Below are 55,725 nucleotides of genomic sequence, written 5' to 3' on the forward strand. Positions count from 1 at the left end.
GGCTACGCCCTACGCCGACATCCCCCAGAACGACGGCACGTGAGTGGTCTCCTTTTACATGCCGATCCCGGTCCCCGTTGCCGCGCCGATTGACAGTCTGACGCATCTGGTCCCCGTGCTTGAGCCAGTTTGGCAGCTTGTCGGCAGGCATCAATAGGAACTCCTTGCATAGCTCCAACACCTTCTGCTCACGCCCGCCGTCGCTGCCCTCGCCCACCTCACCCTGGCGGAGACGCTTGTCGAACGCGGCGATCCCGTGGCGCATCAGCGTGACCGCCCACGCCGCCTGTTCGTCGGTGACGATGGGGTTGAGGTACTGGTCGCCCACCGCCAGCAGCGCGGCCACTCGCAGCGCCTTGAGATGGGCGCGGTTCCATAGCTGGCGCACGTTCTCGTCGTCGCCCGCCGCATGGATCGCGGCATCGCATTCGTCCTCGAAGCGGTCGAGGAGTGCCTTCGCTCCGTCGCCGAACGCCACCGCCTGAAAGACGTTCGTCGCTGCCGCCAGACCCGCATGGCGCACGATCAGCACCATGTGATCAACAAGGGGCTGCGGCGGGCGCTGCAACGGAGCAGGATTCTTGGCGGGGCGGTCGCCTGCATATTCGATGACGCAGAACCGCGACATGAACCCGTCGCGCATCATGGCGTCGGTGATCGACTCGTAAAAGGTGCTGGGCGTCGTTTCGCCAATCAGGCTGAACGCTACCCCTTGCGCGGATGCGACATTGTTCTCTTGGCTGCTGTACGAGATACCACCCGCGATGCCTCCGGGGCCGGACTTGGAATATAGCGTGGTCAAAATCTTCCGGAGCGACCGCGCATTTGGATCATTGGTCGTCGCCATCTGCACGAACTTGTGTCCGATCTCGCCCGCGACGTTCACGAAGCACGGGTTCTGCTCGCACGCCTTATGCAGGGCTGGCCCCGACACGAAGTCGTTGAAATCCACATGCAGCCCTGCCTCGGCATACCGCTCGCTCGCGGCACGGATGAGGTTGGCGATGCCGCTGTGCATGGCCTCTTTCCCAATGGCGGAACGGGCGACCAGCACGACATAGAGGTTCAACCCCGAACCGGGGATATGCCACGTGCGCCCTGCGATGCCCGCCATGAGGCCCAGCGCCCCAACGATGGCGACTTCCGCTACCGGGCGGGGCGCCTGCTGATAGATGAACTGCGCCAGCGCACCGACGAAACCGGGTGGCATGGGCAGCGCACCTTGCACGGGGAGCGCGGCACCATCACCGGCATACGCACCACCACCACCCGCCTCTGCCTGCGCCTTCGCAGCATCAAACTCGCGCTGGTATTCCGCCTGCTTCTCTCCCTGTGCCTTTTGCTGGACCTGCGTTGCCAGCGCCACCAGACCAGACGCATCAAAGGTCTGCTCAATCATGACGAGCATCCCCGCCGGTCGGGCTACCCATCAATTTTGCGCCAATGCCGGTCGCATCCGGCTTTTTTGCACGCGGCGCTGAATTTTGCGGAAATACTTTCGGGCATTGCGGACCTTCGCTGGCCCGTCGCACACTGCGCATGTTGCTGGTCCTTGGACGAGGATGAGGGACTTTCGGATGGGGCGGTCGGGTGCTGGTGTGCATCCGGCCGCTTTTCGCGACGGAATCGCTCATGTCGCCGTATTGGCCACGGTGTAGGCGCTGGTGCTGGCGAAGGTGCGCGCCTGGAGCCATGCCATCACGCGGGAACGCTGATAGCGGATGGGCGACGAGGGGTGCGCGCCCAGCTTTATGAACGCGGGGCCTTTGCCCTTGCAGCGCCAGATTTCGAGGGTGTTCGGTGCCAGTCCGAGAATGGCGGCAGTCTGCTCGTTGCTGAGCAGGTCGTCTAAATCAACCGTGGTGGTCATAGCATTCACTCCGAAGAGAGATGCCGTCGTTTGTTCAGAATGGTCACTCGGCCTGACGTGCGTTGGGCCTGTGTCCGGGGGACTAAGCGGGTATCTCAACCCGCCCGCATGTCCGGCTGCGTTTACTGGCTTCTTCCTCGCGGGCGCGCCCCATGTGGCACGGCCCCCGCATGGCGGGGACAAGGGGTGTTTTACGTAACTCGCTGGTAGTTCCGCAAGCGACATTTACGGGCCGCTTGTCCCGAATCGGTTCGGGACCGTCGGCGACCCCCGTTTCAATCCGTAAACCGATCAGGGGGCGAAGCTGGTATCGCCGACCTCGGGGCGATTTAGGTCGAAATGTGCATCTTGATGCGGCTGGCACCGGCTCTCGCTGTAAGCCGGCTACAGCACCGATCGCTACCCCGCCGCCCCTAACCCGGCAGCGACCCCGGCCTCACCGCTCTAGCGGCGACTGCGCGGCCCGCCGCGTGCGTCATGCTCGCAACGGCAGCGCCACCACGTTGCCCCCGGTAGCCTTCGCCCGCGCTATCAATCCTTCGCGCTCGATATGGTCGCTGATGCGCTGCGTCTCGGGATACAGGTATTGGAGGCGAGATGTTTGAAGATAGTGCCGTTCCGTAATTCCCTCAGGAACATGGTTGGTCAGCAGCGCCATCTTGAACAGCTCGACGTTGCACGTGGAGAATCCCACCGTCACATGCGTGCGGCGCAGGTCGTGGCTGGATAAACCATCCATACCGATAGTCTCGCGCAGCTTCTCGAACGGCGCGCGTGCATCGGTGACGTGACCGCACTTCGCACGCGAAGGGAACACGAATGGGGTGGCGGGCTTCCCCAGCTTAACCGCTTCGTCCGCCAGCTTGCGGCGCTCATTGAGCAGCGCGACCGCTTGCGTGGACAGCGGAAGCCAAATCGGATTGCCGGTCTTGTTGTCCTGCTCGCGCAGATGCCACCAGCACTTCGACGCATCCTCATCGAAGTGAACCCGGTCCCATGTCAGTGCAGCGGCTTCGCTGCGCCGGGCACCTGTCAGCAGGAGGAAGCGCACCACATCGATCGCGGCGAGAGCATCGGTATTCTTCGGCGCAAGGCGCATCTCATCCAACGCATACCAAGCCTGCCCAATATGGTGCAATTCAATGTGGCGGGTGCGAGGCTCAAAGGTTTTCCAGTCATCCTTCGACATCGCCTTGACCGGGTTCACCTTGATGAGAGGCGAACCGTCTGCGCGCGGAAAGCGGCGGTTGGCGAAGTTGATGAGGGTGCGCAGGGTAACGAGCGAGATTTGCGCCTGACCGGGGGCAGAGCGACCGTCCATGCCGGTCTCGCACATTTCCCTGTGGCGTTGGCGGCAGGCTTCAACCGTAATGGACGCGATGGGCTTATCCACCCACTTGGCGAACACCCGGTCGATATGGCGGTTCATTTCAGCCTTGGTGCTTTCGCGAAGCGGCTGACCGGGGCGGTCGAAGTAGGCATCTGCGACTTGGCGCAGCGTCACATTCATAGCCTCGTCTTGCTTCTTGATGGCGCGCGGATCGCCGCCCATGCGCATGGTGCGCAGGTGCTCGCGCGCAACGTCGCGCGCCTGATCGACAGTGAAGACCCCATACGCGCCAATGGTGATGCGGGCTTCCTTGCCGCTTCCCTCCACCCGGCCTTGGGTCACAAAGGTGATCTTCCCGGTGGGCGTGATGCGCAGCCCGAACCCCTTCACGTCGGTGTCCCAGTGAAAGTCGTCCTTCGCCACAGGACGGACCTTATCGACGTAGCCCTTCGTGAACTTAGCGCGCTTCGGTGCAGTGGTCATTTTGAGCCTCGTAAGCCAGTCATAAGCAACTACCGTAAAGTTACGGCAATCCCCGGCAAGCCCGCAAGGACATTCAACGTGTTGTTTTAGAACGCTTTTACAGCGGTGCAAAGCGGCGACAAGCCACGTAAAGCACGGCTCCTGAACACTGGGGGTGTGGGGGTCGCAGGTTCGAATCCTGTCGCCCCGACCAATTTACCACACCATTTCAATGAGTTAGCGTGGGTCTGCGGGCAGCGTCAGCAGGACCCTGTTTTGCTGTGTAACACATGTCTAACACCGACGCTGAGCTGCCGGTGAATCGCCACCGGCACAGCTAACGCCAATCAGCTTACGCATCGGTCAATGCGCATCGACCCAGCCGTCAAAATAGTCTGTTTCTGTGAGAAAGTCCGGTCGCTCCTCGACCGTCACTAACCCTACGTCGAGCGATATGGGCGGCTCGTCTTCGTGCCTCAAGCAAAGAAACGCTTGCCCATCATAGCCAAACGTAACTGCGCGGCAGGTAGCAATGGAGCGGATGACGGCTGCGCTTCCCCCTGAAAACGGATCGACAGACAGCCGTACCAATTGCTCTAGCGTGTCTTCTTCGGTCAGCGGAACGATATGCGGCTTAGCCAGACCTTCCGTCCAGCCTTGCCACGGCGACGATCCGGGGTCTCGCCAATCAACGACGTAGTGGAAGTCATCGCCATCGGCTCGCAGCCGATCCAGAACGATATTTGAGACCAGCGATATGCACGTCTTCACTCGGTCGTCGTTCGGATCACTAAGATCAAATGTGGGAAAGATGCCGTAAGCTTTCATCGACGCAGCATCGTTCAAAGATAGATTGTGCGCAACAGCAAGAATTCCGGGGACACAATACTAAACTCTCGCTTTCGGCCCGCGTTTCTTCGGGCTCAATACCCGGCCAGCCGCCGCCTCTTGCCGCTCGACCCAATCCTGTGCGCCAAGCAGGCGGCCGGTGCGCAGTCTGGCTTCGATCGCGGCGGCTTCTTCGGGACTTGCATCCGCAGCCTCCAGCCCGTGCAACAACATCGCGCGCCAGTTGCGTACATGCGTGCCAAGCGCCGCCACATCGGTCAGCCCGTCACCGGCGACACGCCGCCCGGCTTCATGCGACCGCGCGCTGGACCAACGCCAGTCCGACGCGCGCGTCGCCAGTCCAGCCGCAACGGGGTTATTCTCCACATAGCGCACCGCCGCCATCAGATGCGCATCGTCCATCGGATAGCTGGCGAAACGACCCTGGAAGAGATAGCCGCGCCACCCCTCACGAAAATTGATCCGCCGGGTGTAGCGCCGGTGCGCCTCGCCCAGCGTGGCGCGCAGCCCATCCGGTGTGGTCGGGATCAGGATCAGATGGATGTGATTGTCCATCAAGCACCAGGCGAGGCAACGCGTGCCGCTTACCGCACAGGCCGAGACGATCAGGTCGAGATAGGCCTGGCGATCCTCATCGGAGAAGAAGATCGGCATCCGCCGATTGCCCCGCTGAGAATTCCGGGGACACAATACTAAACTCTCGCTTTCGGCCCGCGTTTCTTCGGGCTCAATACCCGGCCAGCCGCCGCCTCTTGCCGCTCGACCCAATCCTGTGCGCCAAGCAGGCGGCCGGTGCGCAGTCTGGCTTCGATCGCGGCGGCTTCTTCGGGACTTGCATCCGCAGCCTCCAGCCCGTGCAACAACATCGCGCGCCAGTTGCGTACATGCGTGCCAAGCGCCGCCACATCGGTCAGCCCGTCACCGGCGACACGCCGCCCGGCTTCATGCGACCGCGCGCTGGACCAACGCCAGTCCGACGCGCGCGTCGCCAGTCCAGCCGCAACGGGGTTATTCTCCACATAGCGCACCGCCGCCATCAGATGCGCATCGTCCATCGGATAGCTGGCGAAACGACCCTGGAAGAGATAGCCGCGCCACCCCTCACGAAAATTGATCCGCCGGGTGTAGCGCCGGTGCGCCTCGCCCAGCGTGGCGCGCAGCCCATCCGGTGTGGTCGGGATCAGGATCAGATGGATGTGATTGTCCATCAAGCACCAGGCGAGGCAACGCGTGCCGCTTACCGCACAGGCCGAGACGATCAGGTCGAGATAGGCCTGGCGATCCTCATCGGAGAAGAAGATCGGCATCCGCCGATTGCCCCGCTGCGTGATGTGATGCGCAACATCGGGGATCACGATACGAGCAAATCGAGCCATATCGTTCTTTATCACCGTTTGACGTCCAGGTCTAATTAGTATTGTGTCCCTGAAATTCCCAGGTCTAATTAGTATGGTGTCCCTGAAATTCCTGAAATTCTGCTTTTCACCGAAATGTCATAGATTTTCAGCGAACTGGAAACGGCTTGGCAAGAAGCCGGTGGTATTGCCAACGGATGAATGCGCTCACCTCCATCGTCGTCGCGAAAGATCTTCGATGGGAAGAGGCAATCGCGTCGGTAAATACATGGCGCGGAACCATGATCCATTATTTTACCGAAGCGGAAACGGACGTCAGTGAAGCGCTGCTTTCGCTGGCGGCGGTTCGGGGCCGAGGCCAGAAGGTCAAGCTGCGCCAATTGATCGGTCAGCGATATGAGGATCTTCGCAGCGCTCTTGGACCAGAAGGCCCTTTTGCCGTTGAGGGCGAATGGACGCTTACGGCGCTTGATCACCTTCGCGAACATGACGCATTACGCAATATCCTGTGTCACGGCGCGACTAAGATTGCGCTCAGGCGGTCAGGCGATTGGATTATTGTCATCAAGCTTCTGACGTTCCGCAAAGGCGCTGATGAACGAACCAGAATCACGTTCGAGCAAGCCGACGCCGACGCTCTGTTGGCCGATCTGAAGAATCGCATTAATCGACTTCGCAAGGAGCTCAAGGCGCTGCGCGAAGCGATCATGGCATCCGCGTGACCTGGATATGCACCGCACGCCACTCGCCGTTGACGCGGTGGAATGTGTCGGAATAGCGAAACCGGCTGGCGAAGCTCTTGCCGCCCGAACTGCCCTTCAGCAATGTTTCCGCGCCGACGACCCCGGCGTCCGGGCCGAGTTCGGTCACGGTGCGATCGACCAGCACGATCGGCTCGAAGCGGTCGCCGGGTGCTGTCCACCCTTCGATGAAGTCACGCTTGCCGAGCCGCTTGCCCGATCCGTCGATAAACACCAGATCGTCGGACACCATCCGCTCGAGCGCGGCGCCGTCCTTGGTCAGCTGCGCCTGGTCGAACGCATCCGCAAAAGCGACAAGCGTGTCGGTACTGTGACCTGCCGGCGCGGAGAGCGCGGGTGACGCGACCGCCAGCGCGAGCATCGAAATCAAAAGCTTCATCGTCGTTTCCCCGGTTCGGTCGGCTTATCGTGCCGGCGTCGGCAGAGCATTCAGGACGCCAGCTTGAAGTCGGCGATCCAGTTCACTTCCCAGGTCTTGCCCGCATCGCCGGAAAAGGATTGTTCGATCCGGAACGCCTTGTCGACCACTGGAGAGAAAATGAAGCGCACGAAGATCTGGCGGTCGCCGAGCGTATCTTCATTGTAGAATTCACCGCGCCCGCCGGCATCGAAACCGCCGATCATCGCAGGTGTGATCCCACCATCCCGGCTGCTCGCCCAGCTGACCTTCCATTGATGCGATGCCGGATCGTAGAGCCTGAGGCTCAGGCCCTGGATCTGCCCGCCCGGGCCAGCGACGTCGAGCTCGCCGAGATTGGCCTTGCCGTCCCACACTTTGCGCACGACCGATGTGCCATCATACTCGACCCATTCGGTCGATCCGGTGAGCGGCTTGGTGCGGCGAGAGATGTGCGCGGTCCATGATCCGAACTCGAAATCGAAATCGCGGCTCCCATCGCGCAACGCCGGCATGAGCCGGCCATCGGGGAGCGCCGGCATGAGCCGGCCATCGGGCCGCGCCGCCGGTGCGGGAGATTGAGCGGTCGCCGGAGACGGGTGAAACGCAGCGATCACACCAGCGATCAGCGTCACCATCAAATATCGGGCGATTCTGCCCATGTGGTTTTCCTAACGATGTTGGGAGTGAGAAAAGCGCTCAGTCATCAACGCGGCTGAACACGCCGCCGCGTTTCGCTTTGGTGTGGCATCCTGCGCAGCGCTTGACGCCCTGTTCCCCGTTGATCGCGGCGTCGACGCGATTGTCGCCGAGGAATTCGATGAAGCGCCAGCCGCCCTGCCTTTTCTCCATCACATCGATCAGCGCGCGCGCGCCCGACTGCACGCTGCCCGGCGAGGCTTTCGGCGCGCGCAGGTCGAACGCGATGACCGAACCGATCGGGTATTCACCGCTGCGATAGCCGATCATCGCCGGTTTGTTGGCGTAGATATGGTGGATGCCGGAATATTTCGGGAAGGAGGGATGGCCTTCACTGACATAACTGCTGGTAACGTGCGTCCAGCCGCGAAAACCGTCCGGATACGCGACCTCGCTATCTTCGGTTGCGCCGATCGTCAGCGCCGCGACGCAGCCGAGCAGGATGATCTTGAGAGCGGTCATGGCCCTGGATGCGGTGCCGCCCGGTGAGCGACAACGACCACTTCGGTGAATTTCGATGCGACCACTTAGCCAAGCCAGCCGCGTGCCTTCGCTTCGACATACGGCTTTGAACGCAGGAAACGGGTTTGGACGTACCGCGCGGCACCATAGTTCCGGCCCGCCAGGTCACCAGAACGGGATTTCACATGATTGAAGCGACCGGGATATCCGCGCGCCATCCATCGATATGCGCCGCTCGGATGGCTGCCACTGACAGAGGGTGGCCGGTAAAGTGGACCGCAGAAAACACTCGGTAGTGGACATTGCCGGGGACGGTTTGCCGATCCACTTCTCGCGCCACTACGGGCCATCGATCGGCCCGGCCCGCATCGCTGCACCGTTAGTCCCATCCAGGCGACTTGCCGCCCAGCCGGAACAGGAAGACCAATAATGCGCTATCTCCTCCTTCTCTGCACGGCGTGCTCGCTCGCTCTCGCTGCCTTGCCGGCACAGGCGCAGAAGTCGTTCGTCATTCCATCGGCGGTCGCGACGGCAGTCGCCGATAGCAGCCGGCCCGCCACCGACACCGCGCGTGATGTCAACCGCAAGCCGATCGAAACCCTCGCCTTTATCGGCATCAAATCGGGAGACAGAATCGCGGATTACGCGTCGGGCGCCGGCTATTTCACGCGGCTATTCGCATCTGTGGTTGGCCCGAACGGCCATGTCTACGCAGCCGTCCCGGGTGAGCTGTTCACCTTCCCCAATATCGTCAAGGGTATCGCGGAGACGCAGCTCTGGGCCGCTGGTCGCGCCAACGTAACGGTAACCCTGGCCGCGGCGCTGCCCGCGGCGAAATATCCCGAGCCGCTCGACATTTTCTGGATCGCGCAAAACTATCACGACCTGCACGACAGCTTTATGGGGCCGGTCGATATTGTGGCGTTCAACAAGACGGTGTTCGACGCGCTCAAGCCCGGTGGCGTCTATGTCGTGCTCGACCATGTCGCGGCCAGGGGATCGCCTGCCGATGTGACGGACACGCTGCACCGCATCGAACCGTCGGTCGTGCGTCGCGAGGTCGAGGCGGCGGGGTTCGTGTTCGAGGCGCAGAGCGATATTCTGACCAACCCGCAGGATCCGCATACCGCCGGGGTGTTCGACAAGTCGATCCAGGGCCGCACCGACCAGTTTCTCTATAAGTTCCGGAAGCCCGGGGCGTGATCGGACGACCTCTTTTGCGGTTGTGCCGCGCTGCCTTGTTGCCCGGCGCCGCGGCGCTGTGCCCGACACCGGGTCTGGCGCAGGAACTGGCGGCGATTCCGGCAACGGTCGAACGCCAGAAGCTGGACGATGCGTGGTGGACCGGCCCGATGCTGGCCAATTCGGCGGCGGCTCTGCCGCGCGGCCATGCGCTGATCGAGACGTATGTCTATGACCGGATCAACGCGACATCGCACGGGTTCGGCTCGCTGACCTATTTGCTCTACGGCGCCACCGACGATCTGACGCTGGGCGTGAAGCCGTCATTCGGTTTCAACGCGGTGAAGAACGGCCGCGATGGTTCGGGGGTAGGTTTTGGCGACCTGACCCTGTCGGCGCAGGTTCGGCTGACCTCGTTCGACGCCGCGAAATCGATCCCCGCGATTGCGCTGTCGGTGCAGCACAGCTTGCCGACCGGCAAGCATGACCGGCTCGGCGACCGGCCGGGTGATGGGCTGGGCAGCGGTGCCCACACCACCACGCTATCGGTCTATGCGCAGCATTATTTCTGGCTGCCCAACGGACGCATCTTCCGCACCCGCCTGAACGTCTCGACCGCCTTTTCCGGCCAGGCGACGCTGAACGATGTCAGCGTGTACAGCACTGGCGATGGTTTTCGCGGTCGCGCCCGGCCGGGCCGGTCCTTCGCCATCGGCCTGTCCGGCGAATATAGCCTGACGCGAAGCTGGGTGCTGGCGCTCGATCTGATCCGTCATCATGAAGGTGCGACGCGCGTCGCCGGTTTCGATATCCGCGATGTGGCCAATGCCCCCGATCCGGTACCGATACGCTATCGCTCCAACGCAAGCACGACCTTCGCGATCGCACCGGGGCTCGAATATAGCTGGAAAGCCAATCTCGGCGTCCTGCTCGCGGCGCGTTTCATTCCGAAGGGGCGTTACAATGCCGCCTCGATCACGCCGGCGGTGGCGATCAATTACGTCTATTGAGCCGGCGGGGCTTCCCGCATGACTTCATGGACCAGCGCCATGGCGCGGCGCATCGTCGGCAAATCCATCGATCCCAGGCCGAACACCAGCCCGGCCTTGCTCGCCGCACCCAGATAATATCGACGCAAGCTGCGGACCTCGACGTTGCGCCGCGCCAGGGTCGCGATCACCGCGTCCACATCGATCGCGCCGTTCGACAGGGCGGTCACGTGCATGCCGTAAGCGGACTCGATCGGATCGAGCCAATCGGCGAAGTCGTCGCGCAACAGGTCGAGCAGCAGCTGCCGTCGCTCGCCATAGATGCGCCGCATCCGGCCGATGTGACGCGTCAGATGCCCCCCGGCAATGAAGCCGGTCATCGCGGCCTGGGCCGGTAGCGAGCAGGGCCCGTCGATGCAGATCTTCGCGGTGACCAGCGCCCGCGTCGCCCAGGGCGGGGGCAGGACGAAACCGAGCCGGATATTGGGCAAGGTCGATTTGGAGAATGTGCCGACGTAAAACACGACGTCGCTGTCGTCGGCGCTCTTCAGCGCCTTGATCGGCCCGCCCTTGGTGCGGAACTCCCCATCATAATCATCCTCGATGATGATCGCGCCATGCGCGCGCGCGAACTGGATCAGCGCCGCGCGGCGCTTCTTGGACAGGGTCGATCCAAGCGGGAACTGATGTGACGGGCTGACGCAGATGATGTCGATATCGGCAGGCAATTGCTCGATGATCATGCCCTCGGCATCGACCTCTACCGGATACAGCGCCGCGCCGGCCGCTGCGAAGGGAATGCGCGTCGGCCCATAACCCGGCTCCTCGACCGCGACCCTGGTGTGGCCCGGATCGACCAGGATCCGCGCGAGCAGGTCGAACGCCTGTTGTGCCCCGCTGGTGATGACCAGATCGTCGGTTTGGCACGCGACCCCGCGCATCACCGACAAATGCATCGATACCGCCGACCGCAGATCCTTGTCGCCCTGCGGATGCCCATAATTGAATGGCGCGCGCTCGAATGCGCGCTCCTTCTGCGCGGAAACGCGGCGCCAGATGTCGAACGGGAAATTCTTGAGATCGACCAGGCCCGGCCGGAAATCGAACCGTTCGCTCTCCGGCGCCCGAACGATCGCGCTCCGGTCGTCGAAGAAACCAAAGGCCGATGTCACGTCGTGCCGGAACCAGAACGGGTTCAACCGGTGTTCCGGCGTTGGCGTATCCGGCGCACGCGCCGCGGGCGGCGATGGCGGGCTGTCCGCGACATAGGTGCCCGACCCATGCCGGGCGGTCAGATATCCTTCGCCGAGCAACTGGTCATACACGCCAACGATGGTGGTCCGCGCCATGCCGAACAATGTCGCCGACTGGCGGCTCGACGGCAGCCGCGTGCCCGGCTTCAACTGGCCGCCCAGAATCGCGGCTTTCAATTGCTCATTCAGGCGACGCGCCCGATGCGGGGTTTCCGCCGACCCGATATCCAGCTCGATCTCGAAAATTGCCACGCATTGGTCCCGATAGAGTCACGCCGAGCGCCGGGAGTGAACGATGATCCGGGAGTGAACGATAATGTGGCTGCGATTTCAATGCCGTTGCCGGCGAACGTCGCGCTGGGTCGGCTATAACGAGCTGGCAGCTATACGCCCAACAGCGGACCTCCGAGCCGCTGATGAACCAATGTCAGCTTTCGGCGGCTGCTTCCCGGAAATAGTCCGCCGGCAATCGGCCACATTAAACCGTTCGGCACCGACGCAGCGCTTGTATGCATTGCAGTCAATGAATGCATTGTATGCAATGCATGCGTCGCACGGATTTTCGGGAAGTGGCTCGGTATATTATATATAAACTATTGATATTGCACTATATATTGCGCATTACGCAGCGCTCGCGGATCGAAGATGCCACCAAACGCCGCCCGTCTGAGAATATGGCACAAACCGGTGTAACATATCTCCGTCGCGATCCACGGTTGCTGCTTGTCGATGATTCAACCGCCGACAATCCCCCGCTATCCGGCAAGTGTGGAAACGCGACCCTCACGCTCCAAGTCGACTAATGCCCGCCAGGCGCAAAAGCTGCTGCGGTGGACCTGCCCAGACAATCGATTGCATGGGTCCGGCCACTCTGCGATTGCGCGCGCCGGGTCGCCGCGCCTCTTGCGATACCGCGTCGAGACGGTCAGACTTGGGTGCTTCGACTTTAACGAGGTGCCGATGTCCGAAAATCCGACCGTGAATTCTCGCCCCACGGTCGCGGGCAAGCGCTACGTCACCTTGCCCGCGCGGCCCGAGCCATTGCGCGTCGCGGTCGATGAAACCGCCATAGTCGTGATCGACATGCAGAACGCCTATGCTTCGCCCGGCGGTTACGTCGATCTTGCCGGGTTCGACATTTCCGGCGCGGCGGGCGCGATCGATCGGGTCGCCGCGGTGCTCGACACCGCGCGCAATGCCGGGGTGCAGATCGTCTATCTGCAGAATGGCTGGGATGCCGATTATCAGGAGGCGGGCGGGCCTGGGTCGCCCAATTGGCACAAATCCAATGCGCTGAAGACGATGCGCGCGCGCCCGGAACTGCACGGGCAATTGCTCGCGCGCGGCGGCTGGGATTATGAGATCGTCGATGCGCTGACGCCGCAGGCCGGTGATCTGCGCGTGCACAAGACGCGTTATTCGGCCTTCTTCAATTCGCAACTCGACAGCACGCTGCGCGCACGCGGCATCCGCAACATCGTGTTCGTCGGCATCGCCACCAATGTCTGTGTCGAAAGCACGCTGCGCGACGGCTTCCACCTCGAATATTTCGGTGTGATGCTGGAGGATGCGACGCATCACCTCGGCCCGGATTATCTGCAGGCCGCGACCGTCTATAATGTGGAGAAATTCTTCGGCTGGGTGTCGACCGTGCCCGATTTCTGCGGGACCTTCGGACAGATCGCCGATGAAGCCCCCACCAACCAAAGCTAGACGCAATTCAGGAAGCCCACGCCATGCCCTTCACGCCGATCAATCCAGCGCAATTCCCCACGCCGATCGCGCCCTATTCGGCCGGCGCGAAGGCCGGGAACACCGTCTATGTCTCGGGCGTGCTCGCGCTCGGCGAGGGCGGTGCGGTGCTGCATGTCGGCGATGCCGCCGCGCAGACGCGCCACATCCTCGATGTCATCAGGATCACGCTCGAGGCGGGCGGTGCGACGCTGGAGGATGTGGCGATGAACCATATCTTCCTCAAGGACTTGGCCGATTACGCCGCGTTCAACGCCGTCTATGCCGAGTATTTCCCCGGCGCGAAGCCGGCGCGTTATTGCATCAAGGCCGAGCTGGTGAAGCCCGATTGCCTGGTCGAAATCGCCAGCGTGGCGCACGTTTCGTGACGCTGCCCGCAAGGGAGGCCTGATGCCCGAGGCGGCGGGTCTTTATTACGAAATCCATGGCTCACCGGGCGCGCCGTCGCTTATCCTGTCGTCGGGCATGGGCGGATCGGCGAATTACTGGCGCCCGAACATCGCCGCGCTGGCCGAACATTTCCGCGTCATCGCCTATGATCATCGCGGCACTGGCCGTTCGGACCGCATTGTCACACCGCGCATCGACAGCATCGGCGACGATATGCTGGCGTTGATGGATGCGCTGCATATGCCGAGCGCATCGATCGTGGGGCATGCCATTGGCGGCATGGGCGGCCTCACGCTCGCGCTGAATGCAGCGGCGCGGGTCGATCGGCTGGTGGTGGTCAATGGCTGGGGCCGGCCAGACCCTTATATTGCACGCTGTTTCGACACGCGGCTGAGCCTGTTGCGCCATGGCGGTGTGCGCGATTACGTCCACGCGCAGCCGATCTTCCTCTTTCCGCCGCAATGGATATCCGACCACCACCGCGAACTGGAGGAAGAGGAGGGCGCACACATTGCGAGCTTTCCCGCCGACATGGTCGAGCAGCGCGTCCTCGAAGCGCTACGCTTCGATGTGATGGACCGCCTGGCCGGACTGGCCGTGCCGACGCTTTTGCTCGCGAGCGACGATGACGGGCTGGTGCCGCCAGGCTGCTCAAGACTTCTTGCCGAGGCCATTCCCAGCGCCCGGCTCGAAACCATGAAATGGGGCGGCCATGCCTGCAATGTCACCGATCCCGACACTTTCAACGCACTCGTTCTCGATTTTCTGAGGAGCTAAGCCCATGCAAGTCGGCGTCTTTGTCCCCATCAACAATAATGGCTGGCTGATTTCGGAGAACGCGCCGCAATACATGCCGAGCTTCGATCTCAACAAGCGGATCGCACAGAGCGCCGAGAAGCACGGGCTCGATTTCCTGCTTTCGATGATCAAGCTGCGCGGATTCGGTGGCAAGACCGAATTCTGGGAATATGGCCTGGAAAGCTTCACGCTGATGGCCGGCCTCGCCGCAGTCACGAGCAAGATCAAGATCTACGCGACCTGCCCGACTCTGGTGATCCCGCCGGCCTTTGCCGCGCGCATGTGCAACACGATCGATTCGATCAGCCATGGGCGCTTCGGGCTTAACCTGATCACCGGGTGGCAGCGGCCCGAATATAGCCAAATGGGTTTGTGGCCCGGCGACGAGCATTTCCGCAACCGCTATCAGATGCTCGACGAATATGCCCAGATTCTCCGTGAGTTATGGGAAACCGGACGGAGTGACCTGAAGGGCCAATATTACCAGATGGACGATTGCCTCGTCCGCCCGAAGCCCGAAGGCGATATGAAGATCATTTGCGCCGGCAGCTCGGACGAGGGGCTCGCCTTTTCGGCCAAATGGGCGGATTATGCCTTCTGCCTCGGCAAGGGCGTCAACACGCCGGCCGCCTTTGCTTCCAACAATGAACGCCTCGCTGCGGCGACCGCCAAGACCGGGCGCGATGTGTCCATCTTCGTGCTGATCATGATCATCGCCGATGAAACCGACGAAGCGGCGATGGCCAAATGGAAAAGCTATAATGACGGCGTCGATATCGACGCGATCTCCTGGCTCGCGGAACAAGGGGCGGCGGACAAGCATAATGCCTCGACCAATGTCCGTCAGCTGGCCGCGCCGGAAGGGGCGGTGAACATCAATATGGGCACGCTGGTCGGCTCCTATGAAAGTGTCGCGCGAATGCTCGACGAGATGGCGGAGGTGCCCAATACCGGCGGCGTGCTGCTGACCTTCGACGATTTCGTCGAAGGGGTGGAGGCGTTCGGCACGCGCATCCAGCCGCTGATGAAGAGCCGTAACGTGATGGTGTAGATGCCTCCCCCGCTCGTAAATTCGCGTAAAGGACCAACGATGTCGATCTGGATCAAACTTATCATCGGCATCGCCGTGATCGCGGCGGCGGTCGGGCTGGTCGCCGTTTTCGCCTCGCCGCCGGGCGTGCTCAACTTCATCAATTCGCACACCCCCGGCGACAGCAACGCCGAACAGGTCGCGGATAGCGTCGCTTATGGCGCCGACCCCGCGCAGAGGCTCAATGTCTGGGCACCAAAGACCCGTGCCCATGCCGCACCGCTGCCCGTCGTGATCTTCTATTATGGCGGCGGCTGGGTGAAGGGCTCACGCGGCGAATATGGCTTCGCCGGACGCGCCTTTGCCGCGCAGGGCTTCGTCGCGGTGATCCCCGATTACCGGCTGGTGCCGGACGTCCATTTCCCGGTGTTCGTCCAGGACAGCGCGCTAGCGGTCAAATGGGTACGCGACAATATCGCGCGCTATGGTGGCGACCCGAAGCGCATCACCTTGTCGGGCCATTCGGCGGGGGCGTACAATGCCGCGATGCTCGCGCTCGACCGGCACTGGCTGGCCGATATCGGTGTCGATCCCGGCATCGTCCGCGCCGCCGCGCTGCTTGCCGGGCCGTATGATTTCTACCCGTTCGAGAAGAAGCGCAGCATCGACGCGATGAGCAACTGGCCGCGCCCGCTCGAGACGCAGCCGATCCGGTTCGCGCGCAAGGATGCGCCGCCGTTATGGCTGGCGGCGGGCACCGCCGATGACGTCGTACGGCCCTATAATGCCGAACATCTCGCGAAACGGCTGAAAGAACTGGGCGCGCCCGTCACGCTGCGGCTCTATCCCGGACAGAGCCATAATGATCTGGTCATGGGCTTGTCGAAACCTTTCCGCGGCCGCTCACCCACGCTTCAGGAAAGCAGCGATTTCCTGAAGGCGAATTCGCGCTGACGATGGAGCGATCAGGGGACCAAGGCTGCGAGCTTGCCCGCATCGACCGCCGCGACCGCCTGTTTCAGTGTGGCGATATCGGCGACGCTGCCCTCGGCGGAGATGAGGAAGCGGCTGGCGGCCATCGTTTCATATTTGCCGCGCTTCTCGCTGCTGTTCCATTCCTCGGTGACCATCGCGCCGCCGACCATCTCGGTCTTTTCATAACCGGTCGAGGTCTGCTTGTTCGACTGGACGTTGAGCGCACCGCCAAGCGTGGCGAGCGCTCCCAGCGCCGACATGTCGGCCACCGACAGGGTGAAATGCTGGTCGCCCGCGCTATACTTGCCCTGCGCGGTACTGGCGCCGATGCCGCCGGCGCCACCGCTGGTCGATTCGGTATCGCCGCGCGCAAAGCCCGCGATCGACGTAGGCAGCATTGCCTGCAGCGCCGCCGCCGGCACCGCGTCGGTCTTGCCGCTCGCCGCATTGGCCTGCATTCGTGCGGTCGCCGCCTCCATCTTCTTGCCCGCTTCCTCGATTTTGCCGAGATCGACCTTGCCCATGCCGGGCACATCGACCGTGCCGCCGGCCGTCCCGGCGCTTGCGCTGAACATCGGACGGGCAAACTGCGCGGTGACCGCGCCGGCAACCGCGCCGATCACGATGAACACGATCGCCGCGACGACGATCGTGACGATCGTGTAACCGACCGCCTTGTCGGCCGGCGCCTTCATCAGCATCGGCAGGCCAAGCCACAACAGATACAGGCTGTACAGGCCCAGAATGCCAAGGAAGGAAATCGCCGGCAGGATCTGGAATATCCCGGCGAGCCAGCCCGCCGTCGCCCCGAACGCGGCGACCTTCATCGCCGAGACCGGGTTCTTGGTCGCGCCGAAGCTCGGCGCCAGCGCATTGATGATCAGCGACAGGACATAGGTGCCGATCAGCGTCATCACATAACTGAACACCGCCATGCTCAGCGAGAAGGTGATCGGCGGCCGGTAGCCGAAAAACCCAAACACCTGCTGCCCGATCAGGCCGGCGACCGGCCCGATCGCCGCGAGCGGCACGACCCAGCTCATGAAAATGCCCTTGACCGTCATCGGGTCGCTGTCGATCCGCGTCCATTCCGCGGCGGGTGTCAGCAACAGCCGCTTGACGCGCTCCACCATTCCCGCCGTTCCGTTTTCTGGAATCTGTGTCGCCATGGTCTTTCCCCTGTTGCTTGCCCGAGTTTTTTCCCGGCGCGGATGCTACTGCCATTTCGCACGAATGATAGGATCAAGACGACATACGCCGATCGCGCGGTGGTTTGAAACATGACGGCGATTGCGCGACGGCGGCCCGCATCCCATATCCGCCGCCATGAGCAATGACATGACGTGGCACGGCACGACCATCCTTTCCGTGCGCCGTAACGGCAAAGTCGTCGTCGCGGGCGATGGCCAGGTCTCAATGGGCCAGACCGTGATGAAACCCAATGCGAAGAAAGTCCGCCGCCTCGGCGCAACTGATTCTGGGGGAGGATCGGTGATCGGCGGTTTCGCGGGTGCGACCGCCGATGCGTTCACCCTGTTCGAACGCCTCGAACGCAAACTGGAACAGCATCACGGCCAGCTGCTGCGCGCCGCGGTCGAGCTGGCCAAGGACTGGCGCACCGACAAATATCTCCGCAACCTGGAGGCGATGATGATCGTCGCCGACAAGGAAATCACGCTGATCCTGACCGGCAATGGCGATGTGCTCGAACCCGAAGCCGGGATCGCCGCGATCGGATCGGGCGGCAATTACGCGCTCGCCGCGGCGCGTGCCCTGGTCGATTACGAACAGGATGCCGAGACGATCTGCCGCAAGGCGATGGCGATCGCAGGCGAGCTGTGCGTCTATACCAACGACCGGTTGACCTTGGAAACATTGGAAACGGCGAGCTGAACAAATTCGTCACCCCAGCGCAGGCTGGGTCTCCCCGTAATGAAGCGTGCCCGTGCGGCACGAGATCCCCGCCTTCGCTGGGATGACGATTGAGAGAAAAATGAACGACGCACTGACACCCAAAGCCATTGTCGCAGCACTCGACGAACACATTATCGGCCAGCGCGACGCCAAGCGCGCGGTCGCGGTGGCGCTGCGCAACCGCTGGCGCCGTCAGCGGCTCGGCGCCGATCTGCGCGATGAGGTCAGCCCGAAGAACATCCTGATGATCGGCCCGACCGGCTGCGGAAAGACCGAGATCAGCCGGCGTCTGGCCAAGCTCGCCGATGCGCCGTTCATCAAGGTCGAGGCGACCAAGTTCACCGAGGTCGGTTATGTCGGCCGCGACGTCGAACAGATCGCGCGCGATCTGGTCGAGGAAGCGGTGCGGCTCGAAAAGGAACGCCGCCGCATCGCGGTCAAGGACAAGGCGGAGGAAGCGGCGATGATCCGCTTGCTCGACGCGCTGACCGGCAAGGGTGCGAGCGAAGCGACGCGTGAGGCGTTCCGCCAGCGCATGGCCGACGGGCATCTCGACAATACCGAGATCGAGATCGAACTGGAGGCGCAGGCGCAGATGCCGTTCGAAGTGCCCGGCCAGATGGGCATGATCAATCTCAGCGAGATGATGGGCAAGGCACTGGGCGGCAATCAGCTCAAGCGTCGCAAGCTCACTGTGCCTGCCGCCTGGGAAAAGCTGGTCGAGGAGGAAGCCGACAAGCGCCTCGACCAGGAGGAAGTCAGCCGCACCGCGCTGGCCGATGCCGAGGCTAATGGCATCGTCTTCCTCGATGAGATCGACAAGATCGCGGTCAGCGAACAACGCGGCGGCGCCAGCGTCAGCCGTGAAGGCGTTCAGCGCGACCTGTTGCCGTTGATCGAGGGCACGACCGTCGCGACCAAATATGGGCCGATGAAGACCGACCATATCCTGTTCATAGCCAGCGGTGCGTTCCACGTCGCCAAGCCGAGCGACCTGCTGCCCGAACTGCAGGGCCGCCTGCCGATCCGCGTTGAATTGAAGGCGCTGACCGAGGCGGATTTCGTCGCGATCCTCAGCGACACCAAGGCGTCGCTGCCGCAGCAATACAAGGCACTGATCGCGACCGAGGGCGTGACCGTCAACTTCACCGAGGACGGCATAGCCGCCGTCGCGAAGATCGCGGCGGACGTAAATGGTGAGATCGAGAATATCGGAGCGCGCCGCCTGCAGACGGTGATGGAGAAATTGCTCGAGGAAGTGAGCTTCACCGCCGAGGATCGCGGCGGCGAAACCGTCACGGTCGATGCGGCTTATGTCGAAAGCCAGTTGGCGAGCATCGCGCGCAATACTGATCTGTCGCGCTTCGTGCTGTAACCTCCCACCCCGTTCGCTCAGGGCGGACGGGGCGGGCCTTTTCGGCAATATCGAGGCCGCCCTTCCGCTTTCCCGATCCCCGCGCTAGCTTCCTGTCAAATCCTCATCGGGGAGTCGTTCGTGAAACATCCTTTCGTCGCGCTAAGCCTGGCCGCCGCCATCACGTCTCCCGCCATCGCGCAGGATGCTCCAAAGCCCCCGATCGCCGCGAAGAAGCCGCATGAGATCAAGGCGCCGTTCGGCGCGACCCGCCAGGATGAGTATTACTGGCTGCGCGACGACACGCGCAAGAACCCCGATATGCTCGCCTATCTCGCGGCCGAGAATAGCTATGCCGACACAGTCCTCGCCCCCACCAAGGCGCTGCAGGACACGCTCTACAAAGAGGTGGTCGGTCGCATCAAACAGGATGACAGTTCGGTCCCCTATCTGAAGAATGGCTATTATTATTACACGCGCTTCGACACCGGCGCCGATTATGCGGTCGCCGCGCGCCGCAAGGGGTCGATGCAGGCGCCGGAGGAGGTGCTGCTCGATCAGCCCAAACTCGCTGCCGGCAAGGGGTTTTTCCAGGCGGCGTCGCAGACCGTCAGCCCCGACACCAAATTGCTCGCCTGGGCCGAGGACATTGTCGGCCGGCGTCAATATGTGCTCAAGGTTAAGGATATCGCGACCGGCGTAATGCACGACGATCTCGTGCCCAATGTCGAACCCAATCTGGTCTGGGGAGACGACAACAAGACGATCTATTATGTGGAAAAGGATCCGGTCACCCTGCTCAGCAAGCGGGTCAAGGCGCATGTCCTGGGCACGCCGGCATCGGCCGACACCTTGGTCTATGAGGAGAAGGACGACAGCTTCTATATGGGGCTCGGCCGTACCACCGACGACAAATATATCTGCATCCAGTTGCAGAGTACGGTCAGCAACGAACAACGCTGCACTTCAGCCAAAACGCCCGGTGAATTCGCCATTATTGCGCCGCGCGAGCGGGAGTTCCGCTACGATGCCGACCATATCGGCACGCGCTGGATCATCAAGACCAACTGGAATGCGCCCAATTACAAGCTGATGGCTGCGAATGATTCGAAAGCGAAGCTGGGTCGTGCCGGCTGGACCGATCTGGTGCCGGTGGATGCCAATGTCTTCATCGAGAATTTCAAGCCGTTCGACGGCTTCATCGCGATCGAGGAGCGCTCGGGTGGCAACAAGCGGCTGCGCATGCTTCCGGGCCCTTTCTCGGGTGGGGGCAAGAGCAGTTTCGTCCAGTCCGATGAACCGGCCTATGTCATGTCGATCGACGTCAATGAGGAGCCGGGATCCCCCTGGCTGCGCTATAGCTATGGCTCGCTGACCACGCCGGGCACGACCTACGAGGTCAACGCCACAACCGGCGAGCGCCGCGTGCTCAAGGTCCAGCCGGTGCCCGGTTACGACGCCAGCCAATATGTCACCGAACGCGTCTGGGTGCCGGCGCGCGACGGCACGAAGGTCCCGGTTTCGCTGGTCTATAAAAAGGGCTTCAAGAAGGACGGCAAGGGCGCGTTGCTGCAATATGCCTATGGTAGCTACGGCGCATCGTCCGATCCCTATTTCTCGGCATCATGGCCGAGCCTGCTCGATCGCGGCATGGTCTATGCCATCGCGCATATCCGCGGCGGTCAGGAAATGGGCCGCAAATGGTATGACGACGGCCATTTGATGAACAAGAAGAACAGCTTCACCGACTTTGTCGACGTGACGCGCTATCTCGTCGCCAATGGTTATGCGGCGAAGGATCGGGTCGCGGCACTCGGCGGCAGCGCTGGCGGGCTGTTGATGGGCGGGATCGCCAATATCGCACCACAGGATTACCGCGTGATCATCGCGCAAGTGCCGTTCGTGGATGTCGTGACGACGATGCTCGACGCCAGCATCCCGCTGACCACCAACGAATATGACGAATGGGGCAACCCGGCGGGCAAGGCGGCCTATGATTATATGCTGAGCTATTCGCCCTATGACCAGGTCAGTGCCCAGGCCTATCCCGCATTGTTCGTCAGCACCGGCCTGTGGGATTCGCAGGTGCAATATTACGAACCGGCGAAATGGGTCGCCAAGCTGCGCGCGACCTCGACCAGCAAATTGCCATTGGTATTCCGCATCAATATGGAAGCCGGCCATGGCGGCAAATCGGGTCGCTTCCAGCGTATTCATCAGTCGGCGGAATATAGCGCGTTCATGCTCACCGAATTGGGCGTGGCGCCCTAGCTCGGGTCATAGCGATGGGACCGCCAACCTAGCCTTTGGGCTTGTCGTAAGGCACGAAATCTCCCAGCCGACACGATCCGCCGCGAAAGCCGGCGTTGCGGTCGATCGTCTCGAAATTATCGCCTTTGCAAACCTGGCCGCCATAGATTTTGAACACCGGAATGCGATCCGAGCTCAGCCCGGGACAGGCATCGGGTAAAGTGTTGACCCAGACCCGCCGCCCGGATTCGCGATAGAGCAAGGTCCGGTCGCCGATGATCTGTGGGTTGGTCCGCCGGAAATCGTCGAGGCATTTTTGCGGCGGCCCGGCGACGCGACCCTCGAGCGCGCGCGCCAGTTCGGCATCGCTCGCGGCGGTACTGTCGGCGGTGGTGGCGCAGGCGACCAGCGCCAGCGGGGCAAGCAACATGATACGCACTGGCGTTCTCCGTGATCGACGTCCCCAGGCAAGCCTTATAACAGGATCAACCGCGAAACGCATCCTTCGCCGCGCGGCGTTCGGCCAATTCCCCCACCGATGATGCGCGCAGGAACGGGTTGGTCGCCAGTTCCAAAGCGATCGTCGTCGGCACGGTCGGTTCGCCCGCGCCGCGCGCCGCATCGACCGCCACCATGCGCTCGACGATCGCCGCATTGTCGGGCTCGGCGACCCGCGCATAGCGGCCGTTCGCCTGGGTATATTCGTGCGCACAATAGACGATCGTCTCCGGCGGCAGCTTGCCGAGCCGCTGCATATTGGCGAACATCTGCCCCGCATCGCCCTCGAACAACCGGCCGCAGCCCATCGCGAACAAGGTGTCGCCGGTAAACACCAGATCGTCCTCGGGCAGATGGAAGCTGATATGGCCCGCAGTATGCCCGGGCGTCTCCATCACCGTCGCGATATGCGCGCCGAGCGCGACCGTATCGCCTTCGCCAACCGTGATATCCAGCGTCGGGATCCGTGTCGCCTCGGCCGCCGGGCCGGTCACCACCGCGCCATGCGCTTCCTTGATCGCGGCATTGCCGCCGGTGTGGTCGGGGTGCCAGTGCGTATTCCAGATCTGCCCGATCCGCCACCCGCGCCTGTCCGCCTCGGCGAGCACTGGCGCGGCGTCGGCCGGATCGACCACCATCGTCTCGCCCGATGCCTGATCGTGGACCAGCCAGATATAATTGTCGCTCAGCGCCGGGATGCGTACGATTTCCAGGTCGGTCATGATTTACTCCGAAAGTTAAGCGCAGCGCTGCCGAGGCGTGTTGTCACGTCAGCAGCGGATTCGGGGCGCGCAAGCGCCACGCCGCCGCCTGCCCAAAGGGGTGAGAAGTCACCGCGCCCCTCGCGCTCCGCCTTGGCCCGGAGCGGCGCGAGTGCGGCGCTGGCATAGGGAAATGGCGGCGCGGCTTGGTTGATTGCGCCAAGCGCGTCGATCAGCCGATTGCGCAAGCCCCGCGCGACGCCGCCGGTGAACAAATTGGTCGCGACCAGATCGTCCGCGCTGGCCGTCTCGATCCGCTGCCGATGCACAGCACTGGTCCAGGTCTCGGGCGTCAGCAGATAGGCGGTGCCGGCCTGCACCGCCGCGGCGCCATGCGCCATCGCCGCCGAAACGCCTGCCGCGTCGGCAATCCCGCCCGCGGCGATTACCGGCAGATCGATCGCCGCGACGACCTGCGGCAGAAACTCGTCAAGCGGCGAGGAGCGATAACCATCGAGAAAATGACCGGCATGGCCGCCGGCCTCGCTGCCTTGAACGATCACCGCATCGCATCCGCGTTCGGCCAGATTGCGGGCCTCGGCCACGGTCGTCGCATTGCCGAAGATCAGCGCGCCCGTCGCCCGAACGCGGGCGAGCAGATCCGCGTCGGGCAGCCCGAAATGGAAACTGACAATCTCCGGTCGCGCCCAGTCCAGTCCCTCAGCCATGGCCAGGTCGAACGGTCGGCGCAGCGGCGGCGAGCCGGTTGGCGGATCGACGCCCTCATCGGCGTAAAAGGGTGCGAGCGTGTCGCGCCAGACTGTTTCGTCCGGCTGGGGACCGAGCGTGTGGCAAAAGAAATTGAGGTTGAGCGGGCCGGCCGCCGCCGCGCGGATCGCCGTCACCTCGGCGACCATCGCCGTGGCATCGAGCACCGCACAGGCCAGCGACCCGACACCACCCGCGCCGATCGTCGCGATCGCCAGTTCGCGCCCCGCGAAATTCGCCATCGGCGCCTGGACGAAGGGCAGCCGCGCGCCGGTCAAGGTCAGGAAACCGGCGGCGGTGATCGTCATCCTACCATTCGCCGCTATTGGGCATCGATGCCCAGGGTTCGGCCGGCGGCAACGCGCCGTCCTGCAGCAGCTCGACCGATATATTGTCGGGGCTGCGCACGAACGCCATGTGCCCGTCGCGCGGCGGACGGTTGATCGTCACCCCGGCGTCCTGCAGCCGCTGGCACGTCTCGTAGATATTGTCGACGCGGTAGGCGAGGTGCCCGAAATTGCGCCCGCCGGAATATTCCTGCGGATCCCAATTATGCGTCAGCTCGACCTGCGCATCCTCGTCGCCGGGCGCGGCGAGGAAGATCAGCGTGAAGCGCCCCTTCTCGCTATCCATCCGCCGGACTTCCTTCAGCCCGATCAGCTCGAAGAATCTTATCGTCGCGTCGGGATCGGTCACGCGGATCATCGTATGGAGATATTTCATTACTGCCCTCTTGCTGGCGTCGCGTCCCAGATAGGGGCTCGCGCGATATCCTGCCAGCGATGCCGCCAGGAAGAATCGTCGTCAGCCAAACAAACCGTTCAGCCTCGGGCTGGATCCATGGCCTTCGAAGCCCGCTCATCGCGGGCGTTGACCCAGTGAGACAAGCCCTTCGACAAGCTCAGGGCGAACAATGGTGTGGTCGTCCGGGCGAAATCAGGGTTTGGCCGGTGTTGTGAACTGAGCCAGCGCGGCCTTGGCGGCGATTCCGGACTCGCTCTCGGGCGCGATCTTGCTCGCTTGCGCCCATGCTGTCTTCGCACCCGCCTCATCGCCGCCAAGCGCGGCGATATTGCCGGCTTCGAGCTGCACCGACGCATCGTCGCCCGACCGCTTCAGGGCCTCGGCGATATCCTTTCGGGCGCGCGGCAAATCGTCCATCCGGCGTGCCAGCGTAGCCGACAACAGCCAGGCGAGCGGATCGGCGGCGGCATCGACCACCGCCAGGTCGAGATCCTCGCGCGCGCCGGCCAGATCGTTGCCCGCGACTTGCGCCCGCGCGCGATCGAGCAAAGCCTCGCCGCGCTGCAACCCGGTCAGCGACCCTGCCGCCAGCGCCGCGTCGAGCGCCGCGCGCGCCTTGCCCGGCTCTTTCGCGGCGAGCCAGGCATTGCCGCTCTGCGCCCAGAACAAGGCGGCACGCTTGTCCTTCGCCAGTTCCGCCGCACGCGCCGCACCGTCGAATTCGGCCGCCGCGGCGTTCCAATTCCCGCTATTGGTGTAAGCGACACCAAGGCATTGCCGCGCCAGGAAACCGCCGCCCGACAATTGCCAGCGTCCCGCCTCGTCCGCGCCGGTCGCCGGATCGTTGGTCGCGAGGTCCAGGCAGTGGGTATAGCGATCCTGCGCGGGGGCGGGTGGCCCTGCCTGAACGGGCGCAGCGGCGGCGAGCAACAACAGGGGCAGGATCATAGGCGCGATATCACATCCTCGACCGCTTTGATCAGCAGCGCGATATCGGCATCGCGCGACAGGCGGTGATCGCCATCCTTGACCAGCACCGTCTGCACATCGGCTGAACGGATCATCTCGGCGAGCCGGGCGGTGCGCGTCCATGGCACATCGCGATCGAGCTGCCCCTGGATCAGCCGCACCGGGCAATCGACCGCGATCGTGCCGAACATCAACCGGCTCGCCTCGCCCGAATTCCAGAACGCGGCGGTGGTGATCGTCGGCTGATCCGAATAGGGCGAGGCGCGCGATACCTGGCCACCGGACAGGATCGCCAGCTTCTCGTCGGTGGTGAAGCCCCAGTCGGTGAAATCGGGCGCGGGCGCGACACCGACCAGCCCGGCGACCAGTTCCGGCCGGTCGCGCGCGATCAGCAGCATGATCCACCCGCCCATCGACGATCCGACCAGCACCGCCGGGCCGTTCGCCAATTGCTCGATCATCGACAGCGCATCGTCGCGCCAGCCGGTCAGCGTCTGATCCTCGAACGCGCCCTCGCTCTGTCCGCACCCGCCATAATCGAAACGCAGGAACGCGCGGCCCTTCGCCTTGGCCCATGCCTCCAGCGCGAGCGCCTTGGCCCCGGTCATGTCGGAGGCATAGCCGGGCAGGAACACGATGGTCGGACCCGCGCCTTCGGTCAGGTAATAAGCGAGCGCGGGGCGGGGTGGGACGGGGTCGGTCATGTGGCGGGCCTTAAGGGATATGACAGCGGAATTGTATCCCTGTCGAAGCGGGGCGTCACGCGGGGGCGAGGCTGCTTCTTATCGTTCGTCATGTGAAAGAGCGGCACGGCGGCGTGAGGTGCCGTTGAAGGTGGCCCTGACGGTAGGACGGGCGGGGGTTGAATCGATGGCCGTCCGAAGGCGTGCCCAGGCCTTACGTCGCTGCCAATTTTCCCGCAGCTATGGGAGTTTTTCGGGGAAATGCTTTTTTGAGCGTTCTGCGGGAAACTGCGGGAAAAACTGCGGGAAAATCGACGCATCTCAACGGGAATTTTGCGACCGCTTTACGGGAATATCGGGAATGGGCTGGGGTGGAAGTCATCGGTCTGCTCGGCTCCATATCTGCCTGATTCAACTGGCCGGTCGGGCAAGTGCGCGTGATGCCGTGCCGGAGAGCGAGCATGACACCGCGGCAAAGCGACCTGAATCGAGCGGCCGAAAAAATCATGTCGGCAGAAGGACGAGTCCCTCTGCCGACAATGCCGCAACCTTATTTTCGACAGGGTCGAGAAATCACTTTCCCGCAAATGCCTTTAGCGCGGTCATGAACGCCTCGGGCTGATCGAGCATTACGAAGTGGGCGGCGTCGCCGACCGGAACGTAATCGACATGCGGCGCGGCCTTGAAGTTACCCTGGAACATCGCATCGGCGCGATCCTTGGGCAGACCCGCTTCCGACCAGGCATAGACGATCGTCAGCGGCGTGGTGATCGATGCAAGATCGGGCCGCACATCGGTGACCAGATCCTCATACAGCGCCTCGCCACTGACCCGGGGATCGGCCGCCATCATCCATGCCTTCACCTTGGCGCGCGATTCCGGTTTCAACGCCAGGCCGTTGGCGGTCTGTTCGGCATAGGCGGCGTTGGCCGGCTTGCCATATCCCGCCGCCATCTGGTCGCGGATCATCTTCGCTTGCGGTTCCATTATCGCGACGGTCGCGCCGGGATTGAAGATCAGCCCGACATAAGGTAGCGAATCGACGATCATCGCGCGCGGCACATGGTCGGGATGCGCCTTGGCCATCATCAGCGCGACCAGCCCGCCCATCGAATGGCCGACCACCGCCGCAGGCCCGATCTTATGTTTGACGATATAGCCGTTGAGCTCGGCGACCATGCCTTCAAGCAGGCCGGGTTTGAGGTTGCCGCGCGGGTCGTCGCCGGCAAAGCCGTTGACCTGGACCAGATAGACGCGGTGCGTCTTCGCCAGTTCGGGCACCACGCCGTCCCACACCGCACGCGGCGACGACAGGCCGGGAATCAGGAAGATCGCCGGCCCCTTGGTACCGACGGCCTGGATCGAGATGTGATCGAGCTGCGTGGTCGCCGCATCGGCCTTGACGGTGGTTGCCGGGACTGCGGCGGTCTGGGCATGGCTGGGGTTGCTGTTGAGGATGACCAGCATGGTGACGGCGCTGGCGAGGATGCGGGCTTTGAAATGGGTGATCATGTCAGGATTCCTTGGTTGGGCTGGTGAAAATGTCTTCGATGGTCAGGTCGAACAGTTCGGCGATCTTGAAGGCGAGCGGCAGCGAGGGATCGTAACGGCCGGTCTCGATCGCGTTGACGCTCTGGCGGGAGACTTCGAGCCGGTCGGCGAGATCGCCCTGGCTCCAGTCGCGTTCGGCGCGAAGCACCTTGAGGCGGTTTTTCATGCCTCACCCCCCGCGTCGTCGCGCAGCGTCAGCTTGTTCATGCAGGCGCCGAGGCCAAGGCCGCCGAACCACAGCACCGCGACATAATAGGCGTCGATATGGCCGACGAGATCGAAGCTTTCGAGGAAACCCCAGATCGTCGCGAGGCTGAGCGCGAAACCGCTCGCCCATAATGTCTGCCGCACCATCAGCATGCGGACATATTCGTCGGTTTCTTCAACCAGGTAGCGGCCGATCGCGACGAAGATGCCGATGATCGGCAGCGCGGGCAGGATCGCGGCGACATAAGCGGCCGGACCGGCGAGCAGCTTGTGGTTGAAGCCATAGACCGCGCCACACAGGAACAGGGCGTAGAACAGGCTGAGGAGGAGGACGGTGCGATTGTAGCGGCGAAGCGCCGTCGACTTGGACATGTAAAAGCTCCTTTCGAATCAGTAAATGAAGCTTTACAGTAAAGGGAACTTGTCTGTCAACTGTCTTTTCCATATTGAACGGGAATCTTGTCAGGCTTGGCGATAGCCAGGCCATCGCCTCCGAGCTGTGATCGGGGCCATGACACAAATGACTTATGGCAGGCTGAAATCTCGCCGACCAACCGCATCTTGCGGTGTGAACGAAAACCAGTGCGCAGAGATTGCCCCTGCGGGGCATCTGAGAACCGTCTCGTTATCGGCGAGAGCTAGCTTCGCAGCCTAAGCGTCAATTCGCTCAATAAAAGGCACGGGTTTAAGGGAATGGGTCTCTTTTAGCTGAAGTGCATTGGATGTGCGACCCGATATAAGGAATACCTTATGTCCGTCTGCGAAGCATGCGACATATGCAGAACTCATGGACGTTAGCCCAATTTTCCGGCGTAAAAGCCCGTGAGCATGCATCTAACAAAACCCTAACAAACACACACTCTCATTATTTCGGCGCTCCACGGGGCGCTGTGGCGATTCAGGGTTGGATTTGAACTCGCTTTGCCGTACACAACAAAGCGAGCCGGAAAGAGCTACCACTCCATCCGGCTCGCAATGTTGTTGTCTTAAGAACCTCCAGCTCGGACCAGCTGTCGGCGGTGTGATCACCGGAATGTAGTACGCTTTCCGGCGTGCATCGTCAACACTGGTCGGGGCTTTTTTAGAAAGCCTAGTACCATGAAACGCACTCGTTCTCCTTCAATTACGCCTGAAATGGCGGCGCATATCCGCTTCCTGATCGTTGAGCGTAAACTCTTTCAGCATCAGGCTGCGGCCCTGTGTGGCGTCAACCAAGGCCGCATTTCGGAAGTTATGCGGGGGGTTCGCCATCCCGGCGTCGCTCCCGCCCAAGGCTCACTCCCTTTCTGAGTTCGGCTACCTGCCGCAGAAAGGGGGTGATATCCTATGGTAACGCACGAGCGCGGGCGTGATGCTGGCTCCGGCCAGTTCATTCCCGTCAAAGAAGCCGAAAACCGTCCTCGCACGACGGTGGTTGAAACCTACAAGACTAATAAAAACGGCCCGAAAAACTAAGGATGGCCTCCTGAAAACTGCCGCCGAACTCGCGAGGTTCGGTGGCTTTTTCGTTGGCTATCTATCGCGAGTATTTTTGGCGGTTTTATGGCTTAGCGGCTTCGGATTGAATCAACGCGCTTGACTCCTGTACGCTGGCCTCGCCGATGCGCGCCTTGATAGTGCTCCGTCTCGCCCGCCATTAGTCATCCCCGCCGCCGTGGCTTTCGGGATCGATCGGCTTCTCGTGCGGGTTAGGCGGGTGCGGACATCCTGAGGAATACGTCATCTTTGCGCAGTTTTTCACCTCTAGCGCTCAGTGCACCGTTCCCAATGTCGAGCCGAGCGCCTCGCGCTCGATGCGATTGATCGATGTGGTTTCGTCGCCACGATAAATGGGCAGCGCAGCGAGGCGATTGGCAGCGCGCCTTCGCAAGTCCTGATTGATGATGTTTTCGCGCTCCAGCAGCGCGATGACCTGCACTGGCTCCTTGACTTCGTACAGTGACTGCATCTGGAGAAAAATCGCGTCGTTCACGCGTTGCGCGGATGATCCAAAGAACAGCGCAACTGGCGTGCGGCCCGGTCCACGGATGACCATGTCAGGCACCGTGTCCGACAAGGCAGCGCTTACCGGCTTGTCCTGCTCAACAATGGCTTTTCCGTCCATACGCTCCAGAACGCGAGCAGCCGCGTCTTCTTTGAACGTGCTGGCAACCTTGTCCTTAGTGAGCAACAGGAAATCATTGATGCGCAGCATGAACGACAGGAAGCGCATGGCGGCGCGGGGCAAATCCTGCTCGTGCACCGATTCAGTGTGCAAAAGCATCTCATCCTCGTCGAACTCGACCTGATGCGCGGTCAGAAGCGCCTCGAATGCTTCCGCGCGCGTATCAGTTGAAAAATCCACACCAGCACCCTCGAGATAGGCGATAGTGGCGCCATCGTCTTCAATGCGAAATATATCGGGAAGGGTTTTGTCGCGAACGATATAGAACGCGACCGCATCACCATCGTCGCGACGGAACGTAGTCGTGACGGCAAAACCGGCCGGAACATCGGTCAGCTTCAGATCACCGCAGAAGGCCTGGCAAAGAGCCTCTTTCACACGAGCGCGCCTTTTTCCTCAATATGGAAGAATCGCATGGTTCGATTCCAAAGCCAAGCGTCCTGCGTTCCTGCCATCACATTCGTAAACTCGGTCTTTCTATGGCGAACCCGGGCATGAGGGAGGCGTTTGACCCACGGCCCATGTACGAGAGTTCCGGCCGGCGCTGAATCGACGTCGTTCCGCTCACCACACAGAGTGTGAATGTGCCAGCCTGTAAAGTGATCAACATGATATTCGTAACAGCAGAGGACGATCAGATCGCGACCACTCCACATTGCGAGATGTGCACTGGCCTTTGCCTTATCAAGGTTCAGCATTAACCGAACGACGAAACGGCGTCCCTCGCACGAAAACTCAACAAATCGCCATTGCCACGATGGGCCGAACGACCACGCCCTTTTGCCGGCTTTCGACAAGGGAAATCTCGCCTTCGGAATCTTGCCGGAACCCCAGTCAAAGACTGTGATTTCAGACTTTTTCCCCCTGATCACGTCCTGCACGCGCATGAACGATGAGTGTGCGAGTTCGTTATCCGCGTCAATCCTGCTTTGACCCGGCCCATCGAATGGGCTCCGCCGGGGAACTCGCACAGGCGGATTTTACGCTTACCCAATGCGACCGCCGTCCAGTCGATCGACAATCATTGCGTTGTCATTAGAATGTAGCAGGCAGCGGTTGGGCGTCGAGCATATACCACCGCCCATGAGGTGCCTGAGCGAATCGATGCGAAATCCGCGCCCGGCTCAGATAACGTATTCGACCGTCGTCATCTGAGCCTGCGCCGCGCGAATCGCGCCGCGCTTGGCGACGAGTTGTTCGTGCAGTTCCTTCACCGCGTCGCTGCCGGCGGTCTTGAACGCGAAGGGCAGCCAGGCGTGGAGCATGCAGCCGAAGCCGCCGCGCACCATGCGGAAACCGAAGCGCGACGCGACCCCGAAATGCTCGCCAAAGCTCTCACCGACCGACTCCGGGTGATCGATAAACAGGCGGCGAAACATGGGCGATCCTCTTCGTTGCAGGCCAGCGGCCCTATCATGGGCCCCTATCATGGGTGGCGCCGGCTGTCAGCCTCTGGCGGCAATTCGCGCAAGCATTTCGGCGGCCAACAGGCTCAGCGTGTCGTCGCGTGCGCCCATCACGACGATGCGGTCGCCGGGCCGCGCCTGATCGGCAAGCGCCGCAGCGGCATCGGCACGGTCGCTGATATGCAGCGCCCGATATCGAGATGGGCCGCCCGACGCCGCGACATCGGCGATGATATCCGCGCTGGTCACTTCACGCGACACAGTACCGCCCTGATAGACCGGGTCGGGCATCACCAGCAGGTCGTCCGCGCCGAGCTTTGCCGCGAACATGGCGACAAGTTCCGACCGCATCACCTTGAGCGGGCCATAGCCATGCGGCTGGAACAGGATCAGCAATCGTCCGGGAAAGGCATGCAGCGTGTCGAGCGTCGCGGCGATCTTGTCCGGGTTATGCCCGAAATCGTCGATCACGCTGACGCCGCCGGCTTCGCCGACCAGTTCGAAGCGGCGCTTGAGGCCGGTGAAATTCTCGATTGCGGCGATCGCCTGGACCAACGGCACGCCCGCCGCCACCGCCGCACCGATCGCCGCCAGCGCGTTCGAGACGTTGTGGCGACCGGGCACCGACAACCGCACGCGATGGCGTTCGCCTCCGGTCAACAGGTCGAATCGAATCGCGAACGGTTCGGGTTCAAGGGCCTTAGCGGTCAGGTCGGCGGGCGCGTCGATCGCAAAGGTCGTGAGTCGGCCGCGATCCAGCGCGGCGGCGAGCAATGCGGTCTCTGCGTCACCGATATTGACCAGGGTCGTCCTTGCCTTGCCCGCGAAATCGCCGAACAGCTGGCGCAGCTCCTCGAGCGATTTATGGTCGAGGCTGACATTGTTGAGCACCGCGATATGCGGATGATAGAGCGCGATCGATCCGTCGCTCTCGTCGACCTCACTGACAAATACGTCGCCCGCGCCGACGCCCGCACCGACTAACGCGCTGGCAAAGGGGGCGTCGGGGCTGACGAAATTCTTCATCACCGCACCGTTCATCACTGTCGGGTCGCGTCCGGTCGCGTGGAGGATCCAGCCGATCATGCCGGTCACGGTCGATTTGCCGCTGGTCCCCGCGACGCCGATCGACAGGTCGCTGGCGTTGAACAGGCTGGCGAGCAATTCCGCGCGGCTCATCCGATCGGCACCGACCCGTTCGGCCGCGACGATATCCGCGATGGTCGATTCAACCGCGGCGGAGGCCACGACGATCTGCTCGGCGCTGGTGATGCCGCTGCCGTCCTGCGGGAACAGCGCGACGCCGCGCGCGCGCAGGTCGGCGAACTTGGCCGGCAACCGCGCCTGGTCGAGCGTCCGGTCCGATCCTGCGACGGTTGCGCCACGCCCGGCAAGGATCATCGCCAGCGGCATCATGCCGCTGCCGCCGATCCCGACGAAGAAGTAGGATTTGCCGTCAGCCATGGGCGCGCGCTATCGCGGCATTTCGGAGCAGGGGCAAGTCGCCCGTTCTCCTCCGGCTTTGGATTGCACGGGCCGGCTTTGGATTGCACGGGAAGGCGTCGAACGAATGCGCATCGGAGTAGTGAGCCCGGCACGGTCGATCGACATTCTGGTCGAGAACCGCGTCAAGGCGCTGATCGCGCTGACCTTTCCAGAGGTCGATATCGTCTTCCATCCGCAATGTTTCATGGTCGAGGGGCATTTCGCCGGCTCCGACGCGGTGCGCGCCGCCGCGTTCCTCGAATTCGCCAACGATGCCGGGATCGACGTGATCTGGTTCGCGCGCGGCGGTTATGGATCGAACCGGATCCTCGAAACGGTCCTGCCGCAACTCAACGCGGCGGCGAAGCGCAAGACCTATCTCGGCTATTCCGACATGGGTTTCATGCTCGGCGCGCTTTACGCGCGGCGCATCGGCCGCTCCGCGCACGGCCCGATGCCGAGCGAAGTCGGGCGCAAGAACGACGCTGCGCATTGTGTCTCGCGGGCGCTCGCCTGGCTGGTCAATGGCGACCGCAAGTCATTGGAGCCGACGATCGACAGTCCGGCGGGGATCGGGCGTCCGCACGTCGCGTTCAACCTGTCGATCCTGACTTCGCTGATCGGTTCGAAATATCTTCCCGACCTGACCGATCATGTGCTGATGATCGAGGAAGTGAGCGAGCCACTCTACCGCGTCGACCGCATGCTCTTCACCATGGCGCATGCGACGCAGTTGAAGGGCATCGCCGGCATCCGGCTCGGCCAGGTCAACGACGTGATCGACAATGACGTGACGTTCAACGAAACGCCCGAACAGATGATCGTGCGCTGGTGCGCGGAGATGGGCGTGCCCTATCTCGGCCGCGCGCAGATCGGCCATTATGCCGATAATTGCGTGGTGCCGTTCGGGGTGGCGTGAGTTGACGATCGCACATCCCGGCCCGACATCAGTCGCGACCGATCGCAAATCATAGGGCACCGACATGACCCCCGACACCGAAAACCAGTTGGCTACGCTTATCGACCTGACGGGGACGGTGCCGTTGATCGCGCCGCTGCGCGAATGCACCAGACATTTCGCCGCGCTGAAGGTCGAACATCGCGCCGATGCGCGGATATTGCTCACCCAGCCGGTGGCGCGTGCGGGCCAGAAGACCAGGACCTGGCTGCTCGAACCGGCCGAGATCGCGGCACTGGTGACGCACTTCGGCGGCGCGGATGGCGTGACCAGATAGGCGTTCGCAGCGTCCGGCCGGCACGCCGGGATAATCACACCTCGACCTCCCTTGCGGCATGCGCCATATTTGCTGGCGCGCCCGGCACGCGCACGGGGAGGGGACGGACATGATTTTCACGGTGGCGATCATCGGAGCCATCGCGGGATGGATCTTTGCCGAACTGGAAACCTATGGCCTGGTGATCGGCGGCATGATCGGGGCCTTGGCCGGTCTTGCCATGCGTTTCGCGGTGCGTCGCGAAATCGCCACTGCCACCGCCGGTCTGCGTGCGCAGATCGATGTGCTGCGCGCCGCCGTAAGAGATGGGCTCGCGCCCGAAGCGCGTCCTGGCCCAAGATCGCCAAACGAGCTCATTGCCACGCCCGGCGTGCGCCCCGCCGCCGCCGTTTCTGCTGCTGCCGTGCCTCCCGCGGTTCTCGCACCGTCACAGGTCACCTCGCCCGCTTATGTCGCGCCGCGTGTGCAAACCCCGGCAGCGCCCGATCCGGTGACGGAAATGGCGGGCAAGGTCGGTGCGGCGATCCGCAACTGGCTGTTCGGCGGCAACACGATCGTGCGCGTCGGGCTGGTGATCCTGTTCGTCGGACTGTCGTTCCTCGCCAGCTACGCCGCGTCGGTCGGGTTGTTCCCGATCGAATTCCGTCTCGCGTTCATCGCGATGGCCGGGATGGCCTTGCTGGTGGTCGGTTTCCGCACTCGGGTGAAGCGCCCCGAATTCGGCCTGACGCTGCAGGGTGGCGGTGTGGCGACGCTCTATCTCACCCTGTTCGCCGCCGCGCGGTTGTTCGATGTCGTGCCGGCGCTCGCCGCGTTCGTGCTGATGATCCTGGTCTGCGTGCTCGGCTGCGCGCTTGCGCTGCTGCAGCGGTCTCAGGCGATGGCGATGACTTCCTTCGCCGGCGGGTTCGCGGTGCCGCTGCTGCTGAGCACCGGCGGCGGCAATATCGCGGCGGTGTTCGCCTATTACACGGTGCTTAATCTCGCCATCCTGTTCATCGCGCAACGCCAGTCGTGGCGCGGATTGAACCTGATCGGCTTCTTCGCGACCTTCGGCATCACCTCGGTCTGGATGGCGCTGAGCTATCAGCCGACCGACTATCCCGCGGCACAGGCGTTCGTGATCGTGTCGGTGCTGATCTACCTCGCGACCGCCGTGCTCTACACGCGGGGCACGCCGGGGCGGCTGGGCAATGTCGTCGATACGACATTGTTGTTCGGACCAGCCCTGGCCGGCTTTGGGTTGCAGGTCGCGCTGGTTCACGACCGGCCATTCGGCAGCGCCTTTGCCGCGCTCGGCTTTGCCCTTATGTATCTCGGCGTCGCGGCGTTCACCCTGCGCTATCGCCGCGAAAGCTTCCGCGTGATGAACGAGGCGATGCTGGCGATCGGCATCGGCTTCGTCACGCTTGCCGTGCCGCTTGCGCTTGGCGCGACCTGGACATCGGCGGTCTGGGCGTTGGAGGGTGCGGGCGCCTTCTGGGTCGGCATGCGCCAGGCGCGGTGGATGCCGCGATTGTTCGGCCTGTTGCTGCAACTGGCGGCGGCCTTTGCATATATGGTCGGCAGTGGAGAGAATATCTCCGCGCTGCCGATCGCCAATCCCGCCTTTGTCGGGGCGATGCTGATCGCGCTGTCGGCGCTGGTCATCGCCTGGTGGCTGCGCAAACCCCTGGCGCATAGCGGGTCATGGTTCGCCGGACGTTATGCGGCGGCCGAGGTCGCGCTCGCCATACCGGCATTCCTGTTCGGTTTCGCCTTCTGGTGGGGCACGTGGATCTTTGAGGTCACCCGCGCGCTGCCGCCGGTCGTGCGCAGCGGAATGCCGCCGGAGCATGTGTTCGACCTCGTCACACGCTTCCTGCTCGTCATGCTCGCTTATGTGCTCAGCGCCTTTGGTGCGCAGGCGATCGCGCGGCGCACCGGCTGGGCGGTTGCCGCATGGCCGTCGCGCGCCAGCCTGATCGCGCTGGGACTGGCCTTTGTCGGGCAAGTGAGCGCGGGCGGGCATGTGCTCGAAACGCCGGGCTGGGCGGTCTGGATCGTGGCGGCGGCGGTCCATCTGCGCATGCTGTATCTGAACGATGCGGCCGATACGCCCGCGCTTCGTCCGTTGCTCGGCGCGACGCACGTCGGCGGCGTGTGGCTGGCGACGCTGATGCTCGCCGATTGCCTGTGGCTCGGCGTCGATCGCGCCGGTTTGTGGGAGACGTCCTGGGCCGGACTCACTTTCCAGCTAAGCGTGCTGGCGGTGCTGGTCCTGCTCACAGCATGGGCGGGGCGGAGCCTGAAGGCACAAGCCAAGCGCTGGCCGCTCGACCGGCACGCCGTCGCATATGCCTGGTATGCGGCATTGCCGATCGCGGCACTGGCCTTTTTCGGCGCGCTCGTCACCGCGACGATCGCGTCGGGGCAGACCGATCCGTTGCCCTATCTGCCGCTGCTCAACCCGGTCGATTTGACGCTCGCTTTGTCGCTCGCCGCGCTGGAGCTGTGGCGTCGCGCGATCGTGGCGGCAAACCCGGCTGTGCCGGGTTCGACTGCGCTCGGCGAAACGCCGGCGCTGGCGGCACTGGCGGGGCTCGCCTTCATCATGGTCAATACGGTGTGGATGCGCGCCGCGCATCACTTGCTCGGCATCGAGTGGAATCCGGAAGCACTGCTCGCCAGCGTCGTCGTGCAAACCGGCATCGCCATATTGTGGACGGTGCTTGCGCTCGGATTGATGATCGCGGCGCATCGGCGCGGGCAGCGCAAGATGTGGCTGGTCGGTGCCGGGCTGCTCGGGCTGACCGTGGTCAAATTGCTGCTGGTCGATCTCAACGCGGCGGGTGGCGGCGCGCGTATCATCGCCTTTATCGTCGTCGGCGTGTTGATGCTGGTGGTCGGTTATATGGCACCATTGCCGCCAAGGGCGTCCGAGGCGCCAGCCCCCGGCGATGCCGAACAAGCGGGAGCAACGACATGATCGGGCGTCGGACTCTGGTGGGCGTCATGCTCGCTTCGCTTTCGCTGATCGCCGCGGCGCCGGCCGGTTCGGACAAGGATTCGGCCGCCTATCGCGTCCGCCTTGCCGTCACACCGGCCGCCGATGCGCCGGCGCAGCGGCTGACTCTTCCGGCTGAGGTTCTGGCAGTCCTGCAGACCGCCGATGCCAGCGATGTGCGCCTGTTCGATGCGAGCGGCCGGATGCTGCCGATCGCCCGCGCCGAAGCCGATGCGCCGGCGGAGCGCCGCGACGAGTTGAAGGCGTTGCCGATCCTCGGCGCGCCCGATGCGCTGAAGGTCAGTGGTATCGCGCTCAGCCTCGACCGCGACGGTCGCGCGCGCGTCGTCCGGCTCGACGATGCGGCGGACGATCGCACAACCGGGGCGGTCGTGCTTGGCGCGCTGCTCGATGCTCGCACCATCGCCGGCAACACGAAAAGCCTGACGCTCGAGGCCGATCTACCCGCCGGTCAGCCGATCACCTTCACCGTTGCGGCAAGCGGTGACCTGAAGACATGGCGCCAGATCGGTGAACAGGTAATCTACCGCACGCCGAATGCGGCCTTTGCCGGCACGGAACTGACTTTGTCGGATGCGACGCTGGAGCGCGACTATCTCCGCGTCACCTGGCGTGCCGACTCGCGGCTCCTGTCGCCGGTCACGGTGCGTGGAGCGACGTTGCGCACGCGCTCCGGCCTGGCCGATGCCGGCGCGACGATCGATGCCACGCTGCCGCCGATCAGCGATGTGCATGTCATCGACGTCGCGCTGCCGTTCGCGACGCCGCTTTCCGCGATCACCGTAGTGCCGGCGGGCGACGATCTGGTCGTGCCCGTGCGCATTCTCGGCCGCAACGACCGCGAACAACCCTGGACCCCGCTCGGTGAGGGCGTGGCGTCGAAGTCCGCGCCCGGCGCCATTGCGCTCAATGGCCCGGCATTTCATACGCTGCGGATCGAAGCGGATGGCAAGACCGCCGGCTTCACCGCCTCGCCGACGCTCCGTCTTACCTTCGCTTCCCGTGCACTCGTCTTCCTCGTGGCGGGCAAACCACCCTTCACCCTTGCCGCAGGCCGTGCCGGCACAGCCGATGCTTATCTGCCACTCGAGAGCCTGACACCGAAGCCCGCCGACAAGCTCCCGATCGCGACTATCGCGGCATCGACCGGACCGGCCTTATCGCTCGCACCAGTCGACGATAGCGGTGCCACCGGGCGAAAGACGATGCTTTGGGTGATCCTGCTGGTTGCGACTGCTTTGCTCGCCGGCATGGCATGGCTGTTGTGGAAACGGAGCGCTACGCCGCAAGCGGTTTAGGTTTCGAACCTAAACCGGAATGACGGGAATCGATCCACTGGCAAACCTTGCGCTAAGCGATACCTCACTGCCATAATGCGGCATGAACTGGATCCTCCGGCGACATCATTTCATGGGAATAGCTGGCGTGGGCATCATGTCTGGTATCGCTATGTTCTGGCTTGGGCGGCCCGATGCGTTTCCACGATCGCTTGCGGTGTTCGCCTTTGGCTGTGCGTTGCTCGTCGTTTCTGTAATCGGCAATCGGCGGAGCGGCGCGAGATCGAACGGTAGCTAACCACATTATTCTTCGTTCGAACCTTCTGAGCTTACGACCTAGCTTCCTCAACCCCACTCGCTTATATCCACGCCATGCACCGCGCGACCGCCTCTTGCATGACTACCACCACCCCGGTTTTCCGGGGGGATCTCGGCCTGCGCGTCACTCGCTGACGGTGCCTGTGCCGAGAGCCTCACCCGGGAACGGGTGAGGCGGCGTCTCTCTTCCGTTCCTGAAAACCATCCACGACGCTTTTCCCAAGGCTTTTCCAAAGCGCTGCGGGTGTGCATAAGCCCGCCAAATCCACAGGAACGAATTCGATGAACGACATGCTTTCGATCACGCTGCCCGATGGTTCGGTCCGTGCGGTCCCGCTTGGCACCACGCCGGCGGATATCGCCGCGGCGATCGGGCCGGGCCTGGCCAAGGCGGCGATCGCGGCGCGCGTCGATGGCGAGCTGCGCGATATCATGCGCCCGTTCGAGGGCGATGCGCAGCTCGCTTTGGTCACGTCGCGTGACGAGGCCGACGCGCTCGAACTCGCGCGGCACGATTATGCCCATGTGCTGGCCGAGGCGGTGCAGTCGCTGTTTCCGGGCACGCAGATCACTTTCGGCCCATCGACGGATGACGGCTTCTATTACGACTTCGCGCCGAAGGACCGGCCGTTCACCGACGAGGACCTGCCCGCAATCGAGGCGGAGATGCGCAAGGTCATCGCACGCGATGAGCCGCTGATCCGCGAAGTGTGGAGCCGCGCCGACCTGATCGACCGCTGGCAGAAGCAGGGCGAGAGCTTCAAGGCCGAATGGGCCGCCGAACTGCCCGAGGGCGAGGAATTGACGGTGTATCGCGCCGGCACGGGCGCGGACGCCTGGCTCGACATGTGCCGCGGCCCGCATCTTGCCTCGACGGGGAAACTTGATCCGCAAGCGTTCAAGCTGACGCGCGTCTCCGGCGCTTATTGGCGTGGCGACCAGAAGAACGCGATGCTTTCGCGCGTCTACGGCACCGGCTGGCTCAACAAGAAGCAGCTCGACGCGCATCTCGTGCGACTCGAGGAAGCGGCCAAGCGAGATCACCGCAAGATTGCCGCCGAGATGGACCTGTTCCACCTCCAGTCGGAAGCGCAAGGCTCGGTCTTCTGGCACCCCAAGGGCTGGACGATGTGGCGCGCGCTCGAGGCATATATGCGCCGCAAGCTCGATGCCGCCGGTTATGCCGAGATCAAGACGCCGCAGCTGATGGATGCCAAGCTGTGGGAAGCATCGGGCCATTGGGGCAAGTTCCGCGAGAATATGTTCGTCGTGCCCGACGAAGTGCCCGGTACGGACCCCGACAAGCCGGTGCTGACCGGCGCGGGCGACCTGATGGCATTGAAGCCGATGAACTGCCCGGCGCATGTCCAGGTCTTCCGCCAGGGGATCAAGTCGTACCGCGATCTGCCGCTGCGCCTTGCCGAGTTCGGCTGCTGTCACCGCAACGAGGCGCATGGCGCGCTGCACGGCATCATTCGCGTACGGCAATTCACGCAGGACGATGCGCATATCTTCTGCACCGAGGATCAGATCATCTCGGAGACGCGGGCGTTCTGCGACCTGCTCGATTCGATCTATCGCGATCTCGGTTTCGATTCCTACATGATCAAGCTCGCGCTGCGCCCCGACAATCGGGCCGGCGAGGATGCACTGTGGGACCGTGCCGAGGGCGATCTGCGCACAGCACTCGAACAGGCCGGGCGGCTCAACGACACTTACAGCTATGAAGAATTGCCGGGCGAGGGTGCGTTTTACGGCCCCAAGCTCGAATTTCATCTGACCGATGCGATCGGCCGGACCTGGCAGTGCGGTACGCTGCAGCTAGATTATGTCATGCCCGAACGGCTCGATGCCTCGTATGTCGGCGCGGACGGCGAACGGCATCGCCCGGTGATGCTGCATCGCGCGATCCTCGGCACGTTCGAACGATTCCTCGGCATCTTGATCGAACATCATGCGGGCCGCTTCCCGCTGTGGCTCGCGCCGGTGCAGGCGGTGGTCGCGACGATCGTGTCGGATGCCGACGACTACGCGCATGAGGTCGTGGCGAAGCTGGCGGCGGCGGGGCTGCGGGTCGAAAGCGACCTGCGCAACGAAAAGATCAATTACAAGGTACGTGAGCACAGCCTGGCCAAGGTCCCCAATCTGCTGGTGGTCGGCAAACGCGAGGCGGAGGAGGGCACGGTCGCGCTCCGCCGTCTCGGCAGCGACCGGCAGGAGATGCTGAGTCTCGACGATGTGGTGGCGATGCTTGCGAAAAGCGCCTTGGCACCCGATCTTTAGGGCTGCGTGGACGACCATCAACGCGCGGCTTTCGCTCAGTCGCGCGTTGAGCTATGGATCGCGCGCAAAATAGCGGAACAACCACAGGAGCTACACCTATCCGACCCCCTATGACCCGGCAGGCGCCACCGATGAACGGCCCCCGCTTCAACGAATTCATCCAGTCGCCCAAGGTCCGCGTGATCGATCAGGACGGCGAGAATCTCGGCGTGATGTATACCCGGGAAGCGATGGAACAGGCGCAGAGCATCGGGCTCGACCTTGTCGAAGTGTCGCCCAACGCGGATCCGCCCGTCGCCAAGTTCCTCGATGTCGGCAAATTCAAGTACGAGGCGCAGAAAAAGGCCAACCTCGCACGCAAGTCGCAAAAGACGCAGGAGATCAAGGAGATCAAGATGCGTCCGAATATCGACGACCATGATTACGACACCAAGATGAAAAAGGTCGCCGAATTCATCGGCGAGGGCGACAAGGTGAAGATCACCCTGCGCTTCCGTGGCCGCGAATTGAGCCATGGCCAGCTTGGCATGGCGCTGCTCCAGCGCGTCCAGGCCGATGTGGTCGAGACCGCCAAGGTCGAGGCCTATCCGCGCATGGAAGGCCGGCAGATGCTGATGGTGCTCGCGCCGAAATGATCTGATGCTCGGCGCCTGCCGGAGTCGAGACGCCGCCGGGTAGATTGTTCCCGGCGGCAGTGCGCTATTGACTAGTCAGCGAAGCCGCCCATGCCCGCGTGGCGTGACATGTTTCCATGGTCCGCTTGTAGGCGTCGCGTCTGGTAGTGCGGGCGACATAGGCTCGCTCCGCCTCGCCCAGAGTGAAGCCCACGGTTCTTTGGGCCAGTTCCAGGGCATAGGTCACCGAAATGTCAGCCGCCGTGAACTGCTGGCCGGCGAGATAGGGCGAGCGCGCAAGCTGGCGCGTCACCAGCCGCAGCCGGGTTTCGAACACGTCCAGCGCTTGTCGGGCGCTCCAGTTGTACCGCTCGGCCTCGGGCGCGCAATTGCGCGCGCCGTTGACGAAGTAGATCGAGGCGGCGAGGCCGGCTTCGCCGAGGTGCAGGAATTGCTGGTACGCGGGAAAGTCGGGATCGCGCGGGTCCGGCGCGAGCGGCGTCGGCCCATAGCGGGCCATCAGATATTCCATGATCGCGATCGACTCGACCATCGTGACATCGCCGTCCTGGATCGCGGGAATGAACCCGGCGGGGTTGATGGCCAGAAACTCCGCATCGCCCTCGACGCCGGCGAGCAGGTCCACGTCCCTCAGCCGATACTCGAGCCCCATCTCTTCCAGCAGCCTGACGACGCGGAACCCCCTACCTTCGCCGAAAACGCTTATCATGCTGCGCAACCTTCCAACTGCTTGCAATTTGCAATCGGTATTGAATAATCCCACTGATTCTATTTTACAAGCGGTCGCAGCTGATCGGCGAATGTGTGCTTCCGCAGTCCTTTTTTTCTAAATGCGGACCAAGAACAAACACCAATCGCGGACATTTGAGCCGCCGACTGCCCAGCTTCCTCTGCAGCCGCTCCGAAGTACACGTTCATGAATGGTCGCCGGTCACACACTGTTCCTCGGCGGTGGATCACGAAAATCAGGTCAATGACCGGTTACACGAACAAAGGCAGCAGCCGGTCGCGGATGCGATCGAGCACCGTTTCGCCTTCAAGATCGGGTTCGAACGGCTGACCGGTGATTGTTTCGAACGCCTCGGCATAGACCGCGGACGTTCCCAGCACGAGATCCTCAGGAATCTCGGGAATGGCCTCCCGATAGGGATCGCATCGGTCGGCTACCCAGGCCCGGACGAAATCCTTATCGAAACTATCGGGCCGCTTGCCGCTTGCGAAACGCCGCTCATAACTCGACTGCTTCCAGTAGCGGCTGCTGTCGGGGGTATGTATCTCGTCGGCGAGGACGATCCTGCCTTCAGGGTCGAGGCCGAATTCATATTTGGTATCCGCCAGGATCAGGCCACGATCGCGCGCCAGCTTCTGGCCGTGGGCGAACAGCGCGAGCGCGGTGGCGCTGACCTCCTCCCATTGCGCCATGGTGAGGAGCTTGCGCTCGAAAATCTCCGCCGGGCTCAGTGGTTCGTCATGGCCGCCGTCGAATTCCTTGCTGGTCGGCGTGATGATCGGACGCGGCAGTTGTTCATTGTCACGCAATCCATCCGGCAACGACATGCCGTACATGGCGAGCTGGCCGTTCTTGTAGAGCGTCAGGATCGAGGTGCCCGTCGTCCCCGCCAGATAGCCGCGCACGACGATCTCGACCGGCAGAATGTCGAGGCGGCGACAGATCAGGACGTTGGGATCCGGATACTCCAGGACATGGTTGCGGCAGATATGGGCGGTCTGCTCGAACCAGAAGCGTGCCGTCTGGGTTAGCAACTGGCCCTTGAACGGGACGGCGCACAAGATTTGATCGAAGGCGCTGAGCCGATCGCTGGCGATGATGATACGGCGGCCATCGGCAAGATCGTAATTGTCGCGCACCTTGCCGCGATAATGATGCGGCAGCTCCGTGATCGTGGCGTCTTCCAGCGTTCGGGCCGCATGGGCGGCGAAATCGTGAAATGGCATGCGGGCAACCTCATATCGGATCGGCCAGTGGCTCCTAGCCCGACTTTTTCGCCCTGCCAGAACTGAATTTATCAGAACTTAATTTGCAAACTCTCGTTGCCGTTCGTGGCGGCGCGTCCGCGAGGGTCGGCAATGTCCATGGCCTCCACACAATACCCATTTACGCCTGCAGAGATTGCAGTCGTAAATCCGCGACTTGCAAGGCGATCTTACTTTTACCGTAACGTAGACCGCCGATCGCACATGCAGTTTATGCATGTGCGATCGGTCATTGTGTCCTTCGGGCGTGAATGAAACAATTGGCTGCCAGGCGATTTGCCTGCCAGTCGACTTGGCCGTCAGTCGATATTGCCGCCGCACAGCGGCACCGCGACGCGCAGGCCGCGCCAGCGATCCGGTTCGGCAATCAGGGCGGCAAGCCCGGCCGCGCCGGCTGGTTCGACGATCAGACCGAGATGCTCGCGCAGCAGATCCATGGCGTGGCGGATCGCCTTGTCCTCGACCAGTACGACATCATCGACGACCTGCCGGACACAATCGACCGCATAGGGAATAGGCACACGCACCGCGATGCCGTCGGCAATCGTGTCCGTCATGGGCAACTCGCCGGGTGGAAGCCCCAACACCGCCCGAGCCATGGCCGGCGCTCCCGTCGCGGCGACCGCGACGATCCGGGTTTGCGGCGCGGCGTGTTTCAGCCAGGTTCCGACCCCCGAAGCGAGCGCTCCATTGCCCAGCGGCACGATCGCCACATCGAAAGGGTCGGCATCGCGGCACATTTCCAGCGCGAGCGTGCCGGCGCCTTCGGCGATCAGGCGGTCGGTGCCATCCTCGACATAGATCTGGCCCTCCTGCGCGGCATAAGCCCGGGCTCCGTCCTTCGCGGCATCGAAATCGGCACCGAACAGCCGGACATCGGCAGCGAGGCGCCGCATTGCCTCGACCTTCGAAACCACCGCGCCGAGCGCGGCGTAAACCGTCAGCCCGATGCCACGCCGCCGCGTAGCCCAGGCCAGGCCCTGGCCGAAATTCCCCGCCGACCCGCACACCAAAGCGGCGCCGCTTTCGAGCCGCGCCGCGAAATTCTCGGCACCGCGCCCCTTGAACGACCGGATTGGATTGGCCGTTTCGTCCTTCAGCAAAAGCGTCGCGCCGATTTCCTGGTCGAGCGCGCGCGATTGTCGCAACGGCGTGGCGAGGAAGACGGGATCGATGATCTTCAGCGCGGCCTCGATGCCGGCAGGATTGGGATGGTTCATGCTTTTGAAGATAGCGTCGGGATGTGCCGGGAGGCGGCGAGTTACGCTGCAAAAATGCACGAAATCGGCGTTTCTAGGTGCTAATGTGCCGGCGATGCCCCGCACCTTCCAACTCGATGGTTTCGACCGCAAGCTCCTGTCGCTGGTTCAGCGCGATGCCGACATGAACGCCGATCGGCTCGGCGAGACGGTCGGCCTGTCGGCGTCGGCGGTGTTGCGTCGACTGAAGCGCCTGAAAGCGCAGGGGGTCATTCTGGCCAATGTGGCGGTTGTCGATCCTGTCCGGGTGGGCAAGCCGACCTTCTTCGTGGTCGCGCTGGAGATCGAGCGCGAACGGCCCGAGATGATCGTGCGCTTGCGCCAATGGCTTAACGAAGACGAGCATATCCAGCAGGTGTTTTATGTGACCGGCAGCGCGGACTTCATCCTGATCGTCGCGGCGCGCGACGTGGAAACCTATGACGCGTTGATGAGCCGCCTGATCGCGGAAAATCCCAATGTGCGGCGCTTCACCACCAACGTCGTGCTCGGCACGGGAAAACGCAGCCTGTCGGTGCCGATCGAAGACAGCGGCCCGTCGAGATGAGCCCCGTCGAGATGAGCATGCCCACCGATATGGCCCAGTCTTAGGAGCTTTCTAGATCGATCGGCGTGGATCGGCGTCGCCCCCATTCGCTGACACTCAGCGCAATCCGGGGCGGGTTCGAGGCCGCAATGGCGGCGTCCTCAGCGCAATATGACAGCCGGTCGCGAGCTTTCATGCAATCGTGCTTGCCGCTTTCCCGCGAAGTCGAGGACGACCTGGCCGCCCCGCGCCGCTCGACACGCAGCGGTTGTTGTTGAGGGTACAAGCCGCCGGCTGCAGATCGCGGTCGATACAGTGCGCGCGATCGGCGGCACGGCGGCGGGATGGCGTCGATCAGGCGGCCGGCATGCGATGCATGGCGCACAGCTTGTTACCCGACGGGTCGCGCAGATAGGCGAGGTAGAGTTCGCCGAAGCTGCCCTGGCGAATGCCGGGTGGATCTTCGCACGAGGCGCCCCCGGCAGAGAGACCCGCGGCATGCCAGGCAGCGGCCTCTTCGGGCGACTTGGCGGCAAAGCCGATCGTGCCGCCATTGGCGCAGCTGGCGGGTTCGCCGTTGATCGGTTTGGAGATCGAGAAGATGCCGGTCGGCGTCACGTAGAAGACGCGCCCCTTTTCATCGACCCGACCCGGCGGAACCCCCAATACCGCGAGCGTCGCGTCGTAGAAGCTTTTCGACTCTTCGACATTGTCCGCGCCGACCATGATATGACTGTACATCTGAAATTTCCTCCGCTGGATCGGCCATCGCCTCAGGGTAATCCTGCCTCCCCGAATGCAGGAGATCGGAACCGCTGTCGACCGACATCCGCCAATCATCTGACCGGCGGTTCCCACAGTTCGATCGCGTTGCCCTCGGGATCATGGATGCGCGCGAACTGGCCGACCGAGGGGTCATTCCATTCCGGCTTGGTGACAATCGCGATGCCCGCCGCGTTGAGCTGTTCGAGCAGCGAGTCGAGATCGCGCACGCGCAAATTGAGCATGAACTGCTTGTCGGCGGCGAAATAGTCGGTCGTTTCCTTGAACGGCGCGAACACCACCGCGCCGCCTTCGGTCTGCCATGACCATTCATCGATCGGCGCCCCCTCGGTCGCGACACAGCCCGCACCCATGCCGAGATGCTCACGGTACCAGGCGGACAATGCGTCCGGATCCTTTGCGCGAAAGAACAGGCCCCCAATTCCCAATACCGGCATCGTCCATCTCCTCCTGTTATTCGCTCTCGACCATATTCCGTCCCGCCGCCGCGTCGAGCAGGCGGCGTTCGATCGTCTTCAGGCGCGGTCCGCCGGCGATCTTGTCGCCGAGCAGATCGGTCAGATAGAAGGTATCGACCGCGCGCTCGCCATAGGTCGCGACATGCGACGAGTGTATCGTCACCTTCGACTGGAACAAGGTGTAAGCGAGCTGGTGCAGCAGCGCCGGTCGGTCGCGCGCATTGACCTCGACCACGGTGAAGCGGTTCGACGCCTTGTTGTCGACCAGCACGTTGGGCGCGATCTCGAACGCTTCGGCGCGCGTGCGCGGCAGGGGCTTGGCCATCAGCCGGTCGAGCATCTTGCCACGATTGGCGAGCGCATCCTCGATCGCGGTCTGCAGCCGGCTGAGCTGCCCGGCATCGTCGAACGGGCGGCCAAAGGGATCCTGGACGAGGAAATTGTCCAGCGCCATGCCGTCGCGCGTGGTGTGGATGCGTGCATCGATGATGTTGCCGCCCGCGACATGGATCGCCCCCGCGATGCGGTAGAACAGGCCGGGATGGTCGGCGGCATAGACCGTGACCAGAGTCGCGCCGCGTTCGGGATAGACCTGCGCCGCGATCGACAGCTGCGCGCTTCCGGCCGCCTCGATCAGCCGGGCATTACGCGCCAGCACATCCTCGGGCTCGGCGACCCAATAGGGTTCGGGCAAGCGCTTCACCAGGCGGGCGAAAGTCGCATCGTCCCAGCCGAGCGTCGCCTGCAGCGTTTCCTGCTTGGCGGCGATGCGGTCGGCGCGGCCCTTTTGCTTATGGCCGAGGCGCAGCACTTCCTCGGCGGATTCGTACAGGTCGGACAGCAATTGCCGCTTCCAGCCATTCCACACGCCCGGTCCGACCGCGCGAATATCGACCACGGTTAGCGCAAGCAGCATCCTGAGGCGTTCGGGGCTTTGCACCACTTCGGCGAAATCGAGGATCGTCTTGAAGTCCGACAGGTCGCGCTTGAACGCGGTCGCCGACATCAGCAAATGCGCGCGGACCAGCCAGGCGACGTTCTCGGTCTCCGCCGGGGTCAGCCCGAAGCGCGGGCAGAGCCGGTGCGCGACTTCGGCGCCGAGCACCGAATGATCGCCGCCGCGGCCCTTGGCGATGTCGTGCAGCAGCACCGCGACATAGAGCGCGCGGCGCGATACGATCTGCTTCATGATCGCGGTGGAGAGCGGGTGATCCTCGTTGAGCTCGCCATGCTCGATCTTCGACAACAGCCCGATCGCGCGGATGGTGTGTTCGTCGACGGTATAGTGATGATACATGTCGAACTGCATCTGCGCGACGACGCGGCCGAAATCGGGCACGAAGCGGCCGAACACCCCCGCTTCGTTCATCCAGCGCAACACAGTTTCGGGATCGCGTGGGGAGGTCAGCACGTCGAGGAAATAGGCGTTGGCGTCGGGGTCCTTGCGGATGTCATCGGCGAGTTTCGCGTCGCGCGCGGCGGCGCGCATCGCCAGCGGGTGGATCTCCAGCCCATGCTTGTCGGCGAGCGCGAACATCTCGATCAGCCGCACCGGTTTCTTCGCGAGGAAATCGTCCGACGGCAAGGTAATCCGCCCGCGTTCGAGCCGGAACCCGTTGAGCTTGCTCGGGTGGCGGCGAAGCGTCGGCAGACCGAAGCGGCGGCCGCGCGCGGCGAACTTCTCATCGAGATGCGCGAGGAAGACGCCAGTAAGGTTGCCGACCGTCTTCGCCTGCAGGAAGTAATATTGCATGAAGCGCTCGACGCTCGACTTGCCCGGGCGATCGGCGAAGCGCAGCCGTTCGGCAATCTCGCGCTGCAGGTCGAAGGTCAGCCGGTCCTCGGCGCGGCCGGCGATGCTGTGCAACTGGCAGCGCACTGACCAGAGAAAATTCTCCGCGCGGTGAAACTGGCGATACTCGTCGGCGGTTAGCAGCCCGGCACCGACCAGCTCGGCCGAGCTCTGCACGTTATAGGCGTATTTGCCGATCCAGAACAGCGTGTGGAGATCGCGCAGGCCGCCCTTGCCCTCCTTCACATTGGGTTCGACGACATAGCGTGTGTCGCCCATCTTGCGGTGGCGGATGTCGCGCTCGACCAGCTTGTCGGCGATGAAGGCGCGCGCGGTATCGGTCTGCACCTCGGCCTTGAAGCGGCGTGCGGCTTCTTCGTAGAGCGCGGTATCGCCCCACACATAGCGCGCCTCGAGCAAGGCGGTGCGGATGGTGATGTCGCTCTTCGCCTGGCGCACCATTTCGTCGAGCGAGCGGCTGCTATGGCCGACCTTCAGGCCGAGATCCCACAGCGCGTAGAGCATGGTCTCGATCACCTGCTCGCTCCACCCGGTCTGTTTCCAAGGAGTAAGGAAGCCGATATCGATGTCGGAATGCGGCGCCATCTCACCGCGCCCATAACCGCCGACCGCAATCAGGGTGAGGCGTTCCGAAGCGGTCGCGTTGTTGACCGGATAAAGCCGGGTAACGGTGAAGTCGTAAAGCAGACGCAGCAACTGATCGGTCAGGAACGCCTGCGCGGCGGCGGCCTCGAGCCCGCGCGACGGGTGTTCGACCAGCCGGCGGACTATCTCGGCGCGCCCGGCGTCGAGTGCTGCCTTGAGTTGCACCGCGGCGGCGCAGCGCAGTGCGACCTTGTCGTCACCCTCCAGCGCGGCGAGGGTATCGGCAAGCACTCGGCGATCGATGATCGCGCGGCGCTGGGGCAGGGAGTCGAAGCGGCCGGTCATGCGGATCAGATAGTGGGTTCCGCGGCTTGCGTCACGAGCGATACTTTGGGCACATGATACGGGGTGATCCCAGGCGTCGATCGTGCTTGAAAGGGGCTATGACGAAAAACCCTCATCCACTCGACCGCCCCGTCTGGAATTCGCTGACCAACCGCCAGGCGCACCTCGCGCTCGGCGACACGCGTGCGCTGCGTTATGCGCCCGCGATCAACCTGTTCGGTGCCGCGGCCGACGACAGTCCGGGCAATCTGTTCGCGCTGGCCTGCCTGTTGCCGCCGAGCGGGACGCTCGGGCTGGTCGAGGTGGGGGAGGTGGCGTTGCCGCCCGACAGCGTGATCCGGTCGCGCGCAACGATCGACCAGATGGTGCTGACCGACCTCACCGCGCCCAGATTGCAGATTGGGGGCGATCCGGTCGACTTCGTCGCACTGGGCGATGACGATGCCCCGGAGATGCTCGCGCTGGCGACCCTGACTGCGCCGGGGCCGTTCTTTGCCCAGACCAACCGGCTCGGCGATTTTATCGGCGTGAAGCAGGACGGGCGGCTTGTCGCGATGGCCGGCGAGCGGATGAAACCGACCGGCTTCACCGAGGTAAGTGCGGTATGCACCCATCCCGACCATCGCGGCCATGGTTATGCTCGCGCGCTGATGCAGGTGGTGATCGAGCGCATTCTCGCGCGGAATGAGGCGGTATTCCTGCATGTCTATCCCGGCAACGGCGCGATCCCGCTATATGAGGCGCTCGGTTTCTCGTGGCGCGCGGCGATGACCTACACTGTGCTGGAGCGACGTTGAATCGGGATAGCCGGATCGCGGCGATCAGGAATCGATCGCGATTATCCGCGCATAGTTTTCGAGTTGCAGCGTACGGTCGCGAACGATGACCGTTGCGCCGGCCGCCTGCATTGGCACATACATCGTGCCTTGCCGGGTCGCGTAAAGCGCGTCGCGCGCCTTGCTCTCGGCATCGCGAAAGGCGAGCCATGCCTGCTGGGCCTGGCGCAGATTCTGTGCCGCAGGCCGGGGCAAAGTTCGCATGAGTGTCGCATAGGCGGCATTCATGCGGCGGTCATAGGCGCGCGCCGCGTTCGCCTCGCATTGGGTCTGGCCGGCGGTCGACGCGTTGGCAGCATCGTCGAGGCAGCGGGTCAGCTCGGCGGCGGTCGCGTCCGTCCGAGGCGTCGCCGCCAGACCTGCCGATCCGATGCCGAGCAGCAGCAGCACGATCGATGATTTGATCATGTGCGCCATCTTCATCATCGGTCGCGCTGGATCCGTGATTTCCGTACCGCTACTGCGCCACCAATCGTCAGGGCCAGCCCGATCCCGATCAGGAACATCGCCAGTGTATTGCCGCCGACTTCGCGACTGTTGGCAGCGCTGATCGCGCGCGCCGCGCTGTCCGCGTCCGCTGCGGTCATCGCGGCGGCGAAGGCCGTGTCGCGGCATTTCTCCAGCATCTCCGGTGCCTGATCCGCACCTCGGTCCCTGACCTGATCTTGGCACCGCGTCACCATCGCGGAATCCGCCTGGGGTGGGCCGCCGGTCAGGGACATGAACGCTCCCGCTGCGAGTAGCACGAGGCCGATGATCACCAGCAGCAGCGGATTTTTCTTCAGCACCATCGCCTCCCGTCGCGCGACCGACTTGCCGCCAGCTCATTTAACGGGCGATCGATGGCCTTTGTTTCGCCGATCCGGAATAGAGCATGGCGTTCAGTGCATAAGCGTCACCGCTCTCAACCATTTCCCTCGCGCGCCAGCGACTTCAATCGATACAGCACTTCCAGCGCTTCGCGCGGGGTGAGGGCATCGACGTCAAGCGTTTCGACTTCGGTGCGGATCGCGTCGCGTTCCTCTTCTGCCGTCTCGACCATGGCGGCGAACAGGGGGAGGTCGTCCAGGCCCGCGGCGAGGCCGCCGGTCCTGGCGCGACCTGCCTCCAGCTTGGCCAGCACCGATTTCGCGCGGGCGACGGTGATTGGCGGCAAGCCGGCGAGGCGGGCGACGGCAAGGCCGTAGCTGCGGTCGGCCGGGCCTTCGGAGACCTCGTGCAGCAGGACCAGTTCGCCCTTCCATTCGCGCGCGCGGACATGATGGAGGGTGAGCGCGTCGCAGCGTTCGGCGAGGCGGGTAAGCTCGTGATAATGCGTCGCGAACAGGCAGCGGCAGCGATTATCCTCATGGATCGCCTCGACCACCGCCCACGCGATGGCGAGGCCGTCATAGGTGCTGGTGCCGCGCCCGACTTCGTCGAGGATGACGAAGCTGCGCGGGGTCGCCTGCGCCAGGATCGCGGCGGTTTCGACCATCTCGACCATGAAGGTCGAACGGCCGCGTGCGAGATTGTCTGATGCGCCGACGCGGCTGAACAGCCGGTCGACCAGACCGAGCTTCGCCGATGTTGCGGGCACATAGCTGCCGGCTTGCGCAAGCACCGCGATCAGCGCGTTCTGGCGCAGGAAGGTCGATTTGCCGCCCATGTTCGGGCCGGTGACGAGCCACAGCCGCGAATCCTCGGACAGGCGGCAGTCATTGGCGACGAAGCGCTCGCCGCGCTTGGCCAGCGCATCCTCGACCACCGGATGGCGGCCGCCCTCAATCTCGAAACAGGCGTGGTCGACCAAAGCCGGGCGAGTCCAGCCGCCTTCGCTGGCGCGTTCGGCGAGGCCCGATGCGACGTCGAAGCGGGCAAGCGCGTCGGCGGTCGCGGCGACGGGCTCGCGCCGGTCGAGCGCGGCCTGAGTCAGATCCTCGAGATGCGCGGCCTCCGCCGCCAGCGCGTGCGCGCCGGCTTGCGTCACCTTGAGCGCGACCTCGTGCAGTTCGGGCGCGTTGAAACGAACCGCGCCGGCCATGGTCTGGCGGTGCGTGAAGCCGCTTTCGGGCTTCATCAGCGCATCGGCGACGCGCGCCGGCACTTCGATATGATAGCCGAGCACGCCGTTATGACGGATCTTCAATTGGGCGATGCCGGTGCGGGCGCGATAGTCAGCCTCCAGCGCGGCGATAGCCCGCCTGCCGCCGGCGCCGGCATCGCGCAAGTCGTCGAGCGCGGCGTCGTAACCCGGTGCGATGTAACCACCGTCCGACGCGTCGATCGGCGGGGAGGGGACGAATGCGCGGGTCAACAGGTCGATCAGCGCGCCGTGCCCGCGAAGCTGCGGCGCAAGTGCGGCGAGCAAAGCGGGCGGCTCGTCCACGCGGTCGAGCCGTTCGCCCAATCGTGCGGCCCCATCGAGGCCATCGCGGAGCTGGCCGAGATCGCGCGGTGAGCCGCGTCCCGCCGCGAGCCGGCCGAGCGCGCGGCCGATATCGGGCAAGCTGCGCAGGGTCGCACGGAGCTGTTCGCGCAAGGCTCCGTCATCGGCGAGCGACTGGACGAGGTTGAGCCGGTCCTCGATGCCCGTGCGGTCCATCAGCGGTGCGCCAATATCGGCGGCGAGCAAACGCGCGCCGGCGCCGGTGACGGTGCGGTCGATCGCGTCGAGCAGGCTGCCCTTGCGCTGTCCGGTCGCGGTCTGGGTCAGTTCGAGGCTTTCGCGCGTCGCGGCGTCAATCGCCATCTGGCGCGCGGCCTGATGCAGGCGCGGCGGGCGCAGAAAGGGCAGGGAGCCGCGCGCAGTGTGGTCGAGATAAGCGACGAGACCACCGGCCGCGGCGAGCGCGGCGCGGCTGAACTGGCCGAAACCGTCGAGCGTGGCGACGCCGAACAGCTCCTTCAGCCGTGCTTCGCCGCGCGCGCTGTCGAACTCGGTCCTGGGGCGTCGCATGGTCGCCGCCTCGCCGAACGCGGTCGCTTCCGACGCGATCGTTTCGGCCGGATTGAGCCGGGCGAGCTGCGCGCCGAGCCCAGCCGCATCGGCCTCGATCAGTTCGAAACGGCCGGTCGATACATCGGCGGCGGCGATCGCCACGGTATTTTGCGCTTCGCCGATCGCGACGCACCAATTGGCGGTTCGCGCGTCGAGCAACGCCTCTTCGGTCAGCGTACCGGCGGTGACGACGCGAACGATGGCGCGGCCGACCAGGGTCTTGCCGCCGCGCTTCCTCGCTTCGGCCGGGCTTTCTGTTTGCTCGGCCAGGGCGACGCGGTGGCCGGCCTTGATCAGGCGCGCGAGATATACTTCCGCCGAATGCGCGGGCACGCCGCACATCGGAATCGGCACGCCGTCATGTTCGCCACGCGCGGTGAGCGCGATGTCGAGACAGGCGGCGGCGATCTTCGCGTCTTCGAAAAACATCTCGAAGAAATCGCCCATGCGATAGAAGAGGAGGCAATCATCGGCCTGCGCTTTCAGCGCGAGATATTGCGCCATCATCGGAGTCGGGGCGCTTATGGGCGTGGGGGCGGTCTGGGCGGAAGCCATGGACAAGCGGTTAGCGGGAAACTTCCGGCTCGTCATGCCGGAGTAACGCAATAATTAGAGCAGGGACCATTTGCACGCGTCGCGAGCTTGTTCCGACAATGAGAAAGAGCGAGCCGACATAGGTTTGGCAAAAGATGCAAGACCACACCTTGTGTCATGGTTGAATCATTGCGGGTGACAGAGCTGAGAGGTGGAGCGGCGGGGAGATATGGGACACCGATAATGTCCCGTATCTCATGCTGCTGCTTCACGATGAATTCTATATAATTATTATATATCAGATACTTAATGTGGATTAGGCGAGGTTGGATGATGCCAGGCCGTGAGGAGATACGGGACATCGAGCGGATCCTGAAATCGACCGGGCTCCCGCGTTGTCAAATGTCATTCCATGCAAGTTTCCGATGTGGCTTTGCCCAAGCAATCTCTGCTCAGCACTCCGGTTGTTTGGGGGAGATGGGCAAGCCGCTGGCTGATCGACGGGCGCGCTGCTAAACGATCCGGCGCAACATCCAGGACGCCCATCGCCATGGCGAGCTTCGCCGTCTTTTCCTATTCGCTGGCCGATCCGATCGGGTCCGATCCGCTGGTCGCAGCGATGGCGTGGTTGCAGGGAACCGTGCTCGGCACGGTCGCGACGACGATCGCGATCGTCGCGGTCGCGGTAATCGGGCTGATGATGCTGAGCGGGCGGGTCAACTGGCGCTATGGCGCGACGGTGATCACCGGGTGTTTCATCCTGTTCGGCGCGGCCGGCATCGCCGCGGGAATCCGATCGGCGGCAAGCGGTGGCGGTACATATGATCCGGTGGTCGCGGCGCCTTATGTCGCAGCCCCGGTACCCCTGCCGCCTGTCGTTCCGCCACCGCCACCGACCGCTTACGATCCCTATGCCGGCGCCGCGCCACGCAATATGTAGGGCAAGACGCCGGGTCGGCTGAGCGGATCGGGGCTGCCGCGCCTGTCACCGCCGCAATCGCTTACCATAATCCCTGGTCGACCATACTCGCATGGCCTGTGCTGCCGACGATCAGATGGTCGATCACGAACACGCCGACGGTCTTGGCCGCAGCGGCGATCGCGCGGGTCAGGTCTGTGTCGGAGCGGCTTGGTGTGACATCGCCGGAGGGATGGTTGTGGACCAGGATCAGCCCGTTCGCGTCCAGTTCCAGCGCGCGCTTGACGATCGTGCGGACATGGACCTGGCACTGGTCGATCGTCCCGCTCCACATCTCCTCGTCGCGGATCAGCCGGTGGCGTACGTCGAGGAACAGCACCCGGAAATGTTCGTTGCCGGCATAGGCCAGCTCGGCACGCAGATAATCGAGCACCGCCGTCATGTTGGGCATGAGCGGCCGTTGCCGCAGGTCGGTGCGCAACGCGTGGCGCATCGCCTGGCGGAACGCGGCGATCAGGCTGACCGCACGGGTATCGCCGCCCGTCGCCCGCATCTGCGCCCGGCGCGTTGCCGCAAGGACGCCGGGAAAGGAACCGAACTCAGCAATCAGCGCGGCGGCGGTCGCGGTAACGGCCGGGCCAGGAGGGGATCCGCCGGCGATGACCCCTTCCAGGATGCGTCGACACCCA

55 protein-coding genes and 1 pseudogene (2 of these 56 cut by a window edge) are annotated in these 55,725 nt (G+C 63.4%); 20 read left to right on the forward strand and 36 right to left on the reverse strand.

The window, feature by feature from the left end; translation table 11 throughout:
- From ACVWZA_RS19475 to ACVWZA_RS19500, 6 genes are all read right to left on the reverse strand, one after another.
- On the reverse strand, positions 1–1,399 hold a 1,399-nt coding region (locus ACVWZA_RS19475; protein ID WP_457313033.1), incomplete at its 3' end, for a DUF3987 domain-containing protein.
- Between the two features lie 231 nt (positions 1,400–1,630).
- Complete coding sequence (locus tag ACVWZA_RS19480; protein WP_457313034.1) at positions 1,631–1,870, reverse strand: helix-turn-helix transcriptional regulator; 240 nt, start codon at positions 1,868–1,870, stop codon at positions 1,631–1,633.
- Positions 1,871–2,345: 475 nt separating this feature from the next.
- A complete protein-coding gene (locus ACVWZA_RS19485) occupies positions 2,346–3,683 on the reverse strand; it encodes a tyrosine-type recombinase/integrase (protein WP_457313035.1) in 1,338 nt (445 codons plus the stop codon).
- Positions 3,684–4,025: 342 nt separating this feature from the next.
- Entirely contained in the window at positions 4,026–4,490 is a 465-nt protein-coding gene (locus ACVWZA_RS19490) for a hypothetical protein (RefSeq protein ID WP_457313037.1), read from the reverse strand.
- 60 nt (positions 4,491–4,550) lie between these two features.
- Positions 4,551–5,165, reverse strand: coding sequence for a transposase (locus ACVWZA_RS19495; protein WP_457313039.1), 615 nt, complete (start codon positions 5,163–5,165; stop codon positions 4,551–4,553).
- A gap of 38 nt (positions 5,166–5,203) precedes the next feature.
- Positions 5,204–5,887 carry a transposase gene (locus ACVWZA_RS19500; protein WP_457313041.1) on the reverse strand — a complete coding sequence of 228 codons (684 nt, stop codon included), beginning with the start codon at positions 5,885–5,887 and terminating at the stop codon, positions 5,204–5,206.
- A gap of 176 nt (positions 5,888–6,063) precedes the next feature.
- On the opposite strand from ACVWZA_RS19500, the gene ACVWZA_RS19505 reads away from it, so the two are divergent.
- Entirely contained in the window at positions 6,064–6,588 is a 525-nt protein-coding gene (locus ACVWZA_RS19505; RefSeq protein ID WP_457313043.1) for a hypothetical protein, read from the forward strand.
- On the opposite strand, the gene ACVWZA_RS19510 is transcribed toward ACVWZA_RS19505, so the two are convergent.
- From ACVWZA_RS19510 to ACVWZA_RS19520, 3 genes are read right to left on the reverse strand one after another with little or no spacing between them, the layout of a single operon-like run.
- Entirely contained in the window at positions 6,572–7,006 is a 435-nt protein-coding gene (locus ACVWZA_RS19510) for a nuclear transport factor 2 family protein (protein ID WP_457313045.1), read from the reverse strand. The genes ACVWZA_RS19505 and ACVWZA_RS19510 overlap by 17 nt on opposite strands.
- A gap of 50 nt (positions 7,007–7,056) precedes the next feature.
- Positions 7,057–7,686 carry a hypothetical protein gene (locus tag ACVWZA_RS19515; protein ID WP_457313047.1) on the reverse strand — a complete coding sequence of 210 codons (630 nt, stop codon included), beginning with the start codon at positions 7,684–7,686 and terminating at the stop codon, positions 7,057–7,059.
- A 37-nt stretch (positions 7,687–7,723) separates the two neighbouring features.
- Positions 7,724–8,185, reverse strand: a complete 462-nt coding sequence (locus tag ACVWZA_RS19520) for a cytochrome P460 family protein (RefSeq protein ID WP_457313049.1) — start codon at positions 8,183–8,185, stop codon at positions 7,724–7,726.
- Between the two features lie 429 nt (positions 8,186–8,614).
- On the opposite strand from ACVWZA_RS19520, the gene ACVWZA_RS19525 reads away from it, so the two are divergent.
- Positions 8,615–9,388, forward strand: a complete 774-nt coding sequence (locus ACVWZA_RS19525) for a class I SAM-dependent methyltransferase (protein ID WP_457313051.1) — start codon at positions 8,615–8,617, stop codon at positions 9,386–9,388.
- A complete protein-coding gene (locus tag ACVWZA_RS19530) occupies positions 9,385–10,377 on the forward strand; it encodes a hypothetical protein (protein WP_457313053.1) in 993 nt (330 codons plus the stop codon). Before ACVWZA_RS19525 ends, ACVWZA_RS19530 begins: the two co-directional genes overlap by 4 nt.
- Here ACVWZA_RS19530 and pdxR read toward each other — a convergent pair.
- Complete coding sequence (gene pdxR, locus ACVWZA_RS19535; protein WP_457313054.1) at positions 10,371–11,861, reverse strand: MocR-like pyridoxine biosynthesis transcription factor PdxR; 1,491 nt, start codon at positions 11,859–11,861, stop codon at positions 10,371–10,373. The genes ACVWZA_RS19530 and pdxR overlap by 7 nt on opposite strands.
- A gap of 708 nt (positions 11,862–12,569) precedes the next feature.
- On the opposite strand from pdxR, the gene rutB reads away from it, so the two are divergent.
- Genes rutB through ACVWZA_RS19560 form a run of 5 tightly spaced genes read left to right on the forward strand, consistent with a single transcriptional unit; the run spans position 12,570 to position 16,533 of the window.
- Positions 12,570–13,322, forward strand: coding sequence for a pyrimidine utilization protein B (gene rutB / locus ACVWZA_RS19540; protein ID WP_457313056.1), 753 nt, complete (start codon positions 12,570–12,572; stop codon positions 13,320–13,322).
- A 23-nt stretch (positions 13,323–13,345) separates the two neighbouring features.
- Complete coding sequence (gene rutC, locus ACVWZA_RS19545) at positions 13,346–13,729, forward strand: pyrimidine utilization protein C (RefSeq protein WP_457313057.1); 384 nt, start codon at positions 13,346–13,348, stop codon at positions 13,727–13,729.
- A gap of 22 nt (positions 13,730–13,751) precedes the next feature.
- Positions 13,752–14,528, forward strand: a complete 777-nt coding sequence (gene rutD / locus ACVWZA_RS19550; protein ID WP_457313059.1) for a pyrimidine utilization protein D — start codon at positions 13,752–13,754, stop codon at positions 14,526–14,528.
- 4 nt (positions 14,529–14,532) lie between these two features.
- Positions 14,533–15,600: a pyrimidine utilization protein A gene (rutA, locus tag ACVWZA_RS19555; RefSeq protein ID WP_457313060.1), complete on the forward strand. Its 1,068-nt coding sequence runs from the start codon at positions 14,533–14,535 to the stop codon at positions 15,598–15,600.
- Between the two features lie 39 nt (positions 15,601–15,639).
- On the forward strand, positions 15,640–16,533 hold the full coding sequence (locus tag ACVWZA_RS19560) for an alpha/beta hydrolase (protein ID WP_457313062.1): 894 nt from the start codon (positions 15,640–15,642) through the stop codon (positions 16,531–16,533).
- Between the two features lie 11 nt (positions 16,534–16,544).
- On the opposite strand, the gene ACVWZA_RS19565 is transcribed toward ACVWZA_RS19560, so the two are convergent.
- Positions 16,545–17,723 (reverse strand): Yip1 family protein, encoded by a 1,179-nt coding sequence (locus tag ACVWZA_RS19565; RefSeq protein WP_457313064.1) that lies wholly within the window; start codon positions 17,721–17,723, stop codon positions 16,545–16,547.
- 157 nt (positions 17,724–17,880) lie between these two features.
- Here ACVWZA_RS19565 and hslV point away from each other — a divergent pair, with 157 nt between their 5' ends.
- The 3 genes from hslV (at position 17,881) to ACVWZA_RS19580 (ending at position 22,093) form a co-directional block, all read left to right on the forward strand.
- Positions 17,881–18,447: an ATP-dependent protease subunit HslV gene (gene hslV, locus ACVWZA_RS19570; RefSeq protein ID WP_457313066.1), complete on the forward strand. Its 567-nt coding sequence runs from the start codon at positions 17,881–17,883 to the stop codon at positions 18,445–18,447.
- Positions 18,448–18,547: 100 nt separating this feature from the next.
- Positions 18,548–19,843 (forward strand): ATP-dependent protease ATPase subunit HslU, encoded by a 1,296-nt coding sequence (gene hslU, locus ACVWZA_RS19575; RefSeq protein WP_457313068.1) that lies wholly within the window; start codon positions 18,548–18,550, stop codon positions 19,841–19,843.
- Positions 19,844–19,963: 120 nt separating this feature from the next.
- Positions 19,964–22,093: a S9 family peptidase gene (locus ACVWZA_RS19580; RefSeq protein WP_457313070.1), complete on the forward strand. Its 2,130-nt coding sequence runs from the start codon at positions 19,964–19,966 to the stop codon at positions 22,091–22,093.
- Between the two features lie 28 nt (positions 22,094–22,121).
- Here the strand turns inward: ACVWZA_RS19580 and ACVWZA_RS19585 are convergent, their stop codons facing one another.
- The 14 genes from ACVWZA_RS19585 to ACVWZA_RS19650 all read right to left on the reverse strand — a co-directional run bounded on the left by ACVWZA_RS19585 (position 22,122) and on the right by ACVWZA_RS19650 (position 33,227).
- Positions 22,122–22,502: a DUF6491 family protein gene (locus ACVWZA_RS19585; RefSeq protein ID WP_457313134.1), complete on the reverse strand. Its 381-nt coding sequence runs from the start codon at positions 22,500–22,502 to the stop codon at positions 22,122–22,124.
- Between the two features lie 55 nt (positions 22,503–22,557).
- On the reverse strand, positions 22,558–23,292 hold the full coding sequence (gene gloB / locus ACVWZA_RS19590) for a hydroxyacylglutathione hydrolase (protein WP_457313072.1): 735 nt from the start codon (positions 23,290–23,292) through the stop codon (positions 22,558–22,560).
- Positions 23,289–24,347, reverse strand: a complete 1,059-nt coding sequence (locus tag ACVWZA_RS19595; RefSeq protein WP_457313074.1) for an NAD(P)H-dependent flavin oxidoreductase — start codon at positions 24,345–24,347, stop codon at positions 23,289–23,291. Before ACVWZA_RS19595 ends, gloB begins: the two co-directional genes overlap by 4 nt.
- A gap of 1 nt (position 24,348) precedes the next feature.
- Positions 24,349–24,762 carry a VOC family protein gene (locus ACVWZA_RS19600; RefSeq protein ID WP_457313075.1) on the reverse strand — a complete coding sequence of 138 codons (414 nt, stop codon included), beginning with the start codon at positions 24,760–24,762 and terminating at the stop codon, positions 24,349–24,351.
- A gap of 213 nt (positions 24,763–24,975) precedes the next feature.
- Positions 24,976–25,731 carry a tetratricopeptide repeat protein gene (locus ACVWZA_RS19605; RefSeq protein WP_457313077.1) on the reverse strand — a complete coding sequence of 252 codons (756 nt, stop codon included), beginning with the start codon at positions 25,729–25,731 and terminating at the stop codon, positions 24,976–24,978.
- Positions 25,728–26,456, reverse strand: a complete 729-nt coding sequence (locus tag ACVWZA_RS19610) for an alpha/beta hydrolase (protein ID WP_457313079.1) — start codon at positions 26,454–26,456, stop codon at positions 25,728–25,730. Before ACVWZA_RS19610 ends, ACVWZA_RS19605 begins: the two co-directional genes overlap by 4 nt.
- Positions 26,457–27,008: 552 nt before the next feature.
- Complete coding sequence (locus tag ACVWZA_RS19615; protein ID WP_457313080.1) at positions 27,009–27,947, reverse strand: alpha/beta fold hydrolase; 939 nt, start codon at positions 27,945–27,947, stop codon at positions 27,009–27,011.
- Between the two features lies 1 nt (position 27,948).
- Entirely contained in the window at positions 27,949–28,152 is a 204-nt protein-coding gene (locus ACVWZA_RS19620; RefSeq protein ID WP_457313082.1) for a helix-turn-helix transcriptional regulator, read from the reverse strand.
- Entirely contained in the window at positions 28,149–28,565 is a 417-nt protein-coding gene (locus ACVWZA_RS19625) for a hypothetical protein (RefSeq protein ID WP_457313083.1), read from the reverse strand. The genes ACVWZA_RS19620 and ACVWZA_RS19625 overlap by 4 nt, the downstream gene beginning before the upstream one ends.
- 747 nt (positions 28,566–29,312) lie before the next feature.
- The gene (locus ACVWZA_RS19630) at positions 29,313–29,465 is read right to left on the reverse strand and encodes a hypothetical protein (protein ID WP_457313085.1); all 153 of its coding nucleotides are present in this window, start codon (positions 29,463–29,465) and stop codon (positions 29,313–29,315) included.
- 478 nt (positions 29,466–29,943) lie between these two features.
- Complete coding sequence (locus ACVWZA_RS19635) at positions 29,944–30,735, reverse strand: DUF1828 domain-containing protein (RefSeq protein ID WP_457313087.1); 792 nt, start codon at positions 30,733–30,735, stop codon at positions 29,944–29,946.
- Positions 30,732–31,244, reverse strand: a complete 513-nt coding sequence (locus ACVWZA_RS19640) for a hypothetical protein (protein WP_457313088.1) — start codon at positions 31,242–31,244, stop codon at positions 30,732–30,734. Before ACVWZA_RS19640 ends, ACVWZA_RS19635 begins: the two co-directional genes overlap by 4 nt.
- Positions 31,245–31,481: 237 nt before the next feature.
- Positions 31,482–31,736, reverse strand: coding sequence for a DUF6356 family protein (locus ACVWZA_RS19645; protein ID WP_457313090.1), 255 nt, complete (start codon positions 31,734–31,736; stop codon positions 31,482–31,484).
- Positions 31,737–31,802: 66 nt separating this feature from the next.
- Positions 31,803–33,227, reverse strand: a complete 1,425-nt coding sequence (locus tag ACVWZA_RS19650; RefSeq protein WP_457313092.1) for a glutamate ligase domain-containing protein — start codon at positions 33,225–33,227, stop codon at positions 31,803–31,805.
- Between the two features lie 106 nt (positions 33,228–33,333).
- Between ACVWZA_RS19650 and ACVWZA_RS19655 the strand changes: the two genes are divergently transcribed.
- The 6 genes from ACVWZA_RS19655 to infC all read left to right on the forward strand — a co-directional run bounded on the left by ACVWZA_RS19655 (position 33,334) and on the right by infC (position 42,003).
- Positions 33,334–34,167 (forward strand): LD-carboxypeptidase, encoded by an 834-nt coding sequence (locus ACVWZA_RS19655; protein ID WP_457313094.1) that lies wholly within the window; start codon positions 33,334–33,336, stop codon positions 34,165–34,167.
- Between the two features lie 64 nt (positions 34,168–34,231).
- A complete protein-coding gene (locus tag ACVWZA_RS19660) occupies positions 34,232–34,483 on the forward strand; it encodes a hypothetical protein (protein WP_457313096.1) in 252 nt (83 codons plus the stop codon).
- 109 nt (positions 34,484–34,592) lie between these two features.
- Entirely contained in the window at positions 34,593–37,451 is a 2,859-nt protein-coding gene (locus ACVWZA_RS19665) for a DUF2339 domain-containing protein (RefSeq protein WP_457313098.1), read from the forward strand.
- Positions 37,448–38,788: a DUF3999 family protein gene (locus tag ACVWZA_RS19670; protein ID WP_457313100.1), complete on the forward strand. Its 1,341-nt coding sequence runs from the start codon at positions 37,448–37,450 to the stop codon at positions 38,786–38,788. The genes ACVWZA_RS19665 and ACVWZA_RS19670 overlap by 4 nt, the downstream gene beginning before the upstream one ends.
- 579 nt (positions 38,789–39,367) lie before the next feature.
- Positions 39,368–41,368 (forward strand): threonine--tRNA ligase, encoded by a 2,001-nt coding sequence (gene thrS / locus ACVWZA_RS19675; RefSeq protein ID WP_457313101.1) that lies wholly within the window; start codon positions 39,368–39,370, stop codon positions 41,366–41,368.
- A gap of 131 nt (positions 41,369–41,499) precedes the next feature.
- Complete coding sequence (gene infC / locus ACVWZA_RS19680) at positions 41,500–42,003, forward strand: translation initiation factor IF-3 (RefSeq protein ID WP_457313103.1); 504 nt, start codon at positions 41,500–41,502, stop codon at positions 42,001–42,003.
- A 64-nt stretch (positions 42,004–42,067) separates the two neighbouring features.
- On the opposite strand, the gene ACVWZA_RS19685 is transcribed toward infC, so the two are convergent.
- The 3 genes from ACVWZA_RS19685 to ACVWZA_RS19695 form a co-directional block, all read right to left on the reverse strand.
- Positions 42,068–42,712 carry a glutathione S-transferase family protein gene (locus ACVWZA_RS19685; RefSeq protein ID WP_457313105.1) on the reverse strand — a complete coding sequence of 215 codons (645 nt, stop codon included), beginning with the start codon at positions 42,710–42,712 and terminating at the stop codon, positions 42,068–42,070.
- A 272-nt stretch (positions 42,713–42,984) separates the two neighbouring features.
- Positions 42,985–43,959: a phosphoribosylaminoimidazolesuccinocarboxamide synthase gene (locus ACVWZA_RS19690; RefSeq protein ID WP_457313107.1), complete on the reverse strand. Its 975-nt coding sequence runs from the start codon at positions 43,957–43,959 to the stop codon at positions 42,985–42,987.
- A gap of 338 nt (positions 43,960–44,297) precedes the next feature.
- Positions 44,298–45,218 carry a threonine ammonia-lyase gene (locus tag ACVWZA_RS19695; RefSeq protein ID WP_457313109.1) on the reverse strand — a complete coding sequence of 307 codons (921 nt, stop codon included), beginning with the start codon at positions 45,216–45,218 and terminating at the stop codon, positions 44,298–44,300.
- A 94-nt stretch (positions 45,219–45,312) separates the two neighbouring features.
- Here ACVWZA_RS19695 and ACVWZA_RS19700 point away from each other — a divergent pair, with 94 nt between their 5' ends.
- A complete protein-coding gene (locus ACVWZA_RS19700; RefSeq protein ID WP_457313111.1) occupies positions 45,313–45,804 on the forward strand; it encodes an Lrp/AsnC family transcriptional regulator in 492 nt (163 codons plus the stop codon).
- A gap of 333 nt (positions 45,805–46,137) precedes the next feature.
- Here ACVWZA_RS19700 and ACVWZA_RS19705 read toward each other — a convergent pair whose 3' ends face one another.
- The 3 genes from ACVWZA_RS19705 to ACVWZA_RS19715 form a co-directional block, all read right to left on the reverse strand.
- Complete coding sequence (locus ACVWZA_RS19705) at positions 46,138–46,524, reverse strand: VOC family protein (protein ID WP_457313113.1); 387 nt, start codon at positions 46,522–46,524, stop codon at positions 46,138–46,140.
- 95 nt (positions 46,525–46,619) lie between these two features.
- Positions 46,620–47,003, reverse strand: a complete 384-nt coding sequence (locus ACVWZA_RS19710; protein WP_457313115.1) for a VOC family protein — start codon at positions 47,001–47,003, stop codon at positions 46,620–46,622.
- A 16-nt stretch (positions 47,004–47,019) separates the two neighbouring features.
- The gene (locus ACVWZA_RS19715; RefSeq protein WP_457313117.1) at positions 47,020–49,767 is read right to left on the reverse strand and encodes a [protein-PII] uridylyltransferase; all 2,748 of its coding nucleotides are present in this window, start codon (positions 49,765–49,767) and stop codon (positions 47,020–47,022) included.
- Between the two features lie 98 nt (positions 49,768–49,865).
- Between ACVWZA_RS19715 and ACVWZA_RS19720 the strand changes: the two genes are divergently transcribed.
- The gene (locus ACVWZA_RS19720; protein WP_457313119.1) at positions 49,866–50,564 is read left to right on the forward strand and encodes a GNAT family N-acetyltransferase; all 699 of its coding nucleotides are present in this window, start codon (positions 49,866–49,868) and stop codon (positions 50,562–50,564) included.
- Between the two features lie 24 nt (positions 50,565–50,588).
- Here the strand turns inward: ACVWZA_RS19720 and ACVWZA_RS19725 are convergent, their stop codons facing one another.
- The 3 genes from ACVWZA_RS19725 to mutS all read right to left on the reverse strand — a co-directional run bounded on the left by ACVWZA_RS19725 (position 50,589) and on the right by mutS (position 54,090).
- Positions 50,589–51,011, reverse strand: coding sequence for a lysozyme inhibitor LprI family protein (locus ACVWZA_RS19725; RefSeq protein WP_457313121.1), 423 nt, complete (start codon positions 51,009–51,011; stop codon positions 50,589–50,591).
- Positions 51,012–51,025: 14 nt separating this feature from the next.
- Positions 51,026–51,394, reverse strand: coding sequence for a hypothetical protein (locus ACVWZA_RS19730; protein ID WP_457313123.1), 369 nt, complete (start codon positions 51,392–51,394; stop codon positions 51,026–51,028).
- 113 nt (positions 51,395–51,507) lie between these two features.
- Entirely contained in the window at positions 51,508–54,090 is a 2,583-nt protein-coding gene (gene mutS / locus ACVWZA_RS19735; protein ID WP_457313125.1) for a DNA mismatch repair protein MutS, read from the reverse strand.
- 439 nt (positions 54,091–54,529) lie between these two features.
- On the opposite strand from mutS, the pseudogene ACVWZA_RS19740 reads away from it, so the two are divergent.
- Positions 54,530–54,928, forward strand: a pseudogene (locus ACVWZA_RS19740) (TrbC/VirB2 family protein); the annotation flags it as partial.
- Between the two features lie 190 nt (positions 54,929–55,118).
- Here ACVWZA_RS19740 and ACVWZA_RS19745 read toward each other — a convergent pair.
- Positions 55,119–55,725, reverse strand: the 3' portion of a protein-coding gene (locus ACVWZA_RS19745; protein ID WP_457313136.1) for a JAB domain-containing protein. 29 nt of this gene lie beyond the right edge of the window; the window shows 607 of its 636 coding nt (coding positions 30–636); its start codon lies beyond the right edge, outside the window; its stop codon occupies positions 55,119–55,121.
- Positions 55,643–55,725 carry the final stretch of a hypothetical protein gene (locus ACVWZA_RS19750; RefSeq protein WP_457313138.1) on the reverse strand. It continues 412 nt past the right edge of the window, so the window shows 83 of its 495 coding nt (coding positions 413–495); the start codon falls outside the window, past its right edge; the stop codon is at positions 55,643–55,645. Before ACVWZA_RS19750 ends, ACVWZA_RS19745 begins: the two co-directional genes overlap by 112 nt.

This window comes from Sphingomonas sp. UYAg733 (assembly GCF_054057355.1).

What these genes read in the sequence shown, in the direction of transcription:
- ACVWZA_RS19480 (WP_457313034.1), bottom strand. Translation starts at nt 1,870, where the DNA reads ATGACCACCACGGTTGATTTAGACGACCTGCTCAGCAACGAGCAGACT.
- ACVWZA_RS19485 (WP_457313035.1), bottom strand. Translation starts at nt 3,683, where the DNA reads ATGACCACTGCACCGAAGCGCGCTAAGTTCACGAAGGGCTACGTCGAT.
- ACVWZA_RS19490 (WP_457313037.1), bottom strand. Translation starts at nt 4,490, where the DNA reads ATGAAAGCTTACGGCATCTTTCCCACATTTGATCTTAGTGATCCGAAC.
- ACVWZA_RS19495 (WP_457313039.1), bottom strand. Translation starts at nt 5,165, where the DNA reads ATGCCGATCTTCTTCTCCGATGAGGATCGCCAGGCCTATCTCGACCTG.
- ACVWZA_RS19500 (WP_457313041.1), bottom strand. Translation starts at nt 5,887, where the DNA reads ATGGCTCGATTTGCTCGTATCGTGATCCCCGATGTTGCGCATCACATC.
- ACVWZA_RS19505 (WP_457313043.1), top strand. Translation starts at nt 6,064, where the DNA reads ATGAATGCGCTCACCTCCATCGTCGTCGCGAAAGATCTTCGATGGGAA.
- ACVWZA_RS19510 (WP_457313045.1), bottom strand. Translation starts at nt 7,006, where the DNA reads ATGAAGCTTTTGATTTCGATGCTCGCGCTGGCGGTCGCGTCACCCGCG.
- ACVWZA_RS19515 (WP_457313047.1), bottom strand. Translation starts at nt 7,686, where the DNA reads ATGGGCAGAATCGCCCGATATTTGATGGTGACGCTGATCGCTGGTGTG.
- ACVWZA_RS19520 (WP_457313049.1), bottom strand. Translation starts at nt 8,185, where the DNA reads ATGACCGCTCTCAAGATCATCCTGCTCGGCTGCGTCGCGGCGCTGACG.
- ACVWZA_RS19525 (WP_457313051.1), top strand. Translation starts at nt 8,615, where the DNA reads ATGCGCTATCTCCTCCTTCTCTGCACGGCGTGCTCGCTCGCTCTCGCT.
- rutB (WP_457313056.1), top strand. Translation starts at nt 12,570, where the DNA reads ATGTCCGAAAATCCGACCGTGAATTCTCGCCCCACGGTCGCGGGCAAG.
- rutC (WP_457313057.1), top strand. Translation starts at nt 13,346, where the DNA reads ATGCCCTTCACGCCGATCAATCCAGCGCAATTCCCCACGCCGATCGCG.
- rutD (WP_457313059.1), top strand. Translation starts at nt 13,752, where the DNA reads ATGCCCGAGGCGGCGGGTCTTTATTACGAAATCCATGGCTCACCGGGC.
- rutA (WP_457313060.1), top strand. Translation starts at nt 14,533, where the DNA reads ATGCAAGTCGGCGTCTTTGTCCCCATCAACAATAATGGCTGGCTGATT.
- ACVWZA_RS19560 (WP_457313062.1), top strand. Translation starts at nt 15,640, where the DNA reads ATGTCGATCTGGATCAAACTTATCATCGGCATCGCCGTGATCGCGGCG.
- ACVWZA_RS19565 (WP_457313064.1), bottom strand. Translation starts at nt 17,723, where the DNA reads ATGGCGACACAGATTCCAGAAAACGGAACGGCGGGAATGGTGGAGCGC.
- hslV (WP_457313066.1), top strand. Translation starts at nt 17,881, where the DNA reads ATGAGCAATGACATGACGTGGCACGGCACGACCATCCTTTCCGTGCGC.
- hslU (WP_457313068.1), top strand. Translation starts at nt 18,548, where the DNA reads ATGAACGACGCACTGACACCCAAAGCCATTGTCGCAGCACTCGACGAA.
- ACVWZA_RS19585 (WP_457313134.1), bottom strand. Translation starts at nt 22,502, where the DNA reads ATGTTGCTTGCCCCGCTGGCGCTGGTCGCCTGCGCCACCACCGCCGAC.
- gloB (WP_457313072.1), bottom strand. Translation starts at nt 23,292, where the DNA reads ATGACCGACCTGGAAATCGTACGCATCCCGGCGCTGAGCGACAATTAT.
- ACVWZA_RS19595 (WP_457313074.1), bottom strand. Translation starts at nt 24,347, where the DNA reads ATGACGATCACCGCCGCCGGTTTCCTGACCTTGACCGGCGCGCGGCTG.
- ACVWZA_RS19600 (WP_457313075.1), bottom strand. Translation starts at nt 24,762, where the DNA reads ATGAAATATCTCCATACGATGATCCGCGTGACCGATCCCGACGCGACG.
- ACVWZA_RS19605 (WP_457313077.1), bottom strand. Translation starts at nt 25,731, where the DNA reads ATGATCCTGCCCCTGTTGTTGCTCGCCGCCGCTGCGCCCGTTCAGGCA.
- ACVWZA_RS19610 (WP_457313079.1), bottom strand. Translation starts at nt 26,456, where the DNA reads ATGACCGACCCCGTCCCACCCCGCCCCGCGCTCGCTTATTACCTGACC.
- ACVWZA_RS19615 (WP_457313080.1), bottom strand. Translation starts at nt 27,947, where the DNA reads ATGATCACCCATTTCAAAGCCCGCATCCTCGCCAGCGCCGTCACCATG.
- ACVWZA_RS19620 (WP_457313082.1), bottom strand. Translation starts at nt 28,152, where the DNA reads ATGAAAAACCGCCTCAAGGTGCTTCGCGCCGAACGCGACTGGAGCCAG.
- ACVWZA_RS19625 (WP_457313083.1), bottom strand. Translation starts at nt 28,565, where the DNA reads ATGTCCAAGTCGACGGCGCTTCGCCGCTACAATCGCACCGTCCTCCTC.
- ACVWZA_RS19640 (WP_457313088.1), bottom strand. Translation starts at nt 31,244, where the DNA reads ATGCGCGTGCAGGACGTGATCAGGGGGAAAAAGTCTGAAATCACAGTC.
- ACVWZA_RS19645 (WP_457313090.1), bottom strand. Translation starts at nt 31,736, where the DNA reads ATGTTTCGCCGCCTGTTTATCGATCACCCGGAGTCGGTCGGTGAGAGC.
- ACVWZA_RS19650 (WP_457313092.1), bottom strand. Translation starts at nt 33,227, where the DNA reads ATGGCTGACGGCAAATCCTACTTCTTCGTCGGGATCGGCGGCAGCGGC.
- ACVWZA_RS19655 (WP_457313094.1), top strand. Translation starts at nt 33,334, where the DNA reads ATGCGCATCGGAGTAGTGAGCCCGGCACGGTCGATCGACATTCTGGTC.
- ACVWZA_RS19660 (WP_457313096.1), top strand. Translation starts at nt 34,232, where the DNA reads ATGACCCCCGACACCGAAAACCAGTTGGCTACGCTTATCGACCTGACG.
- ACVWZA_RS19665 (WP_457313098.1), top strand. Translation starts at nt 34,593, where the DNA reads ATGATTTTCACGGTGGCGATCATCGGAGCCATCGCGGGATGGATCTTT.
- ACVWZA_RS19670 (WP_457313100.1), top strand. Translation starts at nt 37,448, where the DNA reads ATGATCGGGCGTCGGACTCTGGTGGGCGTCATGCTCGCTTCGCTTTCG.
- thrS (WP_457313101.1), top strand. Translation starts at nt 39,368, where the DNA reads ATGAACGACATGCTTTCGATCACGCTGCCCGATGGTTCGGTCCGTGCG.
- infC (WP_457313103.1), top strand. Translation starts at nt 41,500, where the DNA reads ATGAACGGCCCCCGCTTCAACGAATTCATCCAGTCGCCCAAGGTCCGC.
- ACVWZA_RS19685 (WP_457313105.1), bottom strand. Translation starts at nt 42,712, where the DNA reads ATGATAAGCGTTTTCGGCGAAGGTAGGGGGTTCCGCGTCGTCAGGCTG.
- ACVWZA_RS19690 (WP_457313107.1), bottom strand. Translation starts at nt 43,959, where the DNA reads ATGCCATTTCACGATTTCGCCGCCCATGCGGCCCGAACGCTGGAAGAC.
- ACVWZA_RS19695 (WP_457313109.1), bottom strand. Translation starts at nt 45,218, where the DNA reads ATGAACCATCCCAATCCTGCCGGCATCGAGGCCGCGCTGAAGATCATC.
- ACVWZA_RS19700 (WP_457313111.1), top strand. Translation starts at nt 45,313, where the DNA reads ATGCCCCGCACCTTCCAACTCGATGGTTTCGACCGCAAGCTCCTGTCG.
- ACVWZA_RS19705 (WP_457313113.1), bottom strand. Translation starts at nt 46,524, where the DNA reads ATGTACAGTCATATCATGGTCGGCGCGGACAATGTCGAAGAGTCGAAA.
- ACVWZA_RS19710 (WP_457313115.1), bottom strand. Translation starts at nt 47,003, where the DNA reads ATGCCGGTATTGGGAATTGGGGGCCTGTTCTTTCGCGCAAAGGATCCG.
- ACVWZA_RS19715 (WP_457313117.1), bottom strand. Translation starts at nt 49,767, where the DNA reads ATGACCGGCCGCTTCGACTCCCTGCCCCAGCGCCGCGCGATCATCGAT.
- ACVWZA_RS19720 (WP_457313119.1), top strand. Translation starts at nt 49,866, where the DNA reads ATGACGAAAAACCCTCATCCACTCGACCGCCCCGTCTGGAATTCGCTG.
- ACVWZA_RS19725 (WP_457313121.1), bottom strand. Translation starts at nt 51,011, where the DNA reads ATGATCAAATCATCGATCGTGCTGCTGCTGCTCGGCATCGGATCGGCA.
- ACVWZA_RS19730 (WP_457313123.1), bottom strand. Translation starts at nt 51,394, where the DNA reads ATGGTGCTGAAGAAAAATCCGCTGCTGCTGGTGATCATCGGCCTCGTG.
- mutS (WP_457313125.1), bottom strand. Translation starts at nt 54,090, where the DNA reads ATGATGGCGCAATATCTCGCGCTGAAAGCGCAGGCCGATGATTGCCTC.